The organism is Saccharopolyspora sp. 7B (assembly GCF_020177435.1).
Classification (GTDB): domain Bacteria; phylum Actinomycetota; class Actinomycetes; order Mycobacteriales; family Pseudonocardiaceae; genus Saccharopolyspora_C; species Saccharopolyspora_C gregorii.
The window spans coordinates 1-43436 of sequence record NZ_JAIUKC010000113.1 but is presented as its reverse complement, the minus strand read 5'-3'; the positions used below and the strand labels follow the sequence as shown (position 1 = coordinate 43436).

Genomic DNA, 43436 nt, shown 5'->3' with positions numbered 1-43436 from the left:
CCACCGGTGAACGTTCCCGCAGCGGGACGGCCAACCGGGGTTCCGCCAGGCTCGGCGCGAGGCGGGTTCGGCAGCGGGGGGGGGGGGGGGGGGGGGGGGGGGGGGGGGGGGGGGGGGGGGGGCGCCGGGGGGGGGGGCGGGGGGGCGCGGGGTGCCGGGCGCGGTGGCCCGGCGACGGCGGTCGATCCCGTCCGTGCTGGCGGGTCCGGGATCAGACGTCGAGGAAGCCGACGTCCTTGGCGTTGCGCACGATGAACGAGCGGCGCGCCTCGACGTCCTCGCCCATGAGCACGCTGAACAGCTCGTCGGCGGTGGCGGCGTCGTCCAGCGAGACCTGCATGAGCAGCCGGGTGTCCGGGTCCATGGTGGTCTCCCACAGCTCCTGCGGGTTCATCTCGCCGAGACCCTTGTAGCGCTGGATGCCGTCGTCCTTCGGCAGCTTGCGGCCGGCCGCCGCGCCCGCCTCCAGCAGCCCGTCGCGCTCGCGGTCGGAGTAGGCGAACTCCGGCTCCGAGCGCGGCCACTTGATCTTGTAGAGCGGCGGGCGGGCCAGGTAGACGTGCCCGTTCTCGATCAGCGGGCGCATGAACCGGAACAGCAGGGTCAGCAGCAGCGTCCGGATGTGCTGGCCGTCGACGTCGGCGTCGGCCATCAGCACGATCTTGTGGTACCGCAGCTTCGAGAGGTCGAACTCGTCGTGGATGCCGGTGCCCAGCGCGGTGATGATCGACTGGACCTCGTTGTTCTTGAGGACCTTGTCGATCCGCGCCTTCTCCACGTTGATGATCTTGCCGCGGATCGGCAGGATCGCCTGGAAGCGCGACTCCCGGCCGTCCTTCGCCGAACCGCCCGCGGAGTCGCCCTCCACGATGTAGAGCTCGCACTCGTCGGGCTGGTTGGACTGGCAGTCCTTCAGCTTGCCGGGCAGGCCGCCGATGTCCATCGCGCTCTTGCGCCGGACCAGTTCCTTCGCCCGGCGGGCCGCCATCCGCGCCTGCGCCGAACCGACCGCCTTGTTGATGATCGTCTTGGCGTCGGCGGGGTTGCGCTCGAACCAGTCGTTGAGCCACTCGAAGGACGCCGTCTGCACGAACGACTTGACCTCGGTGTTGCCCAGCTTCGTCTTCGTCTGGCCCTCGAACTGCGGCTCCCGGACCTTCACCGACACGATCGCGGCGAGGCCCTCGCGGACGTCGTCACCGGTGAGGCTGCCGTCCTTCTCCTTGAGGAGCTTCTTCTCCTTCGCGTAGGCGTTGACCACGCGGGTCAGCGCCGAGCGGAAGCCCTCCTCGTGGGTACCGCCCTCGTGCGTGTTGATCGTGTTCGCGAAGGTGTAGACCGACTGGTTGTAGCCGGAGTTCCACTGCATCGCGACCTCGACCTCGACGCCGGTGCCGGAGGCGCTGAAGGCGACGGCTTTCTTGTGGATCGGCTCCTTCGTCGCGTTGATGTGCTTGACGAAGTCCTCAAGCCCGCCCGGGTAGTGGAAGGTCCGCTCCGAGGCGCGCGCCGACCGGCCGCCCGCGTCTTCGCCGGACTCGTCCTCCTCGGCGATGCGCTCATCGCGCAGCACGATGGTCAGCCCCTTGTTCAGGAACGCCATCTCCTGCAGGCGCCGCGACACCGTCTCCGCGTTGTAGCGGGTGGTCTCGAAGATGTTCGGGTCCGCCCAGAAGGTGATCGAGGTACCGGTGCGCTTGGTGCCCTCGCCCTTCTGCACGTCGCTGACCGGCTTGGAGTCCTCGTAGCGCTGGCGCCACACGCTGCCGTCGCGGTAGATCTCCGCTTCCAGCGCGGACGAGAGGGCGTTCACCACCGACACGCCGACGCCGTGCAGACCACCGGAGACGGCGTACGAGTCGCCGCCGAACTTGCCGCCCGCGTGCAGCACGGTGAGCACGACCTCCAAGGTCGGCTTCTTCTCCACGGGGTGCATGTCCACCGGGATGCCGCGGCCGTCGTCGGTGACGCGGACGCCGCCGTCGGCCAGCAGGGTCACCTCGACGGTCGTCGCGTAACCGGCCATCGCCTCGTCGACGGAGTTGTCCACCACCTCCCACACGAGGTGGTGCAGGCCGCGCTCACCGGTGGAACCGATGTACATGCCGGGACGCTTGCGGACGGCTTCCAAGCCCTCAAGCACGGTGATGGACGACGCGCTGTATTCGTTCTTCTTCGATGCCACGGGCCTCGGTGTCTCCTCGAACCGGCAATGTGTCTGGGTGGCCCGGCCGCGTCGGCGACCGCCCTGCGGCGCCCGCGCACGGGCGCCCACCACGGCGGGCACGGCTCGTCGTCCGGTCCTGGGCACGGCCGCGACCGGCGGTCGAAGCGCGGTGCGGACGTGCGGGCCGGGCGTCCGGCGGCGCAGGACGCCGCACCCACCCTGACGATTCTACTGGGTGTCCCCGACAGGAGTGCGGCAAGGACACCCCTGAATTCCTCACAGAGCCGAGAACTCGGATCGGGACACCATCCGAGACCCGCGAGCGCGTCCGCGCGGCTCCTGCGCGGGCTCGTCGGGGCTCAGCCGTAGGTGTCCCGCGGCCCGCGGCCGGGGACGTGCCGGGGCCCGTGCCGCCAGCTCGGTGCAGCCGGGCCCTGCACCTTGATCTTGCGGACCACGCCCTTGCCCACCCCGTCGGCGATGCGCTGCAGGATCTGCCGCTGCAGCAGGCGCAGCTGGGTGGCCCACGCCGTCGACTCGGCCTGCACCGTCAGCTCCCCGTCGGAGAGCGCGACCGGCTTCGTGTGCTCCGCGATGTCCCCGCCGACCAGGCCGTTCCACCGCGCGAACACCTGCCCGCCGGAGAGCCGGTGGTTCCAGCCGTGCTCGGTGGCCAGCCGGGAGGCCAGCCTGCCCAGCGGCTGCGGATCCCGTTCGTCCGCGCCCGGCCCCGACCAGCGGCGGCGCCGGCGGGAACCACCGGAGCCCAGCACGCTGCGCCGGGTGCGGCGCTGCGACTTCGACTTCTCCTTCGCCGCCTGCAGCGCGGCCCGCGCCAGATCCGATCCGTGCAGCTCAGCGCCGTCGGAACCGGCCGCGGGAAGCTCCGCCGAGCCGGCCTCGGCGGCGTCCGATCGCTCCGCGCGCTCGCCCGATGTCATCGAGTTATCCACACCATCCACAGCCTTATCCCCAGTTGTGGGTAACTCCGGGGGATGACGTTCACCCTGCGTGTGCCGCGCTCACCGGCGGCGCCCGGCAACTCACCCGACACGGCGCACCTCCCCGTCGCGGACGTCGAAGCGGGTGCCCTTCAACTCCTCGGGCACGTCCTCCCCCACCGCCGCGGTGACCAGCACCTGCTCGGCACCGCCGACCAGTTCGGCCAGCCGCGAGCGGCGCCGCCGGTCCAGCTCGGCGAACACGTCGTCCAGGATCAGCACCGGCTCCGCGCCATCCTCGGTGAGCAGGTGGTACGAAGCCAGCCGCAACGCCAGCACGAACGACCACGATTCGCCGTGGCTCGCGTAGCCCTTCGCGGGCAGCTCGCCGAGCACCAGCTCCAGGTCGTCGCGGTGCGGCCCGACCAGCGACACCCCGCGCTCCAGCTCCTGGCCGCGCACCCGTTCCAGCTCCGCGAGCAGCGCCGACTCCAGCTCGGCCCGGTCGGCCCGCACGCCCTGCGGCACCCCGTACCCGGCGGGCAACGAGTCTCCGAGGCTGCTGCGGTAGCGCACGTCCGCGACCCGGCCGGCCGGCGCGCTGTCCGTCCCGGTCTCCGCCACGCTGGCATAAGCGCTGGTCACGTGCGGGGCGATGTCCGCCACCAGGTCCAGCCGGGCCGCCAGCAGGTCGGCGCCGTGCGCCGCGAGGTGCCCGTCCCAGACCTCCAGCGTCCGCAGGTCCGGCGCCGGACCGCCCCGGCGCGCCGCGCCCGCCGACTTCAGCAGCGCGCTGCGCTGGCGCAGCACCCGCTCGTAGTCCGCGCGCACCCCCGCGTACCGCGGCGACCGCGACACCAGCAGCTCGTCCAGGAACCGCCGCCGCTCCCCCGGGTCCCCGCGCACCACCGCCAAGTCCTCCGGCGCGAACAGCACGGTGCGCAGGATGCCCAGCACGTCGCGCGGCTTGCCCGGGGCACCGCGGTTGATCCGCGCCCGGTTCGCCTTGCCCGGCGTGATCTCCAGGTCGACCAGCAGCTCCCGGCCGCCGTTGACCACCGCCGCGCGCACGAACGCGCGCTGCGCGCCGTAGCGCACGAGCGGCGCATCGCTGGACACCCGGTGCGAGCCGAGCGTGGCGACGTACCCCAGCGCCTCGACCAGGTTCGTCTTGCCCTGGCCGTTGGACCCGACCAGCACGCTCGCCCCCGGTTCGAAGGCCAGGTCGGCCTGCGGCCACGAGCGGAAGTCGGTCACTTGCAGATGTCGGACGTACACAGCGCTCCACGGGATTTGGTCGCGCGGACGGCACCCGCGCGGCCGGGCACGTGGTGAGGTGACCCGCGCGGAGTCACCTCACCGACATGTCACCTTGTCGACACGGCGACCCGGCTCAGCCCTCGTTGGTCTCCACCGCGTGCCCGCCGAACTGGTTGCGCAGCGCGGCGACCGCCTTCATCGCGGGCGAGTCGTCCTGGCGGGAGGCGAACCGGGCGTAGAGCGCGGCGGTCATCACCGGGGTCGGCACCGCGTGGCGCACCGACTCCTCCACCGTCCAGCGGCCCTCGCCGGAGTCGGAGACGTAACCGCGCAGCTTCTGCAGCTCCGGGTCGTCGTCCATCGCGCGCACCAGCAGGTCCAGCAGCCAGGAGCGCACCACGGTGCCCCGGCTCCACGCCTTGATCGTCGCGGGCACGTCGGTCACCACGTCGGAGGCGGCGAGCAGTTCGAAGCCCTCGGCGTAGGCCTGCATCAGGCCGTACTCGATGCCGTTGTGCACCATCTTCGCGTAGTGCCCGGCACCGACCGGCCCGGCGTGCGCGAAGCCCTCCTCACGGGGACCTTCCGGCCGCAGCGCGTCGAAGATCGGCATGGCGCGCTCGATGTCGGCGGTGTCGCCGCCCGCCATCAGGCCGTAGCCGTTGGTGGCGCCCCACACGCCGCCGGACACGCCGACGTCGACGTACTTCACGCCGTGCTCGGCGAGTAGCGCCGCGTTTGCCTGGTCCTCGGTGAACTTGGAGTTCCCGCCCTCGATGACCAGGTCACCCGCGGAGAGCACCTCGGCGAGCGCCTCGATGGTCTGCTTCGTGGGCTCGCCGTGCGGAACCATGATCCACACGATCCGCGGGCCGGTGAGCCCGCCCGCCAGGTCCGCGATCGAAGCGACGTCGCTGACCTCTTGGTTCCGGTCGTAGCCGATGACCTCGTGCCCGGCGGCCCGCAGCCGCTCGCGCATGTTGAAACCCATTCGGCCGAGACCCACAAGTCCCAGTTGCACCGGATCTTCCCCTTCGAGACTGGTTGTTGCCCGGGCCGGCCGTTCGGACGCGGCCCGGTGCCGCATGTGATCGGCGCCCGGGCGGATCGCGGCGGGCACCGGGACCACCTCAGCCCGGCAGGCGCACCGGCATCAGCAGGTAGAGGTAGCCCTCGACCACCTCACCATCCTCCCCGACCGGCTTCAGCAGCGCGGGGCGGTTGGATGTGGTGAACAGCATCTGGGCCCGGTCGGTCTTGAGCGCGCCCAGGCCGTCGAGCAGGTACGTCGGGTTGAACGCGATGGTCAGGCCCTCGCCGGTGAGCTCGACGGGGAGCTCCTCTTCGGCGCTGCCCTCGTCGTCGCCGCCCGCGGTGAGCCGCAGCCCGGAGTCGGAGAACTCCAGCCGCACCTGGGTGCCGCGCTCGGCGACCAGCGACACGCGCTTGATCGCCTCGACCAGCGGGGCCACGTCGATGATCGCGGTGGCCGCCGTCTCGGACGGCAGCAGCTGGCGGTACTTCGGGAACTCCGCGTCCAGCAGCCGGGTGGTGTTCCGACGGGTCGAGCCGGACAGGCCGAGCAGGCCGTCGCCGGACGCCAGCGAGATCTCCACCTTGGTGCCGGAGCCGCCGAGGGTCTTCGCGGACTCGGCGAGCGTCTTGGCCGGCACGAGGATCGCGGTGTCGGCGATCGACTCGTCCGGTTCCCAGGTGAACTCGCGCATCGCGAGCCGGAACCGGTCGGTGGCGACCATCGTCAGCCGGTCCGCGTTGATCTCCATGCGGACGCCGGTGAGCATCGGCAGCGTGTCGTCCCGCCCGGCGGCGACCGCGACCTGGGCGACGGCGGCGGAGAACAGGTCGCCGGGGACCGCACCCGCGCGCTCCGGCATCGAGGGCAGCTCCGGGTAGTCCTCGACGGGCATGGTCGGCAGGCTGAACCGCGAGCTGCCGCAGGTGATCGTCACCCGCGAGCCGTCCACGGTGATCTCGACGGGCCGGTTCGGCAGCGACTTGGTGATGTCGGCCAGCAACCGCCCGGAGACCAGGGTCTTGCCGGTGGAGTCGATGGACGCCTCGGTCGTGACCTGAGCGGAGACCTCGTAGTCGAAACCGGAGATGGTCAGCGCTTCGCCGGAGCTCGCGTCCAGCAGCACCCCGCCCAGCACCGGAACCGGCGGCCGCGACGGCAGGCTGCGCGCGACCCAGGCGACGGCGTCGGCAAGACCGTCACGTTCCACGCGGATCTTCATCGATGTCCTTTCGGTTTCGGCCGAAGCCGGGTGCCGGGGAGAACGCTGCTGGCGCCGTGGGGGCGGCCAGCTCCGGGAGTGCTGTCGGTGCGGGGCTGTCGGGGGCCGGTGTTCCGTTGCGTCGCCCGGGGTGCGCGCCCGGAGGGCGGCACCTGCCGCGGGGCGCAGCGGAACCCGTCCCACGAGACGGCCACGAGCTCGCGGCTCCGGATCGGCCGTCGCGGGAGTTCCACCGTAGAGCGTTCGTCGCGATCGCCGCATCCGGGTCCGGGCTCTCGAAGCGCTCGTTCCGGCCGGCCTCGGCTCGGTTGTCCACTTGTCCACCGCCCCTCTCTCTTCTTTTTTTCTTCATTCAAAAGAAAAGAAAGAGAGCAGTAGTAGTAAGGGTTGTGGGTTGTGGGGATAACCCCCGTTTTGGCTGCTCACGACACCTGGACAGCTGTGGATGGGGACTGGGAGTAACCGGTGGATGGTCTGAACGAGTCGTGGGGAACTTCTGACCGACCCGAAGTTGTCCACATCGAGGCCATGTTGTCCACACCGCCATCCACAGCTGAACCCCCAGTTGTACCCAGCCCCTGCGGATGAGGGCCCCCTTTTCGGGCCTCCACCGATCGGGGTGTGGGCAGATCTGTGGGTTTCCTGTGTCCAACCGGGGTATGGCCTGTGGGCAGGTCGGGGATGGTTGTGCACAGCCTGTGCACGGATTGGGGAAAACTCCAGCTCAGGCCTGGGGATGGCGGAACTGTGGACAGGTCGACCTCGCGGCGGGTTTTCTGCTGGGAGATGAGGGCAAGGCCACTGCCCCCGCGCAGAAAAGTTCGCGCGATCCACACCCCGATCCACCGGTTCGAAGCGCTCCGGTGGCCGGCACGGGGGTCGAGGGGGCGGCGGAGCGGCGAAATCCGTGCGCTGAGCGACCGGTTGTGCGCAGACCGCTCGGAATCCGAGTTCTCCACAGGGTGTGCACGGCCGCCGGCGGCCTCCGGGGGCGCGTCGGGTCCGGTTCCGGGCGCGGATCTTTCTGTGAACGGTGGGTGCTGGGAGCCGACCGGTGCGGCAGAAAGGTTCGGCGGGCGTCTCGCGGTGGTCCGGCCGGCCGGGGCTCGCGGCGGCAGCGCTCGTGGGGACGGGGTTGCGGTGTGCCGGTGCGGCTTCGTCCGGTGCCGGTGCGGCTCTGGTGTGGTGGCGGTGCGGCGTGGCGAGCGATCGCGGCGCCTGCGGGCCGGAGCCGATTCCGCGTCGGCGCCGGACGGTCGGCCCGCGGAGATCTCGCGGGATCTTTCTGGCGGGGCGCCCGGGTCGCGTCCCCGGGGTGGAGCAGAAAGGTTCCGCGCGTCCGGCCGGGAGGTCGGGGTCCGGCCGCCGCGGATGCGCGAGGCGATCGGAACCGTTGGAGGGGGCGCGCCGGGCGGGTCGGGCGAACGCCGACCTCGGGGCGGCGCGTCCGGCTTCGCAGCTGTCCGTGCTCCGGGTCCCGCGCTCCGGGGACGCCGGCACCCGGAGGCTTCCGCGTCCGCAGCCGTGCGACCCGCAGCGCCGGCCCTCGTGCCGTGCTGTTGAAGATCCGCCGGCCCGCCGGTGCTGTCCGCCTCGTCGCGCTCCACGCTCGTGCACGGCCGCAGGTCGCTGCCGGACACGCAGGTCAGAGCTATCCGGCACGGCCGCGCCCGCCGGTTCCCGCGGCGCCGCGTCGGGCACCTCGGCGGCATCGTGACCAGTGATTACCGGCCACTCGCTAATACGATTGGAGCGTACGCCTCACCAGCAGGACGCAGTGCATCGGAGTCGATCAGCGCGGCGCGCTGACCTGCATGGACGCCAGGAGGAAGGGTCTCAGCCGCGCGACTGCTGCTTGATCCGGGACGTGAGCTCCTGCACCTGGTCGTACACCCGACGCCGCTCCGCCATCTCCTTGCGGATCTTCTTGTCCGCGTGCATGACCGTCGTGTGGTCCCGGCCGCCGAAGCTCTGCCCGATCTTCGGCAGCGACGAGTCGGTCAGCTCCCGGCACAGGTACATCGCGATCTGCCGCGCCTGCGCCAGCGCCTTCGTCTTCCCCGGCCCGCACAGGTCGTCGATCGTCACCGCGAAGTACTCGGCGGTGACGCCCATGATCGTCGGCGCGGTGATCTCGGGCGTCGCCGAATCGGGGATCAGATCGCGCAGCACGATCTCCGCCAGCTGCACGTCCACCGGCTGCCGGTTCAACGACGCGAACGCCGTCACCCGGATCAGCGCGCCCTCCAGCTCCCGGATGTTCCGCTCGATGCGGGCGGCGATGAACTCCAGCACCTCGGCGGGCGCCGCCATCCGGTCCTGCGCCGCCTTCTTCCGGAGGATCGCGATGCGCGTCTCCAGCTCCGGCGGCTGGATGTCCGTGATCAAGCCCCACTCGAACCGGGTGCGCAGCCGGTCCTCCAGCGTGCGCAGCCCCTTCGGCGGGCGGTCCGAGGACACCACGATCTGCTTGTTCGAATTGTGCAGCGTGTTGAAGGTGTGGAAGAACTCCTCCTGAGTACCTTCTTTGCCCTCCAGGAACTGGATGTCGTCGACCAGCAGCACGTCCACGTCGCGGTAGCGGCGCTGGAACGCCACCTGCCGGTCGTCGCGCAGCGAGTTGATGAAGTCGTTCGTGAACTCCTCGGTGGACACGTAGCGCACCCGCATCCCCGGGAACAACCGCTGCGTGTAGTGCCCCACCGCGTGCAGCAGGTGCGTCTTGCCCAGTCCGGACTCGCCCCAGATGAACAGCGGGTTGTACGCGCGCGCCGGTGCCTCCGCCGCCGCCACCGCGGCCGCGTGCGCGAACCGGTTGGAGGCGCCGATCACGAAGGTGTCGAAGGTGTACTTCGCGTTCAGCCTGGTCTGCGAGGTCGGCGGCGCGTGCTTCGGCGCGGTGAACGGCTGGCCCGGCTGGTGCTGCTCGGTGTGCTGGCCGCGGCCGAAGGTCGGCCACACGTTCGCCTCGGTCGGGGTGGCGTCCTCCTGGTCGGCGGACTCGTCCTCGGCGTCGGCCTCGTGGTCCTGCTCCACCGGCGCTTCCGGTGCCGCCGGCCACTGCTGCTCGGGCGCGCGGTCCGGTTCCGGCTGGTAGTCGGCGTAGCCGCCCTCGGCGGAGTACTTCTGCTCGGAGCTGTACTGCGCTTCCGGCGCGTACGGCGCGGCCGGGGAGTAGGAGGTCTCCGGCGCGATCCGGGAGTCCGGGGAGTGCTGCGCCTCCCGCGGCTGGTGGGTGTACGGCGAGCCGACCTGCTCGTTCGGCAGCGAACCGCTGATCGAACCGCCGTGCGCGGTGCTGCCGAAGGCCTCCGGCCGCCGCGGCGGTGCCGAGTAGTTCGAGGGTCCGGTCGCGATGTACGGGGAGGAGTCGTAGGCGATCCCGAACGTCGTGGGCCGCTCGGCCGGTTCGCCCCCCGCGCGGGCCGGCGGTTCCGGCCGGGCCTCGGGCGCGGCGAGCGGACGGGTCGGCGCGGGCACCGCGGTGTCCACCTTGACCGCGAGCGACACCTCCCGGCCCAAGCGGCGGGACAGCGCGTCGGTGATCGGGTCCCGCAGCGCGCGCTCGATCGCTTCCTTCGCGAAATCACTGGGAGCGGCCAGCAGTGCCGTACCATCCAGCAGGCCGATCGGGCGGGTCACGCGCATCCAAGCGCGTTGTTGCGGCGACAGCGTGCCCGAGGACAACTCCAGCACCACTTCGTCCCAGACCCGACCAAGCTCGGTTTGGTGGTCGGTCACCCCTGCGCTCCCCTCACCGGCACGTGACCCGCACCGTTGACTCCCACACCTCGGCAAGTGCGGCGTCGCCGGCGCGGAGTGATGAACTGGCTCCGCGCACGCCCGGACGAGGTGTCCACAGAGTTATCCACAGCTGTGCATGAAGGTACGGCAGCGAACCTCGGACGTGCCCCCTGGGTCCCCGCCGGTACCTGCGATCCTGGTGGTGCCCCTGCGTGCCGCGTCGATGCTCAGTGCGGACGGCGGCTCCCACGCCGCCGGGCGCGCATCGCAGGAGGGACAACCTAACAAGGTCGAGATCGCCTCACAAGGCGGGTGGTCCCGCCCTCCCGGGACCGCTCCGCCGGCTGCGGAACCCCCCGGTGCCCGGGCATCCGGGCAGGTGGCGTAGCCTCGTGCAGTCCCCCGCCGCACGAGCGGGAATGTCGCCGCGCTTGGATTTCGGCAGAGGTCCCGGCGCAGCGCGCGAGGCACCACCGGTGCCGCCGCGTGCAGACTCCCCTCGTTCCACCGGGGGGTGAGCTCGACACGATGGCCGCTACGGCGGGCGGGGACATCTTGACCGAGCCATCGGGCCGAGCACGTGCCTGTTCCAACGGGCCTGAAGTAACGGGAGATCCACCGTGAGCAAGGGCAAGCGCACCTTCCAACCGAACAACCGTCGCCGTGCCCGCAAGCACGGGTTCCGGCTGCGCATGCGCACCCGCGCCGGTCGCGCCATCGTGTCCGCGCGTCGCCGCAGGGGCCGTGCCTCGCTGACCGCCTGATCATCGGTTCGTGCTGCCCGCGGCCGCCCGGCTGACCTCCAGCCAGGAATTTCGCCTGGCGGTCCGTCGTGGCCGCCGTGCGGGGCGCGCCCGATTGGTGGTGCACCTGCTGGTGCCGAACGCGGCGCCCCGGACCGAGGTCCGCGGCGCCGCCGTTGAACGCGCCCACCAGGTGAACCGCGAGGGCGGGGACCGGCACGACGGGACCACGGCGGCGCACCCCGCGTCGAGCGAGCTCGCGGGGCGCGCCGAGCCGAACCCGGCGTCCGCGGCGGGACCGCGGTCGGACTCGGACATCGAACCCACTCGGGACACCGGCGAACCGGCCCGCGTGGGTTTTGTCGTGAGCAAGGCCGTCGGGAACGCGGTGCTGCGGCACCGCGTCACCAGGCGGCTCCGGCACCTGATGCGCGACCGCCTCGACGCGTTGCCCGCTGGCACACTGGTGGTGGTGCGTGCACTTCCCCCGGCCGCGACCGCATCGAGCAGCGATCTCGGATCGGATCTCGACGCGGCGCTGCGCAAGCTGCGCGTGGTGCGCGGTGGTCCGGTGACGGGTCCCTAGATGGCGCTGGAGGCCCCGGATGTCGGACACGCAGGACAGCGGTGAGCGGGTTCGTCCGAGCCCGGCCGCATGGCTGCTGCTCGGCCCGGTGCACGTCTACCGGAAGATCATCTCGCCGTTGCTGCCGCCGACCTGCCGGTTCTACCCCAGCTGCAGCGCCTATGCGGTCGAAGCGCTGACCGTGCACGGAGCGCTCTACGGCAGCTGGCTCACCGTGCGGCGGTTGTTGCGGTGCGGCCCCTGGCATCCCGGCGGCTTCGACTACGTCCCATCCCGGCGGGGCCGCGCCGGCGGGCCGGCGGCCGAGCCGGGCGAAGCGCCCCGACCCCCCGCGGAGGACTAGTGCTCGACTTCATCAACTACCCGGTCTCGGCGATCCTCTGGTTCTGGCACGAGGTCTTCGGCTTCGTGCTGGACCCGGCCAGCGGGTACGCCTGGGCGCTGTCCGTGGTCTTCCTCGTCTTCACCCTGCGGGCGCTGCTGTTCAAGCCGTTCGTGCACCAGGTGCGCTCGATGAAGAAGATGCAGGAGTTCGCTCCGCAGGTCCGCGCGCTCCAGGAGAAGTACGGGCACGACAAGCAGCAGCTCGCGCAGGAGATGCAGAAGCTCCAGCAGGAGCAGGGCTTCAACCCGATCTCCGGCTGCCTGCCGATGCTGGTGCAGGTGCCGGTGTTCTTCGGCCTGTTCCACGTGCTCAACGGGTTCCGCCCCGGCGCGCCGTCGAACTTCGTGTTCGGCCCGGAGGACGTCGCCTCGTTCGTGTCCGCCGACCTGTTCGGCGCGAAGCTGTCGAACACGATCAGCCAGGCCCCCGAGGTGCTCGCGACCTTCGGAACCGACCGCCCGTCGATGCTGGTGGTCGGTGTCCCGCTGATGGTCGCCGCGGCCATCGCCACCCACTTCACCTCCCGGCACTCGGTGCAGCGGCAGACGCCGGAAGCGGCCGCGAACCCGCAGACCGAGATCATGAACCGCATGGTGCTGTGGGTCTTCCCGATGTTCGCCATCATCGGCGGCCCGTTCCTCCCGCTGGCGATCCTGCTCTACTGGCTGGCCAACAACTTCTGGACCCTGGGGCAGCAGCGCATCGTCTACAGCCGCATCGACCGCGAGGAAGCGGTGGCCGCGGCGGCCGTCGTCGACGGCACCACCGTCACCGCTTCGACCGCCGAGCCTGCGGCCTCTGCGCCCTCTGCCGCGTCGACCGCCGAGACCACCGAGGCCGCCGCGCCCGCGGCGATCGAGGCGAAGCCGGCCGCCGCGGAGTCGGACGAGAGCGCGACCCAGGACGCGACCGAGGCCCCCTCCCCCGCGCGCCCGGCCGCCGACGCAGACCAACCCGGTGATGCCTCCGGGGTGTTCGAAGACCGTTCCCGCGACAGCCGGCCGGGCGAGTCCCGCTGACCGACGTCGCGTACCCCTGGAGAGGAGACGCCCAGTGTCTGAAACCGTGCAGGAGCCGACCAAGGTCGAGGAGTCGGCGGAGTCCGCGCCGAACACGGACCAGGAGCGCAGCAATACCGAGACGTTGCTCGTCCAGGAGGGCGACGTGGCCGGTGACTACCTGGAGCGGCTGCTCGACCTGCTGGACTACGACGGGGACATCGACCTCGACGTGGAGGCCGGTCGTGCGGTGGTGAGCATCGACGGCGGTGGCGATCTGGAGAAGTTGGTCGGCTCGCGCGGCCAGGTGCTGGAAGCGCTCCAGGAGCTGACCCGGCTCGCCGTGCAGCAGGACACCGGCGTGCGCAGCCGTCTCATGCTGGACGTGGCCGGGTGGCGCGCGGGTCGACGCGAGGAGCTCAGCGACCTCGGTCGCACCACGGCGGAAGAGGTGCTGTCCTCCGGCGAGGAGACCCGCCTCCGTCCGATGACCCCGTTCGAGCGGAAGATCATCCACGACGCGGTCGCGGCGGTGGACGGCGTGCACAGCGAGAGCGAAGGCGAAGAGCCGAACCGGAAGGTCGTCGTCTACAAGTCGAACTGACCTCCCCTCCCCCGCGGTGAACGCGGGGTCGAACGCAGACGCCCGGTCGGGATCTCCTCGGCCGGGCGTTCTTGCGTCCGCACGTCGTCCCGCGCGGAACCGGGCAGCCGGATCCGCCGTGTTTCACGTGAAACCAGGCGCGGGAGCAAGACCGACTTCGGGCTGAGATGATGATGCGGGTCGCGCGGGCCGCCTGTGCCGAGTCCGCGTTTCACGTGAAACCAGTGCGCCGATCATCGAGCCCGTTCCACGTGAAACAACTCCGTACCGACTTGGTGGACGCGCCCCGTTTCACGTGAAACAACGACAGCAGGGTGGAAGACTGTGACCGCAGCAGAAGGTGATCCGATCCCGGTTCCGGAGGCCGCGCGAGCGGTGTTCGGCGATCGTCTTCCGGGAGCGGAGCGGTTCGCGACGATGCTCGCCGAGCAAGGCGTGCGGCGAGGATTGATCGGCCCGCGGGAACTCCCCCGTATTTGGGACCGCCATCTGTTGAACTCTGCGGTACTCGCGGAGTTGCTGCCACCGAATTGCCGTGTCGTGGACGTAGGCTCAGGGGCGGGGCTGCCGGGCATTCCGCTGGCGATCGCTCGCCCCGATGTCGAGCTGGTTCTGCTGGAGCCGATGGCTCGACGAGTGGCCTGGCTGCGGGAAGTCATCGAGGAACTGGATCTCTCCGTCGAGGTGGTGCGTGGGCGTGCCGAGGAAGGCCCGGTACGTGATCGGCTCGCCGATCAGGACGTGGTCACCGCGCGCGCCGTGGCGCCGTTGGAACGGCTCTCGGCCTGGTGCCTCCCCCTGTTGCGTCCCGGCGGACGGTTGCTGGCGTTGAAGGGATCGACCGCTGCGGAAGAGCTGGAACGCGATGCGGCCGCCGTCCAGGCGGTGGGTGGCAGCCCCGGTGAAGTGTTGTCGTGCGGCGACAACGTGCTCGATGTGCCGACGACGGTCGTCGTCGTGGAGCGGGTATCTCAGAAAGCGCCCGGTCGGCGTCGTGACGGCGGCCGCAGAGCGAGGAAGGATCGTGGACGGTGACGGAGTCGAACGGAGCGGATCGTGTTTCACGTGAAACGAAGGGGCGCGTGATGGGTTCCATGCGTTTCCCTTCCAGCGCGGAAGAACGCGGTCAGCAAGCGAGTGAGGCCTTCCCGGCGGATGGCGTGGGCTGGACTCCGATCATGGAAGAGGCCCAGCGGGCGACCCGGGTGCTGCACCCCGAGACGATGCAGCTCCCCCGCCCGGATCGGCGGCGCATCCTCACCGTCGCCAACCAGAAGGGCGGCGTCGGCAAGACGACGAGCACGGTGAACCTGGCCGCCGGGCTGGCGGTGCAGGGGCTGAAGGTGCTCGTGATCGACCTCGACCCGCAGGGCAACGCCAGCACCGCGCTCGGCGTGGACCACCGGTCTGGAGTCCCCTCGGTGTACGAGGTGCTCCTCGGTGAGATCAGCATCGCGGACGCCGCGGCGCAGAGCACCGAATCGCCGAACCTGTACTGCGTGCCGGCGACGCTCGACCTGGCCGGCTCGGAGATCGAACTGGTGTCGATGGTCGCCCGGGAAGGGCGGCTCAAGGAGGCGCTGAAGTCCGAGGCGATCGAGCAGATCGCGCCCGACTACGTCTTCATCGACTGCCCGCCTTCGCTCGGCCTGCTCACGGTGAACGCGATGGTGGCCGCGCACGAGGTGCTGATCCCGATCCAGTGCGAGTACTACGCGCTGGAGGGTCTCGGGCAGCTGCTGCGCAACATCGAGCTGGTGCAGGCTCACTTGAACCCGGCGCTGTGGGTGTCCACGATCCTGCTGACGATGTACGACGGCCGCACCAAGCTGGCGGACCAGGTGACCAACGAGGTGCGCGGTCACTTCGGGGAGCTCACGCTGCGGACGGTCATCCCGCGCAGCGTGAAGATCTCGGAAGCGCCCGGGTTCGGCAAGACGGTGCTGAACTACGATCCCGGTTCGCGGGGTTCGATGAGCTACCTGGATGCGGCGAAGGAGATCGCCGAGCGGGGTGTGGAGAGGAAGACGGCATGACCGAACGCAAGGGTGGTCTGGGGCGCGGCCTCGCGGCGCTGATCCCGAGCGGTCCTCCCGCGGAGAGCGGCGGCTCGACCGGAGTCTCCGTGCGCGGCGCCGGCTTCACCCCACCTCCCTCCCCCGCTCCGGGGGACGGCGCGAGCGCGCCAGAGCCGGTTTCACGTGAAACAAGCGGCGGAACGGTGGCGGGTGCGACCTACCGGGAGGTCGTGACCGCGTCCATCACGCCGAATCCGCGGCAGCCGCGGCAGGTCTTCGACGAAGAGGCGCTGTCCGAGCTGGAGCACTCGATCCGCGAGTTCGGGCTGATGCAGCCGATCGTGGTGCGGGAGATCGAGTCCGGCCAGTACGAGCTCATCATGGGCGAGCGCCGCTGGCGCGCCTCGCAGCGCGCCGGCCTGGAGGTCATCCCGGCGATCGTCCGCGAGACGGCGGACGACGCGCTGCTGCGGGACGCCCTGCTGGAGAACATCCACCGGGTGCAGCTGAACCCGCTCGAAGAGGCGGCCGCGTACCAGCAGCTGCTGGACGAGTTCGACGTGACGCACGACGAGCTGGCGGAGCGGATCGGTCGCAGCCGTCCGGTCATCACCAACACGATCCGCCTGCTCCGGCTGCCGATGCCGGTGCAGCGCCGGGTCGCGGCCGGGGTGCTGTCGGCGGGGCACGCGCGGGCACTGCTCGCCTTGGACGACGCGGGCGGCCAGGAGGAGCTGGCATCGCGGATCATCGCCGAGGGGTTGTCCGTGCGGGCGACCGAGGAGGCGGTGACGCTCAAGAAGAGCGAGGGGCCGGCGAAGCAGAAGGCGGCGCCGCGGAAGCAGCTGCAGTCCCCCGGTTTGCAGGGACTCGCGGAGAAGCTGTCCGACCGCTTCGACACGAAGGTCAAGGTCGATCTGGGCAAGCGGAAGGGCCGGATCGTCGTGGAGTTCGGTTCGGTCGACGACTTGGAGCGGTTGGCCGAGTTGTTGTTGCCGGGTGAGGCCGAAAAGCTCCGCGAAATCCGGGAGGGATGACACCGGGGCCTTTCGTCACGGTGACGATCACCGTTTTGCCCTGTTCATCCGGTTTGCTGGAGCGGCCGCCACCGACGACCGCTCTCCCTCCTCCGCGGTCCGGCGGGCCCGACATCGCTCAGGCCCGACGCCGATCACTTCGGCTCCGCGGATCCGCCAATGCGTAGGTCGACCCCGGAACGAAGAAGAGCCGCCCATGTCGTGACATCGGCGGCTCCTGCTTGAGCGGCGAACTGCGCGTCGGGTCAGCGAACTCGACCCACTCGCTGTTTCACGTGAAACATGCGATCAGTTGCCGCGAGCGATCGCCTTCTCCACCAGTCCGGCGAACACCTCGCCGAGGGACCGGTCGGCGGCTTCCACCGCCATCGGGAACAGCGAGGTCTCGGTCAGTCCCGGCGACACGTTCACTTCGAGGAAGTGCGGCACCCCGTGCTGATCGATGATCGCGTCGGTGCGGGACACGTCGCGCAGCCCCAGCAGCCGGTGCGCCGAGACCGCCAGCTCCCCCGCCCGGGTCGCGACGTCCGGTGCCAGATCGGCTGGGGCCTCGTAGCTGGTGAGCCCCGCGGTGTAGCGCGCGGTGTAGTCGTACACGCCGTCGGCTGCTTCGATCCGCACCGCGGGCAACGCCTCCGGCCCGTCCGCGGTGTCGACGACGCTGATCGCCACCTCGACGCCTTCGACGAACTGCTCGACGAGCACGGTGTCGCCGTAGGCCAGCGCACCCACCATCGCCGAGGGCAGTTCCGAGGCATCCCGGACGACCCGGGCGCCGAGCGCCGATCCGCCCTGGTCCGGCTTCAACATCAGCGGCAGGCCGAGCTTGGCCACCAGCGCGTCCAGCACCGCCTGCGCCCCGAGTTCGCGGAACGTGGCGTGCGGCAGCACCACCCAGTCCGGGGTGCTGAGGCCCGCGCGCGCCAGCTCGGCCTTGGCGGTCGGCTTGTCCCACGCGCGGCGGCAGGCGCGCGGGTCGGTGCCCACGTACGGGACGCCGAGCATGTCCAGCACGGACTGCACCGCGCCGTTCTCCCCTTCACCACCGTGCAGCGCGATGACCACGGCATCCGGCCGTTCGTCCTGGACGCGTGCGAGGAGGCGGGAGTCCGCGTCCCACTCCCCCACGGTCATTCCGACGGAGCGCAGCGCGGTGGACAACCGCCTCCCGGAGCGCAACGACACTTCGCGCTCGTGCGACAGCCCACCGGACAGCACGGCGACCCAACGATCGGACACTGGTCGAACTCCCCTGAAAGTAAGAGTCCACTGCGCACCAGGTGCGCAGTGGACCGATCGAATCGTGCGGCAGGACCCGAGGTTACGCCGTGTCGGGAGAGGGAGCTTCGGGCCCGGACACCGCGCGCTGCGGCACGGTGCCGAAGGTCCGCACCAGCTCCATCTCGTCGGTCAGCGTGTTCGCGAGCCTGCGGACGCCTTCCCGGATGCGTTCCGGCGTCGGGTAGCAGTAGGACAGCCGCATCTGCCGGGCCCCGAACGAGTCCGCGTAGAAGCCGGTGCCGGAGGCGTACGCGACCCGCTGGGTCACGGCGCGCGGCAGCATCGCCTTGGTGTCCACGCCTTCCGGGGCGGTGAGCCACACGTAGAACCCGCCGTCGGGCTTGGTCCAGGTGCAGCCGACCGGCATGTGCTGCTCCAGGGCGCCGAGCATCGCGTCGCGGCGCTCCCGGTACTGCTCGCGGAAGGTCTTGATCTGGCCCTTCCAGTCGTGCGTGGTGAGGTAGCGGGACACGATCATCTGGTTCAGCGTGGGCGGGCACAGCGTCGCCGATTCAGCGGCGAGCACCAGCTTCTCCCGCACCGCGTGCGGGGCGAGCACCCAGCCGACGCGGAGCCCGGAAGCGAAGGTCTTGGAGAACGAGCCGAGGTAGACCACGTTCTCCGGATCGAGGCTGCGCAGCGCCGGGTAGGTCTGCCCGTCGAAGCCGAGCAGGCCGTACGGGTTGTCCTCGAGCACCAGGATGTCGTGCTTGCGGCAGATCTCGAGGATCTCGGCGCGGCGCTCCACGGCGAGCGTGACGCCGCCGGGGTTGTGGAAGTTCGGGATGGTGTAGAGGAACTTGATGCGTTCGCCGCGCGCGGTGACCTCGGCGATCGCGTGCCGCAGCGCCTCGGGCTGGAGGCCGTCGTCGTCCATCGCGACGTGCACGACCTTGGCCTGGTAGGCGGCGAAGGAGCCGAGCGCACCGACGTAGGACGGTCCTTCGGCGAGGACCACGTCGCCCGGGTCGCAGAACAGCCTGGTCACCATGTCCAGCGCCATCTGGGAACCGACGGTGACCATCAGGTCGTCCGGGTGACCGGTGATCCCCTCGGCGGCCATGATCTCGCAGATCTGCTCGCGCAGCTCCGGCACGCCGTGCGCGGAGCCGTACTGCAGCGCGGCTTGGCCGTCATCGGCGATGAGCCGGGCGACCTCGGTGGCGAGCGAGTCCAGCGGTAGCGCGGCGAGGTTCGGCATGCCGCCGGCGAGCGAGACGACCTCGGGCCGGCTGGCCACGGCGAACAGTGCCCGGATCTCCGATGCGGTCATGCCTGCGGTCCGCTGGGCGTAGCGGTCGCGGTGCGCGTCGAGGTTGCGCGCCGCTCCTGCCTGCTGGACCGCTGCCTCCTGCTGGGGGCCGGGCTGCTGCTGATCGGTCGGGTTGCTGCCGTGATCGGACATTCCGCGCTCCGGTGGATCGGGTGTGCGCTGTAGTGATCGTCTCCTGTTACCGCTAGGTGACGGTCGCGCGAGTCTATCTGTGCTATCGCGTCCGGCGGTGGCTTGTGTAACGGGCGCCTCGCACAAACCGGCTTGACGGTAACCCATCTCACCATTCCGGGGGACACTGGGAAGGACGAGATGCTTCCGGCGCTCGGTGGGGTCGGCTTATCCTTGCGGCACCCCACCTGCCGTGCGTGGGTTCTGGCGGATTGCAGGGGAGGTCAGGGTGTCGCGACGCGTCGTAGGCGTCACGCTGGACAACCTCGACCACTTGCCACCGAAGTGCCGTCGCTGCGTGTTCTGGGAACTCGCGCCGCACATCCGGGAGCAGGCCGAGGAGTTCGGCGAAACCGGTCTCGAGAAGGAGGCCTGGGTCTCCAACGTGCTGCTGGACTGGGGGTCCTGCGGCCGGGTGCTCTACGTCGACGAGGTCCCCGCCGGTTACGCCCTCTACGCCCCGCCTGCCGCGGTGCCGCGGGCCGCGGCGTTCCCGTCCGGGCCGGTCAGCGCGGACGCGGTGCTGCTCACGGCACTGCGGGTGATGCCGGACTTCGAGCACGGCGGCCTGGGCCGGGTGCTGCTGCAGAACGTGGCGAAGGACCTGACGAAGCGCGGCGTGCGCGCGATCGAGGCGTTCGGGGACCTGCACGAGGAGACCGACAGCTGCGTGGTGCCCGCCGGGTTCTTGCAGCAGGTCGGGTTCAAGACGGTCCGGCAGCACCCGAAGTGGCCGCGGCTGCGGTTGGAGCTGCGCACCGCGATCTCCTGGAAGGAAGACGTCGAAGCAGCGCTCGAACGGCTGCTCAGCACGGTGTCGGTGAAAACGGCGGAGCCGGCCCTCGGGTGAGCCGTCGAGTCCGGTGCGGCGACCGGCTCCGCGCTGCGGGCGGTGCTCAGGCGCCTTCGGCGCGGGTGAGCTCGTGCCGAAGCAGGTCGTCGAAGGTGAAGGTGCCCGTCGGCTGATCGTCCTTGCCGAGCAGGTAGAGCCGCTTCACCGCGACCAGCAAGCCCTCGGCGATGATGTCGCGGAACGCCGGGTCGAGCAGCCGCCGCCGGTCCTCCGGGTTGGTCAGGTAGCCGATCTCGGTGCGCACCGCGGGCATCCGGGTGAGGCGCAGGACTTCCCACGTCTTCGGGTGGATGCGGCAGTCGAGCATGCCGGTGCGGGCCACGATCTCGCGCTGCAGGAAACCGGCCAGCGCCTCCCCCACCGTGGAGGTGGTGCCGTTCCCGGTGCCGAAGTGGAAGCTGGCGACGCCCTGCGCGGCCGGTGCCGCGTTGGCGTCCATGTGCAGCGACAGGAACAGGTCGGCGCCCGCCTCGTTGGCGAACCCGGCGCGGTCGGCTTCCGGCGGGCAGGAGTGCGGCCCGCGGGTGATCAGCGCTTCCATCCCGGTGGCGACCATGCGGCCTTCGAGCCTGCGCGCCAGGTCCCAGGCGATGTCGGCTTCGTTGACACCGCCGACGGCGACGCCGCGGTCGGTGCCGCCGTGCCCGGGGTCGAGCACGATGCGCTTGCCGCGCAGCAGCGGCCCGGCGCGGCGCACCTTCTCCTGTTCCCGCAGGTAGACCGGCCTGCCGCCGCGGACCTTGGGGGCGAGCTGCTTGAGCGCGCGCAGCGTGCCCGGCCCGCAGATGCCGTCGGCGTTGAGCCCGTAGTCGCGCTGGAAGCTGCGCAGCGCGTGCTCGGTCTGCCAGCCGAAGATGCCGTCGGGCCTGCCCGCGTCGAAGCCGAGTTCGAGCAGCCGCTCCTGCAGGGCGAACACGTCGTCCCCGCTGACCGGTTTGGACACCAGGTAGGCCAGCGATCGGTCACCGAGCCGCCAGCGCGCGTCGATCAGCGCGCGGTAGGTGGCAGGACCGACGACCCCGTCGGTGATCAGTCCGCGTCGTTGCTGGAAGACGCGCACCGCGTGTTCCACCGCTGCGTCGAAGTGCGCGGGACCGGACGCGGTTCCGTTTGGGGGGGCCGGTAGGAGACCCAGCGCAGCAAGGGTGTTCCTGATCTCGGCAACGGCCGGACCGACGTCACCGCGGTGGAGCAGCTGCATGCACTCCTCGCTCGATTCAGGCGCCGGACGGATCCCGGCGCGTAGGACGGTCGTACTCCCCCGAATGTCCACTTTTGGGTGGAAGGGTTCGGATGCGAACCCACCGGCTCATTGTGCCTTGCCTGCAATGCAGCGGCGCTGCGGGCCGCTCGCAGCGCGCTGCGCACGGCGTGACCTCGCGCGTACCGGCGGGAACGACGGAACCCCGCGCACCTCCGCGCGGTGGCGGGGCGGGCGGGGTTCCGGTCGGTGCGACGGGTCAGCGACGCGTCACAGGTAGTCCTCCAGGTCGGACAGCAGCGCGGCCTTCGGCTTGGCGCCGACGATCTGCTTGACCGGTTCCCCGTTGGAGAACAGCAGCAGGGTGGGCACGCTCATGACCTGGTAGTCGCGGGCGATCGACGGGTTCTTGTCGATGTCCAGCTTCGCGACGGTGATCTTGTCCTGGTGCTCGCCGGCGATCTCCTCGAGCACCGGGGCGACCATCTTGCACGGGCCGCACCAGGTCGCCCAGAAGTCGACGAGGACGGGCTTGTCGCTGCCCAGCACGTCGGTCTTGAACGAGTCGGCGTCGACGGTCACGGTGTTGTTCGCGGCCATGTTCATCTCCCTCGGGTGGAATTCAGGTGTCGGTTCCGCGCTCAGCGCGCTGCCGCGGTCTCGGCGGCCGGCGCGTAACCGCCGCCCTCGTGCTCGGGCGCGACGTGCGCGGCCTCGCTCATCTCGTTCTCGGCGAGCCACCGCTCCGCGTCCATCGCGGCCGAGCAGCCGGAGCCCGCGGCGGTGATGGCCTGCCGGTAGGTGTGGTCGACGAGGTCACCCGCGGCGAAGACGCCGGGGATGCCGGTCCGGGTGGTCGGCTGCTGCACGGCGACGTAGCCCTCGTCGTCGACCTCGACCTGGTCGCGCACGAGTTCGCTGCGCGGGTCGTGGCCGATGGCGACGAACATTCCGGTCACGTCCAGCTGCGATTCCTCGCCGGTGCTGGTGTCGCGCAGCTTCAGGCCGGTGACGGCGGTGTCGCCGAGCACCTCGGTGACCGCGGCGTTCGTGCGCCAGCGGATCTTCTCGTTGGCCTTGGCCCGCTCCAGCATGATCTTGGAGGCGCGGAACTCGTCGCGGCGGTGGATGATCGTCACCGAGTCGGCGAACTTGGTGAGGAACGTGGCCTCCTCCATCGCCGAGTCGCCGCCGCCGATCACGGCGATGTGCTGCTCGCGGAAGAAGAAGCCGTCGCAGGTGGCGCAGGCGGACACGCCGCGGCCGAGGAGCTTCTCCTCGCCGGGGATGCCCAGGTAGCGCGCGGCGGCGCCCATCGCCAGGACGATCGCCTTGGCGCGGTACTCGACGCCGTTGGCGACGACCTTCTTCACCTCGCCTGCGAGGTCGATGTGCTCGACGTCCTCGGCGCGCAGCTCACCCCCGAACCGCTTCGCCTGTTCCCGCATCTGCTCCATGAGCTCGGGGCCCATGATGCCGTCCCGGAAACCCGGGTAGTTCTCCACTTCGGTGGTCGTCATCAGCGCGCCACCGAACTGCGTGCCCTCGAAGACCAGTGGCTCCAGCTCGGCCCGCGCGGCGTACACCGCGGCGGTGTAACCGGCAGGGCCGGAGCCCACGATGATGAGGTTGCGGACGTCGTCGCTCACCGCGCCCCTTTCGTTGTCGCGTGCCGCCCGCCGCGCAGCACGCGCGAGCGTATCCGGGTCAACGCGATCCTAGGCGTCTCTGTTCCCGGCACCGCTGCCCGTGACGAGCGCGACCCGGTCAGCCGCCGAGGGTGCTGTCGGAGATCGTGGCCGGCCGGTTCGGCCCGCAGTCCTGGCCGACGATGAGGATCCGGAACCTCCCGATGCCGCCGCCTTGCAGCACCAGCGCCCTCGCCGGCCGGCCGTCGATCGTGACCTCCCGGGCACCGAGCGGGTTTCCGCTGGTGACGCCGTTGGCCTGCAGGCAGCCGAGCAATCGCGCCGGGTCGGTGAGCTCCCCGTACTGCTCGGCGGAGAGGGCTTCGCCGAGGTGGTTGGCGGGCAGCGTGTCGCCGCCGCGCAGCGCCAGCGGTGGCGGGCCGTCCGCGGGCCGGGCGCTCTCCGGCCGACCGGCCTGCGGGGTGCTGTCGCCGCCAGGGACGGCGGTGCCCAGCACCACGATCCCGGTGACGGCGGCGGCCGCCGCGAGCAGGCCCGTCGTCCAGCCGACCCGCTTGCGCCTGCGGGCGCGGGCGGCGGCGAGGTCCAGCACCGGGGCGGGTTCGCCCTCCCCGACCGGTGCGGAGCCGACGGCTGGGGAAGAGCCGACGGGCTGCGCCGTGCCCGGCCAGGCGTCGAGTTCGGCGCGCAGCACGTCGTCGAGCCGGGCCGCGACGTCCGCGGGCATCGCGGGCGCGGGCACCTCCGGCGACGGCTCCTTGAGGTCGTCGAGGCCCCGGAGCTCCGAGCTCGTCGCGTCCAGCGCGGCGAGCAGCGCGCTCGCCTCCGGATCCTCCTGGATGCGCGGCAGGAGCCGTTCGGCCGTCTCCGGGTCCAGCGCACCCGCGTGCAGGTCCGCCACCAGATCCAGCGACCACGGTGGGCCTTGCGGCGTGTCGGGGCGCCGTCGTTCGCCGCTCATCGTCCCTCCCGTCGACACTTGGCGTTGGCGTCATCTGGGACGTTCGCATCCGCACTCGGGTTCCGCAGGTGCCCCAGAAGTTTCGCCAGCTTCACCCGCCCACGGGCGCAGCGGCTCTTCACGGTGCCCTCGGCGATGCCGAGCGCGGCGGCCGTGTCGGTCACCGAGTAGCCCTCGACGTCGACGAGGACGATCGGCGCGCGCTGCTCCTCGGGGAGGGCTGCCAGCGCTTCCTGCACGGCCATCCGGGTGTCCTGCTCTTCGATCGCGTCGCGCGGAACGGCGGGCTCGGCCGGTCCGGTCTCGGGCAGCGGAACCGTGGGCCGCGCCTGGCGGCGGCGGATCCGGTCCAGGCAGGCGTTCACCACGATCCGGTGCAGCCAGGTCGTGACCTGCGATTCCGCCCGGAACGACCCGGCGCTGCGGAAGGCGGAGATCATCGCGTCCTGCAGCGCGTCGGAAGCTTCCTCGTGGTCGCGCATCGTCCGCAGCGCGACCGCCCACAACCGGTCCCGGTGCTTGCGGAAGAGCGCGGCGAACGCGTCTCGATCGCCGTTGACGTGCGCCGCGAGGAGCTCGGCGTCCGTTCTCTCGGGGGCAGACACGGTTCAGCACTCTACTGATCGTGATCCCGCCCACGAGCACCGCGCCGCGGCGGTCCGCACCCGCGCGGGACCGGGATCGCGGTGATCCCGCGCGGGACGCGCGACGCGCCTGGTCAGGCGGCCGAACCGGCGAGGGTGATCTCGTTGATCCGGCTCTGGAACTTGCCGTCGGTCGGGGCGAGCTGCGTCAGCCACACGATCACCTGCTGGGTGGGCTGGGCCGCGTCGATCGGGATGGTGGTCTGCCCCGCGGACAGCGTCTGCTTGCCGAGCACCTGGCTGGAGTTCAGGTCGGGGCTGGTGCCGTCGGCCGCGCGGATCTCCACCACGGTGCCCGCGCTCGGCGAGTCGATGACCACTTCGCGCAGCGTCGTCGGCGACGCGAAGGTGAGCACGGCACCGGTACCGGACTTGAACCCGCTGCCGAACTGGTCGTTGTAGGAGTCGGTGGCCCAGGAGGTCGCCGGGTCGCCGTCGAACAGGTTGCCGAGCTTGCCGGGGCTGTCCGGCGTCTGCTCCAGCACGAACGGCGAGCCGCCGGTGACCTTGACCGGGACGGACTGCTCCGGGCCGGGCGCGGGCTGCTGGTTGCCGTCCTCCAAGGTCACGGACGGGCCTTCGGCCTCCTGGTTGCCCGCGACCAGGCCGATCAGGTTCGCGACGATCCAGCCGACGACGAGCAGCGTCGCCACGGCGAGCGCACCGACGCTGATGGCCAGCTTCTTGCGCTTCACCTCGTCCGGCTTCGGGTCCTGGGTGCTCCAGACCTCGTTGCTCTCCCGCGCGCCGCCACCGGCCGGGGCGGCCTGCATGGTGGAGGTGGAGGCGTCCTCCTCGAAGGTGGCGTGCTGCTCCAGCACGCGGAGCACCGCGGCCCCGGTGCGGACGCCGCCGGTGGTGCCGTGCGTGTCGGGGCTGCCGAGGGCGCGCAGCGCGACCGTGGACAGCTCCAGCGGCACGGTGGGGCGCAGCGTGCGCGGCGCGACGATGGTGCCGTCCGGACCGGTCGGCGCGGTCGGCAGCCCGTCCGGGGCCGCGTCCAGCGCCCAGCGACCGGTCAGCAGCAGGTACAGCACGGCGCCGAGGCCGCGCACGTCGTCGCTGGAGCTGGCGGTGGAGAGCGGTCCGGGGAAGGCCATCCGGACCTCGCCCTCCGGCGTCACCCGGATCCGCTGCGGGTGGTCGGCGCCGAGCACGAGCCCGGCGTGGTGGGCGGCTTCGACGGCCGCGGCCAGCGGCTGCAGCACGCGCGCCGCGGTTCCCGGCGCGAGCGGTCCGCCCGAGATGAGTTCGATCAGGTCGGTCCCGTGGGTCCACTCGGCGATGACGACGCCGAGCACCCCCTGCGGATCGCCCGGGGCGGGCGTGACGACGTCGAGCACCCGCGCGACGCCGACGTGGTTGAAGGTGCTGGCGTGCATCGCGCGTTCCAGCGTGCGCCGCGCGCTCGACGCCGCGTCCGAGTGGGAGCGGTCCCCGGTCAGGATGGTCAGCGCGACGTCGCGTCCGAGCACACCGTCCTTGGCCCGCCACAGTTGCGCGTCGCACCGGGGATCCGCGCCGACCTTCTCCAGCAGGCGGTATCGGCCGTGGTCGAGTACCGCCCCGGGGGTCAGCTGTTCGGCGTCGTCCGCCGTCGAATCGCCCGCGTCACGTTCCGGCATCGCTTGCCTGGTCGGTTTGCTGCTCACCTTCCCTCTCCCGCTCCTCCCGCTCCAGCCGGGGGGCACTGAACACCCCCTCCCCACGGGAGAAGACTTCCGCTCCGAGGGTACGTGACGCCGATGTCAACGACGACGCAGCAGAGCGGTGAGCCGCCCGATCGCAGGCCGCGGTTCCCGCACCCGGAGCAACACCGCCGGACCGGGCATCGCGCCCGCCCTGGTCGGCACCGGTCGAGCCAGGTCGGCGGTCGCCTCCGCACCCGGGTCGCGGGCGGGGCGGAAGCGGTGCCGCCGCACCGCGCGGTTCGTGCCCGGCGGGCGACCGCCGCACGCGCGACGAGGTGCGGAGTCGTTCGCCGGCGGTGCGGACCGGTCGCCGCCGGCGCGGCCGATCCCCCGCACCCGCCGCCGGCCGGTGGGGGTGCGGCGTCGCTCAACGGCGCAACATGGCCCTGACCCGCCCGATCGCGGGTTCCAGTTCCCGCACCCGGAACAACGCCATCAGGCCGAAGATGACCGCGAAGCCGACGACCGTGCCCGCGAGCAGCTGCAACCAGCCCGTTCCCGACCCCGCTTCGCCGGGGACCACGGCGTCCACGCCGAGCACGACGCCCCAGGTCACGAGGCCGCCGAGGACCGAAGCCAGCAGCGTCTTGCCGAGCGTGATCAGGAAGACGCGCCCTTCGAGCCGCCCGAGCCGGTGGCGCAGCCAGACCTCGCCGACCACCCAGCCGACCACGAAGCTGAACGAGTTGATGAACACCAGGGCGTACAGGACCATCTCGGGGTCTTCGACCAGGCCGCACAGCAGCGCCAGCCCGACCTTGACCACGGTCATCACGACCATGATCAGCGTCGGCGTCCGGGCGTCCTTGAGCGCGTAGAAGACGCGCATCTGCATCATCGTGATCGCGTAGGGCAGCACGCCGAACGCCGAGACGGCCAGCGCGATACCGATCTGCCCGGCATCGCCGCTGCTCTTGCCGACCGAGAACAGGGCCAACGCCAGCGGGAGCCCGATGGCGCTCATGACGCCGCTGATCGGGAGCAGCGTGACCGTGGACAACCGGTTGCCCAGGGACAGGTCGGCGACGACCTTCGGGTAGTCGTGGTCGGCGGCGGCCCCGCTCATCCGCGGCAGGATCGCGGTCATCACGGAGAACCCGATGACGCCGTACGGGAGCTGCAGCAGCATCCACACGTAGTTGTACATCGACCACACGACGGCCCGGGTGCCGACGCCGCTCATCACCATCAGGCCGATCTGGCTGACGCCGACGTAGGCCAGCATCCACAGCGCGAGGCCGCCGAACTCGTTGAGCCGCGGGTCCCAGCCCCACCGCCAGCGGAACCGGAATCCGGTGCGGCGCAGCGCCGGGACCTGGATGAACGCCTGCGCGACGACGCCGAGGGTGACCCCGATCCCCAGCGTCAGCAGGTGCGCGTCGGTCATCCGGATCGGGTTGACGGTGAGTTCACCGGGCAGCGTCCAGTAGACGCAGATGGTGGCGATCACGACGAGGTTGTTGACGACGGGAGCCCAGGCCGGTGGGCTGAAGATCTGCTTGGCCTGCAGGATCGCGCTCATCAACGCGCTGATCCCGTAGAACAGGATCTGCGGCAGCAGCAGGTAGGCGAACGCGGTGGCCAGCTCCGGACTGGCGTTGCCCCCGTCGCGGACGTACAGCCACACCAGCCCCGGTGCCGCGACGACGGCGAGCGCGGTGCCGATCACCAGCATCACGACCGACAGCGTCAGCAGCCGCTGGATGTAGGACTCGCCGCCGTCGGAGTCCGACTTCTGCGCGCGCACCAGGACGGGCACGATCACGCTGGTCAGCACCCCGCCGATCAGCAGCTCGAACACGCTGTTCGGCAGGTTGTTCGCCACGGTGAAGGAGTCGTTCTCGACGCCGAAGCCGATGATCAGCGCGAGCAGGATCTTCCAGCCGAAACCGGTGATCCTGCTGATGAGGGTGGCGATCGCCATCGAGCCGCTGGCGCGCAGCAGCGACTTGCCGCCGCCACCGCCGCCGCCGGTGGGGCGCAGCACCTGGGTCTGCTCCTGGGTCTGCTCGGCGGCCTGGTCGAGACCCGGTTCGGGCAGCACCGCCGGGATGGGCTGCGTCTCGGCGGCGTGCCAGCCGGATCGCGCGGCGGCACCGCGTTCGGCGGGCACCGGCCGGGCCGCTGCGGGCACCGGCTGCTGCGGCCGGGGCGCCTGCGGCGGGCCACCGGGCTCGACACGCGGGATGTGCTGCGTCCGATCGTCGGCGGGAGCCGCCGGGCCGCCGGGACCGCCCGGACCCGCCGGGTGCCGCCGTGCTTCCGCGTCGCTGTCTCGGTTCACTGCCTGTGCCCTTCACTCACCGCCTGTGCCGGCTCGCGGGGTGTCACTCCCGCGGGTGGCCGGACCAGGATGTCAGCTCGGGCTGCGGTCACTTTCGGTGGTGCTGCCGGAGACCGCGGTGGACTCGGCGACGGACGCCTCCCCACCTTCCGAGGCGGGGCCCTGCCCCGCGCCTGCCGCGGCCAAGCGGGCCCGGCGCGCCCGCAACCGGCGCAGGATGCGCCGCCCGGACAGGATCACCAGCAGCGCGCTGGCGATCGCGGTGAGGCCGACGGTGAACGGGTCGTAGGTGTAGGACTGCAGCTGGATCCGCTTCGCCGTGCCCAGCTTCGTCCCGGCCTCGGTGGTGACCGCCACGTCGACGGTGAACTGGCCCGCCCGGTGCACCTCGGTCTCCAACCGGAAGTGCCTGCGCCCCTGCGCGGGTACCCGGATGACGCCGAGGTCGCGGGTCTCCAGCCCGGCCGTCGCGGGGATGCGCAGCCGCACCGACACGGTCACCGGCAGGTCGTTGGTGACGGTCATCGGGATCGGCGCGTTCGACGCGGTGAGCGTGATCTTCCCGGCGAACTCGTCGAGCCTGACCTGTGAGAGCACCCCGTCGAGGGTGTCGGTGGCGACCCGCACCCAGTGCCGGGCCGCGGCCGGGTCGTTGCGCCAGGCGCTGGAGGCGCCGCGCAGCAGCCCGTTGCGCAGCGGCGTGGTGAGCGCCGCCCGGTCCAGGTCGGTCGCCGGGTCCTTCTCGCTGGAGCGGTACAGGTCGCCGACCTTGTAGTTCTGCTCGGCGAGCTGGTCGAGCACCGGCTGCGGGATCTCCTCGGCGGCGTTCTCCGCCGGGTACTCCGGTCGCGCCACCGGCAGCGCCGCGTCGCTCTGCTCCGCCTCGCCGCCGCGCTCGGGCAGCCCCGCGGGGCGCACGTACCCGGCTTCGGCGAGGCCGCGCAGGCCGTCCAGCAGCGAACGCAGGTCCTCCCCGCTGAGGTTCCAGCGCCGCGGCGGCGCCAGCACCGAGGTCGCGCCGTCCTGGGCGCCCAGCGTGGCGCGGTAGGTGAGCGCCCCGAGCGCGTTCTGCACGCTGGCCGCGCCGCCGTCCTCCGGGGACATCGCCGTCGTCTCGCGCGGGCCGCCGTGGTTGGGGTCCAGCGCCCCGGACAGCAGCGGATCGATCGGCAGGGCCGTCGGCCCGTCCTCGAACAGCCGGGACGGGGCCGGCGAGCCGGTGGACGTCGAGGCCGGGTCGACGAGCACCGTGTCGATGCCGAGGCCGGTGAGCCTGCGGGAGATCGGCTCGTCCAGCGCTCCTTCGATGGGCCAGAGCACGCTGCGGCGCGGTTCGGTGGCCAGCACCTGCTTCACCAGGCTCGCGCCGTCCAACGAGCCCTTGATCAGGTCGGGCAGACCGGCGTGCTCCAGGGCGAGCAGGTCCGAGTCGGCGTAGGGCAGCGCCAGCACGCACCGCCCGGCGGTCGCCTCGCGCAGCTTGTTCAGCCACAGCTGCGCCGAAGCCGCCCCGGTGCCCTCCTGCGTCCCGCCGTCGGGCCGCCGCACCAGGTAGCCGCGGCTCATGGCCTGGACGGTGGCCAGCAGGTCGGGGTCGACGGCGACGCACAACCCGTTGCCCAGCGGCGATCCGGCGCCCGCGCCGTCCACCACGGACTGCACCAGGTCGTAGAGCCTGCCGCCGGGGGTGAGCGAGGCGGCGAGCGCGTCGTCGGCGAGCACGGCCCGCTGGTCCGGCGTGCCCTCCTGCTGCATCCGCGGGTAGTCGACGATCGGCAGCAGCACGGCGATCGCCGCGGGTTCCGCCGGCTTCGCGGGCGGGGCACCGGGCGGGGCCAGCACCGGCAGCAGGAAGCGGGACTCGCCGATCCGCGCGCGCCCGCCGTCGTCGGGCTGGCCGTTGACGTTGACCAGCAGCGGGAACGAGCCGGATTCGGCGATCTCCAGCGAGTCGGGCCCGGTGAGCGGCACCTTCAGCTCGAACGGGGCCTGCTGGCCCGGGGCGAGGGTGTCGATCAGCGGCCGGAAGCTCGTCTCGTCGACCGTGGCGGCGTTGCCGCGCAGCGCGTCCTGCACGGCGGGGTCCGACTGGGTCGGGTAGCCGCGCTGCACGCGGGCCTCGATGCCGTTGATGGTGCTGCCGGACCGGTTGGTGATCCGGCCGCTGATGCTCACCTCACCGGTCGAGCCCGAGACCACCGACGGCGTGACTTTGGTCACTTCGAGCTGGGTCGCGTCGGACCCCTGCGCGCTCGCCGTGCGGGCCGAGGTGATCGGAATCCCGCTGATCAGCAGGACCGCGACCACTGCGGCTAGCAGACACCTCACCCCGGCTCCGTTCCCGTGTTCCGGGGAGTCTTGCCGCTCCCCTGCTCGTCCGCGCCCGGCTGGGGATCGCCGAGCAGCGCGAGCGCGTGCCGCACCAGACGCCGTTCGTCGGCGTAGGCCAGCACCTCGTCCAGTTCACCTAGCGGCACCCAAGCCACCTCGGTGACCTCCACGTCCTCGTCCGAAAGTTCTCCGCCGACCGCGTCCAGCAGGAAGTGGTGCACCGTCTTGTGCACGCGCCGGTCGCCGGCGACGAACCAGTAGTCGATCGTGCCGATCGCCACCGTCACCCGTCCGATGATCCCCGTCTCTTCCGCGACCTCGCGCACCGCGGTCTGCTCCGGCGTCTCACCAGGCTCGATGTGGCCCTTCGGCAACGACCACAGCAGTCGCCCCCTGCGGTCGGACCTCCCGATGATCGCAGCGAGCCGTTCCGGCTCGGCGACCACCAGCCCCCCGGCGGAGGTTTCGTCCACGGTCCGCAGCCGCCGGCGCCGGCGGCGGTTCCGGCGCCCCGGCTGTGCGCCGCCGGAGCGGCCGGGCGACGGAGGCATGCGGCCGATGGTAATGCGATCAGCGACCGCACCGGTGGTCGAAGCGGCCCCGGAGATCCTTCGCTGAGCAGCCGATATCCTCTCCCCGTGGCCCCTTCGACCCGTGACGCCCCGGACGAGACCGACCTGCGCGCCCGCGCCCGCGAGGCCCAGCCCAGCGCGCAGCCGACGGAGGCCCAGCGCAGCGCGGTCGCCGAGCTGGTCGAGGCCGCCCCGGTCGTCGCGGAGCTCGCCGAGCGGTTCGCCGCCGCGGGCCATCGGCTGTACCTGGTGGGCGGCAGCGTCCGGGACGCGCTGCTGGGCAGGCTCGGCACCGACCTGGACTTCACCACCGCGGCCCGCCCGGAGCGGGTGCGGGAGCTGCTGGACGGCTGGGCGGAGACCGTCTGGGACACCGGGATCGAGTTCGGCACCCTCGGCGCCTACAAGCGCGGCACCACGGTGGAGATCACCACGTTCCGCGCCGACAGCTACGACGGCGTCACCCGCAACCCGGAGGTGGCGTTCGGCGACACCATCGAGGGCGACCTGCTGCGCCGCGACTTCACGGTGAACGCGATGGCCGTCGAGCTGGGCGCCCGCGAACTCGTGGACCTGCACGACGGCCTCGCGGACCTGGCAGGCGGCAGGCTGGACACCCCCGCGACCCCGCAGGAGTCGTTCGCCGACGACCCGCTGCGGATGCTGCGCGCCGCCCGGTTCGCCGCCCAGCTCGGGTTCGAACCGGCCGAGCGGGTGCTGGCGGCGATGCGCGAGATGGCCGACGAGCTCGCCCGCATCACCCCGGAGCGGATCCAGGCGGAGCTGTCGAAGCTGCTGTGCGGCCGGTACCCCCGCAAGGGCGTGGAACTGCTGGTGGAGACCGGCCTGGCCGAGCACGTGCTGCCCGAGGTGTCGGCGATGCGGCTGGAGATCGACGAGCACCACCAGCACAAGGACGTCTACGAGCACTCGCTGGTGGTGCTGGAGCAGGCCATCGACCTGGAGCGGGCGGCCGACCCGGACGGCGAACCCGACCTGGTGCTGCGGCTGGCGGCGCTGCTGCACGACATCGGCAAGCCGGGCACCCGGCGGTTCGAGCCGGGCGGCGGGGTCAGCTTCCACCACCACGAGGTGGTCGGCGCGAAGATGGCCCGCAAGCGGCTGCGGGCGCTGCGCTACTCGAAGGAGATCGTCGGCCAGGTCTGCGAGCTGGTGTACCTGCACCTGCGCTTCCACGGCTACGGCGACGGGCAGTGGACCGATTCGGCGGTGCGCCGGTACGTGACGGACGCGGGCCCGCTGCTGCCCCGGCTGCACAAGCTGGTGCGGGCCGACTGCACGACGCGGAACAAGCGGAAGGCGAACGCGCTGCAGCGCTCCTACGACGATCTCGAGGAGCGGATCGAGCGGATCGCCGCCGAGGAGGACCTGGCGCGGGTCCGCCCGGACCTGGACGGCAACGAGATCATGCGGCTGCTGGGGCTGCCGCCGGGGCCGCTGGTGGGCCGGGCGTGGAAGCACCTGAAGGACGCCCGGCTGGACCGCGGCCCGATGGAGCACGAGGACGCCGTCGCCGAGCTGCACCGCTGGGCCGCCGAACAGGGCATCGAGGTCCCCGGCGAGGCCTGATCCGCCGGGCTGCGCGGCGGGTGCGGAAGGTTGGCGGCGAGTGGGCTTCGCGACTCCGCCGATCGCACCTCCCGGCCGGGCTCAGGCGCCACGCGTCGAGACGAGCGTTCCCGATTCGCGTTCTCCCTGGTCAGCTCGATCTATTAATACTCAGGTGAATCGCTGAGCACGCAAGATTCACTGTTCGCAGTCGAGCGGGTCGATCGAGCGGTCGTGAGCGCCGGAAACCGCCCGCGTTCGCGGCACGGTCACGCCAGGCGGCTTTCCGCTCTGCGATCATGCGGGGGTGGAACCAGACGCGGAGGTGGAGCCGGGGACGCTGCTGGTGGCTGCTCCGCAGCTGCTCGACGTGAACTTCCGCCGGACGGTGGTCTACATCATCCACCACCGGAACGAAGGCACCCTCGGCGTCATCCTCAACCGGCCCAGCGAGGTCGCCGTCAGCGACGTGCTGCCGCAGTGGGCCCCGCACGCCAGCGAACCGCCCTCGCTGTACGTCGGCGGCCCCGTCGAGCAGCGCACCGCGATCTGCCTCGCCGCGCTGCGCGCCGGGGAGGACGTCGGCCGGATCAGCGGCATGGTCGGGGTGCGCGGGCCGGTCGGGCTCGTCGACCTCGACGGCGACCCGGAGGACCTGGTGCCGCGCGCCCGCGGCCTGCGCTTCTTCGCGGGCTACGCCGGGTGGGACGCCAAGCAGCTCGCCGGGGAGATCGAACGCGGCGACTGGATCGTGGTGCCCGCGCTGCCGGACGACGTGATCGTCGCGCCCGGCGCGGACCTGTGGGGGCGGGTGCTGCGCCGCCAGGGCACCCCGCTGGCCTTCCTCGCCACCCACCCCGGTGACGTGAAGGTCAACTAGCCCGGAACGCGAGAACGCCCGCGGATCGATCTCCGCGGGCGTTCCGACGTCGAGGTGGGGTCAGCCGCAGCAGCCGCCGGGGCAGCCGCCGCAACCGGCGGCGACCGGTGCCGGGATCGCCTCGGCGGCCCGGTTGCCCAGGACCCCGCCGACGACCATCAGCGCGAACGCACCGGCGATGCCGAGCACCGCGACGACGACCGCGCTGGTCGTCGTGCTCAGCAGCGGCTCGGACGCGCCGGCGAGGATCGCCACGGCGCCACCGGCGAGCATCGCGGGCGCCGCGACCCGGTTGCCGAGCTCGAACGCCTCTTCGCTGCGCAGCGTCGCCGGCGTGCGCACACCCACGTAGCGGTTCGGCGGCAGCTGGCTCCGCAGTCCGCGCCACCCGATGAACACCAGCGCCGCGCCGAGTACGACGAGCAGCGCGCACAAGACCATCTGCACAGCCATCACCTGGACAGGGTACGACCGGCCCCGTCCCGGCATCCGCGCGCTACCCGGTGGCGTTCGCTGGATCACACGGCGAGCAGGGGTTCCGATCAGCGGTGCCGCCCGGGATCGTCCGGCCACCGGCGACCCGCCGCGCGGCCTCCGGACGGGCCTGCGGAAAAGCGGTTGGGGGTGGGCGGCACACTGGGGGTGTGCGATCCGCGCGGTGAGCAGGGAAGGAAACGCGGTTGATGAGCGGCCAGGCAGCAGGTGCGACGAGCGAGCCGACGGGAACGTCGGGCGGGGGTGAGGAGACGCCCCGGTTCCGCTACACCGCGGAGACGGCGGCGCAGGTCGAGCAGCGCTGGCAGCAGCGCTGGGAGGAGCTCGGCACCTTCCACGCGCCGAACCCGTCCGGGCCGCTGAGCACCGGTTCCGAGCTGGACGCGGCGAACAAGCTGTTCATCCAGGACATGTTCCCGTACCCCTCCGGTTCGGGGCTGCACGTCGGGCACCCGCTGGGCTTCATCGGCACCGACGTCTACGCCCGCTTCCACCGGATGCTGGGCCGCAACGTGCTGCACACGATGGGCTTCGACGCGTTCGGCCTGCCCGCCGAGCAGTACGCGGTGCAGACCGGCACGCACCCGCGCACCACGACCGAGCAGAACATCGAGCGCTACCTGCGCCAGATCCGCCGGTTGGGCCTGGGCCACGACGAGCGCCGTCGCATCGCCACCACCGACATCGAGTTCTACAAGTGGACCCAGTGGATCTTCCTGCAGGTGTTCCACGCCTGGTACGACCCGGACGCGGACGGCGGCAAGGGCCGGGCACGGCGGATCTCCGAGCTGGAGCAGGAGTTCGCCGACGGCGTGCGCAGCACCCCGGACGGGCGTCCCTGGGCCGAGCTGGACCGCGCCGAGCAGCGCGAGCTGATCGACTCCTACCGGCTGGCGTACCTGTCCGAGGCGCCGGTGAACTGGGCGCCCGGCCTGGGCACCGTGGTGGCGAACGAGGAGGTCACGGCCGACGGCCTGACCGAGCGCGGCAACTTCCCGGTGTTCCGCCGCAACCTCAAGCAGTGGATGATGCGGATCACCGCCTACGCCGACCGGCTGGTGGACGACCTGGACCGGCTGGACTGGCCGGACAAGGTCAAGAGCATGCAGCGGAACTGGATCGGCCGCTCGCAGGGTGCCAACGTCACCTTCGCGCTGGACGGCTCCGCCGAGCGCGTCGAGGTCTTCACCACCCGCCCGGACACCCTGTTCGGCGTCACCTACCTGGTGCTGGCCCCGGAGCACCCGCTGGTCGACGAGCTGACCGCGGCCGAGTGGCCGGAGGGCACCCGCGACGGCTGGACCGGCGGCGCCCCCACTCCGGCGCAGGCCGTCGCCGACTACCGCCGCACCGCGTCGATGAAGTCCGACCTGGACCGCCAGGAGAACAAGGACAAGACCGGCGTGTTCACCGGCGCGTGGGCCACCAACCCGGTCAACGGCAGCCGGATCCCGGTGTTCGTCGCGGACTACGTGCTGATGGGCTACGGCACCGGCGCGATCATGGCGGTGCCCGGCGAGGACACCCGCGACTGGGACTTCGCGCAGGCCTTCGAGCTGCCGGTGGTGCGCACCGTGCAACCCACCGAGGACCACGTCGACGGCGCCTTCACCGGTGACGGGCCGCGGATCAACTCCGCGAACCCCGCGGCCGGGCTGGACCTGAACGGGCTGGACCTGGACGAGGCCAAGCGCACCGTCGTCGACTGGCTGGCCGAGCGCGGCCACGGCACCGGCACCGTGCAGTACAAGCTGCGGGACTGGCTGTTCGCCCGGCAGCGCTACTGGGGCGAGCCGTTCCCCATCGTCTACGGCGAGGACGGCGAGCCGCTGGGCGTGCCGGAGAGCTCGCTGCCGGTGGTGCTGCCGGAGGTCGCGGACTACTCGCCGCGCACCTTCGACCCGGAGGACGCGGACAGCAGCCCCGAACCGCCGCTGGCGAAGGCCACCGAGTGGGCCGAGGTGGAGCTGGACCTGGGCGACGGCCTCAAGCACTACCGCCGCGACACCAACGTGATGCCGCAGTGGGCCGGTTCCTGCTGGTACCAGCTGCGCTACATCGACCCGGTGAACGACTCCGAGTTCGTCGACCCCGCCAACGAGCGGTACTGGATGGGCCCGCGCCCGGCGAGCCACGGCGCGACCGACCCGGGCGGGCTGGACCTGTACGTCGGCGGCGTGGAGCACGCGGTGCTGCACCTGCTGTACTCCCGGTTCTGGCACAAGGTGCTGTTCGACCTGGGCTTCCTGAGCTCGGAGGAGCCGTACCGGCGGCTGTACAACCAGGGCTACATCCAGGCGTTCGCCTACACCGATGCGCGCGGCGTGTACGTGCCCGCCGAGCAGGTCGAGGAGCGGGACGGGAAGTTCTTCTTCGACGGCGAGGAGGTGCGCCGCGAGTACGGGAAGATGGGCAAGAGCCTGAAGAACTCCGTCTCCCCGGACGAGATGGCCGACGCCTACGGCGCCGACACGCTGCGGCTGTACGAGATGGCGATGGGCCCGCTGGACACCTCGCGGCCGTGGGCGACGAAGGACGTCGTCGGCTCCCACCGGTTCCTGCAGCGCCTGTGGCGCAACGTCGTCGACGAGACCACCGGCGAGCTGCGTGTCACCGAGGAGCAGCCGGACGACGAGGTGCTGCGCGCCCTGCACAAGACGATCGACGGCGTGCGGGAGGACTTCGACGCGCTGCGGTTCAACACGGCGGTGGCGAAGCTGATCGAGCTGAACAACCGGGTCACCAAGGCGTACTCGGGCGCGGCGGGCACGCCGCGCGCGGTGGTGGAGCCGCTGGTGCTGATGGTCGCGCCGCTGACGCCGCACCTGGCGGAGGAGCTGTGGCAGCGGCTGGGCCACGCCGAGAGCCTGGCGCGCGGCCCGTTCCCGGCGGCCGACGACCGCTACCTGGTGGAGGACACCGCCGAGTACCCGATCCAGATCAACGGCAAGGTCCGCTCCCGCGTCGTGGTGCCCGCGTCGGCGGGCCAGGACGAGGTGCGCGCGGCGGCGATGGCCGACGAGAAGGTGGTCGCGGCGCTGGACGGCGAGGAGCCGCGCAAGGTGATCGTGGTGCCGGGCCGGCTGGTCAACGTCGTGGCCTGACCCCGTTCCGCACGAGCGGCCCGCTCCCCGGCTCCCGGGTGGGCGGGCCGTTTCGCGCTCGTCCGCGTGTCGGGGCGGTGGGCGGTGGCCGCGGGTCGGCAGGATCGATCGCGGCCCGCATCACGGGCGCGGTGGCGAGCGAGGTCACATGGTCGAGTTACTGGCGAGTAACTAAGCTCGGCGCCGACGGCACCAGACCTGTGGAGGCTGGCATGGACATCCCGAAGACCCCCGCCCGGTTCGACGCGACCGAACTGGCGACGCTGCTCGACGGGCGCTGGGCTGGAGTCCGCGCCAAGGTGCGCGAAGCCCTGGAGGGCACCGAACTCCCGCCCGGCGACCACCTCGACACCGAGGCCCACCGCGCGCAGACCCTCGAACAGCTGCACCTGCTGGTCAAGAGCGGCATCCCCGAGATCGGCTTCCCCGTCGCGCAAGGCGGCCGGGGCGACGTCGGCGGCTCCGTCGTCTCGCTGGAGATGCTCGCCGGGAACCTGTCGCTGATGGTCAAGTCCGGTGTGCAGTGGGGCCTGTTCGGCGGCGCGGTGCAGGCGCTCGGCACCGAGCGCCACCACGAGCGCTACCTGCCCTCGATCATGAACCTGGACCTGCCCGGCTGCTTCGCGATGACCGAGACCGGTCACGGATCGGACGTGCAGCACCTGCGCACCACCGCCACCTACGACCCGGCGACCGAAGAGTTCGTCGTGCACACCCCGCACGAATCGGCGCGCAAGGAGTACATCGGCAACGCCGCCCGCGACGGGCGGATGGCGGTGGTGTTCGCCCAGCTCATCACCGGCGGCGAGCGGCACGGCGTGCACGCGCTGCTGGTGCCGCTCCGCGACGAGCAGGGCGCGCCGATGCCCGGCGTGCACCTGTCCGACTGCGGTCGCAAGGCCGGGCTCAACGGGGTCGACAACGGCCGGATCACCTTCGACCAGGTGCGGGTGCCGCGCGAATCGCTGCTCAACCGCTACGGCGACGTGGCCGCCGACGGCACCTACAGCAGCCCGATCGAGAGCACCGGCAAGCGGTTCTTCACCATGCTCGGCACGCTCATCCGCGGCCGGATCTCGGTGGCGGGGACGGCGGGCAGCACCGCGAAGCTCGCGCTGGAGATCGCGCTGCGCTACGCGACCGCGCGCAGGCAGTTCGACCGCCCGGGCACCTCGGAGGAGACCGTGGTGCTCGACTACCTCGCCCACCAGCGCAAGCTGCTGCCGGCGCTGGCGAAGTCCTACGCGCTGCACTTCGCGCAGGAGCAGCTGGTGCAGACGCTGCACGACGTCTCGGTCTCCGGCGACGAGCGGGCGCAGCGCGAGCTAGAGTCCCGCGCGGCCGGGCTCAAGGCGGTGACCACCTGGCACGCCACGCACGCCATCCAGACCGCGCGCGAGGCCTGCGGCGGCGCCGGCTACCTGGCGGAGAACCAGCTGCCGCAGCTCAAGGCGGACACCGACGTGTTCACCACCTTCGAGGGCGACAACACGGTGCTGCTGCAGCTGGTCGCGAAGGGGCTGCTCACCGATTACAAGGACCAGTTCGACGAGCTCGGCACCGTCGGCATGGCCCGCTTCGTCGCCGACCAGTTCGTCGGCACCGTCATCGAGCGCACCGCGGCGAAGTCGCTGGTGCAGCGCCTGATCGACGCGGCGCGGGACGACGAGGACGCGGTGTTCGACCGCGGCTGGCAGCTGAAGCTGTTCGACGAGCGCGAGCGGCACGTGCTCGACGGGCTCGCCCGCAGGCTGCGCCGCGCCGCGGGCAAGGACGCCGACCCGTTCGCGGTGTTCAACAACGCCCAGGACCACGTGCTGCGGGCGGCGCGGGTGCACATCGACCGGGTCGTGCTGGAGGCGTTCGTCGCCGGTGTCGAGCGGTGCCCCGACCCGGCGACGGCGCAGCTGCTGGAGCGGGTGTGCGACCTGTACGTGCTCAGCACGATCGAGGAGGACCGCGGCTGGTTCCTGGAGCACGAGCGGATCACGCCGCGGCGCGCGAAGGCGGTGACCGAGGCGGTGAACGGGCTCTGCCAGGGCCTGCGGCCGCACGCCGTCGAGCTGGTGGAGGCGTTCGGCCTGCCCCGCCAGTGGCTGACGGCGCCGATCGCGACGGGCGCGGAGCACGCGCGGCAGGACGCGCAGCGCGCGCACGACCGCACCCTCGGCTGATCTCCGGAACCGGGGGGGGGGGGGCCCGGCCCCCGGGCGCGGGGGCGCGGGGGGGGGGGGGGGCGGGGCGCGGGGGGTCTGGCGGGGCGGGGCGCCAACGACGGCACCCCCGGCTTTTCCCCGCTCCCGCCGCCCCGCCCCCCCGGGGGGGGGGGGGGGCCGCTGTCGTGCGGTACCCGGATTCTTCCGGTTCCTGTTCGATCCGACACTGTTGCGTGGTGAATGAGAGGAATTGATCTACGCCCATATGGGTGAAAAGATCGGAACGACTTTGAGCACGGATAGTGTCTTGATCTGTGCCTTGGCGCACATATAACGGAACAATCTCACTCGCCTTGGGTAGCTTTCGGCCCCATGGCATGGACCAATTCGCAACGTTCCGTAATCGCTTCGGGTCTCGCGGCAGTGGCGCTCGGGGCCGGGATCGCGGTTCCGGCTCAAGCGTTCGCCGCCGACACCGGGCAGCAGCAGCGCGTCGTCGAGCTGGTGAACGAACAGCGGGCGAACGCCGGTTGCGGGCCGGTCACCGCAGACCAGCGGCTCGCCGAAGCCGCCACCGGGCACAGCTCCGACATGGCCACCCGCGGCTACTTCTCGCACACCACGCCGGAAGGCGTCACCTTCGACCAGCGGATCAAGAAGGCCGGTCACCCGTCCGCCGGCGCCGAGAACATCGCCCAGGGGCAGCGCAGCGCCGAACAGGTCATGGACGCCTGGATGAAGTCCGACGGGCACAAGCGCAACATCCTGAACTGCTCGCTCAAGAGCATCGGCGTCGGCATCGACGACGGCGGCTCGACCTGGACCCAGGACTTCGGCTACTGAGCCGACGATCCTGTCCGATTCGGACCCCGATCCGCACCACCCCGAAGAATGCGGCCTCGGTCCGAATCGCGGAGAAACCCGGTGGGGACCGGGAAGCAGGGGTGTCACACGCGCGGCCGGGGAACCGTTCCCCTCTCCCGGTCCCCCGGCCGCGCACCCCGCTGCCGAACCCGCCTCGCGCCGAGCCTGGCGGAACCCCGGTTGGCCGTCCCGCTGCGGGAACGTTCACCGGTGGCCGCGCCACGGGCGACGGCGCCGTGCTCGCACGGATCCCGTCGAGAACCCGCGGGTGGTTCGTGCTCCGGCGGCCCGCGGCTGCGAGGGCCCTCGTCAGCTCACCGCCGGGCCGATGTCGCCGACGTGGAGGGGGCCGTCGATCGCGCTCGGCCAGTCGACGCCGATCCCGCCGCCCTGCGGCAGGGTGAGCTGGGCCGTCGATACCGGGATCGGGTCGGAGGACTCCGGCGGGGTGGCCACGTAGGCGACGCCGGGGTGCTGCTCGTCGATCGTGTACCGCTGCGCGGAACCCGGCTCGGGGCTGATCACCTCGACGGGCTGCTGCGCCTCTCCGTCGAAGAAGATCAGGGACGACGGCGCGCCCTCGACCTCGCAGGACACCCCGGGCTTCGCCGCGAAGGTGATAGCGAACAGCCGCCCGTCGTCCGGCGCGTGGCCCTCCGCCACCGAGACGTCCAGGTCACCCGGCGTGCACCAGGGGTACTCGGGGGCGTCCGCGGCGGCTGCCGCGCCCGCGGTGAGCAGCGCACCTCCGCCGACCAGGGCGCTGAGCGCGGTGGCGGTGGCGACGCGGCGGAACTTCGCGGTGCTGAGCATGTGGTGCCTCCTGGCGGTCGTCGTGTTCCTCGACCACAAGACGCGCGGCACCGGCCGAGGATGCCCCCGGCCGGGCAGGAGTGAGATCCCGGACCGGCGGGCAACCGGATCGCGCCGCGGAGCGTTCTCGCCCGGATCAGGCGATGCCGATCTCCGCGGCCAGCTCGTCGAGCTGCGACTCGTACAAGCGGTCCGAGTTGACCAGCGCGAACGGGAACCGCCCGAACACCTCCAGCGCCACGTGCCCGTACAACCGCACCCACCAGCGCAGCAGCACGAACACCGCATCGGTGTCGTAGGCGCTCTCGGGGACGTCCTCGGCGAAGGCGTGCGCGAGGGCCCGCTGGTTGGCGGCGAGCTCGGCCTGCAGGTCGGCGGGCGCGGCGTCGTGCCGCACGAGCGTGGTCGCTTCGACCATGAGCGGCCCGATGACGCTCATGAACACCCCGGCGAACCGGTCGTCCGAGCCGTCGCCGCGCGCCGACGCACCCGGTTCGCCGGTCTCGTCGGACCGCGTGGCGAACACCAGCGCGAACTCCTTCGGGTGGGCGAGCGCCCAGCGGCGGAACCCGTGGCAGACCGCGTTGAGCTTGCCGCGGAAATCAGCCGGGTCCACCTGCTCCAGCCGTTCGTTGAGCTCGTCGACCAGGTCGGTGCAGACGTCGTCGCCGAGCCTGCGCAGCAGGTCTTCCCGCGAGTCGTAGTAGCGGTACAGCGCGGGCGCGGTGATGCCGAGCTCGCGGGCGATGGCGCGCAACGTCACCGCGTCCCGCCCCTGCGCGATGAGCAGGGCGCGCGCGTGTTCGAGGATCTCCAGATCGGTGGCCGCACGGATGCGTTCGCGCCGGGTGCCCTGGCTCGTCATGCGGTCGCTCCATCGAGTGCTGCCGCTGGTGCTGGCGCTGCGGCGCGGATCGGGACGTCACGGGCACCGTAACGGGTCGTAGCGGCCGGACCGGTGGAACGCCCGTTTCGGTGATCAGGAATAAGCCGAGCGGCGGTGGCGTTGCGCGGTGGAGGCCAGTGGATCACTCGTCGGTGATCGCCCGACCGTGGGAGCGGGCCCGGGCCACCCGGGAACCGGAGCGCCGGGCTCGGGAACGCCGTTCCCGGTGGACGCGGTCGCGTCGGAAGCCGGGGACGCGGGGACCACTGCGCGCACGAGAACATCACGGCAACGGGCTCCGGCCCGGAAGCAGGGAGGTGCGGCCGATGGGCGCCGCGGAGCTGATCGTCTACACCAGGCCGGGTTGCCCGTTCTGCACGTCGCTGCGGGCTGGCCTGCGGCGCCAGGGCCTGGAGTACCGGGACGTCGACATCTGGCAGGAGCAGGACGCGGCCGCGGTGGTCCGCTCGATCGCCGACGGCAACGAGACGGTGCCGACGGTCGTGCTGGGCGACTGGACGGCGGTGAACCCGTCGGCGGGGCAGGTGCTGGACGCGGTGCGCGAGCACGCCCCCGAGCTGCTGCCGGACCACAAGCCCGGTCCCGTCGAAGGCACCTTGAACGCCCTGGGCCTGAAGCGGGATCGCTGAGCTCCCCGGGAGTGGGACCAGGGGCCGGCCGCACGGGGGGCGTCACGGCCGGCGCCTGGGGGTTGCGATCGCCGGTGGCGCGATACCGGCGAGCAGCAACTCATCCAGTCTGACGCGCGGCCGCGTCGCGCGGATGCCACTTGGTCGAGAACTACCCCCGAAAGGGTGGGAACGTTCCGGAGTTCGGTGGTTGGAGTTGCGGCGAACGCTGCGCGGGGGACGTGATCCGGGAGTCGCCGGGCCTCATGCCGATTTGTCGACATGTCGCCGTCTCGACTCATCGACGTCTTGACTCGGCGTCATCTCGACCCGGCGCCGTCTCGACCCGGCCCCGTCTCGACCCGGCCCCGTCCCGTCCCGACCCGGCCCC

35 protein-coding genes are annotated in these 43436 nt (G+C 71.7%); 15 read left to right on the top strand and 20 right to left on the bottom strand.

Features of this window, described 5'->3' with window-relative positions:
* Positions 1-211: 211 nt before the first annotated feature.
* The 6 genes from gyrB to dnaA all read right to left on the bottom strand — a co-directional run bounded on the left by gyrB (position 212) and on the right by dnaA (position 10364).
* Positions 212-2185, bottom strand: a complete 1974-nt coding sequence (gyrB, locus tag LCD33_RS18200) for a DNA topoisomerase (ATP-hydrolyzing) subunit B (RefSeq protein WP_224957018.1) — start codon at positions 2183-2185, stop codon at positions 212-214.
* 341 nt (positions 2186-2526) lie between these two features.
* Positions 2527-3108, bottom strand: a complete 582-nt coding sequence (locus tag LCD33_RS18195) for a DUF721 domain-containing protein (protein ID WP_224957020.1) — start codon at positions 3106-3108, stop codon at positions 2527-2529.
* A 102-nt stretch (positions 3109-3210) separates the two neighbouring features.
* Positions 3211-4386 (bottom strand): DNA replication/repair protein RecF, encoded by a 1176-nt coding sequence (recF, locus tag LCD33_RS18190; RefSeq protein WP_224957021.1) that lies wholly within the window; start codon positions 4384-4386, stop codon positions 3211-3213.
* Between the two features lie 115 nt (positions 4387-4501).
* The gene (gene gnd / locus LCD33_RS18185) at positions 4502-5455 is read right to left on the bottom strand and encodes a phosphogluconate dehydrogenase (NAD(+)-dependent, decarboxylating) (RefSeq protein ID WP_224957034.1); all 954 of its coding nucleotides are present in this window, start codon (positions 5453-5455) and stop codon (positions 4502-4504) included.
* A gap of 43 nt (positions 5456-5498) precedes the next feature.
* The gene (dnaN, locus tag LCD33_RS18180) at positions 5499-6623 is read right to left on the bottom strand and encodes a DNA polymerase III subunit beta (RefSeq protein WP_224957022.1); all 1125 of its coding nucleotides are present in this window, start codon (positions 6621-6623) and stop codon (positions 5499-5501) included.
* A gap of 1836 nt (positions 6624-8459) precedes the next feature.
* A complete protein-coding gene (gene dnaA, locus LCD33_RS18175; RefSeq protein ID WP_224978071.1) occupies positions 8460-10364 on the bottom strand; it encodes a chromosomal replication initiator protein DnaA in 1905 nt (634 codons plus the stop codon).
* Between the two features lie 623 nt (positions 10365-10987).
* Here dnaA and rpmH point away from each other — a divergent pair.
* From rpmH to LCD33_RS18135, 8 genes are all read left to right on the top strand, one after another.
* Positions 10988-11131: a 50S ribosomal protein L34 gene (gene rpmH, locus LCD33_RS18170; RefSeq protein ID WP_224957024.1), complete on the top strand. Its 144-nt coding sequence runs from the start codon at positions 10988-10990 to the stop codon at positions 11129-11131.
* Positions 11132-11141: 10 nt separating this feature from the next.
* Positions 11142-11696, top strand: a complete 555-nt coding sequence (rnpA, locus tag LCD33_RS18165; protein ID WP_224957025.1) for a ribonuclease P protein component — start codon at positions 11142-11144, stop codon at positions 11694-11696.
* Between the two features lie 19 nt (positions 11697-11715).
* Complete coding sequence (gene yidD, locus LCD33_RS18160; RefSeq protein ID WP_224957026.1) at positions 11716-12039, top strand: membrane protein insertion efficiency factor YidD; 324 nt, start codon at positions 11716-11718, stop codon at positions 12037-12039.
* On the top strand, positions 12039-13100 hold the full coding sequence (gene yidC, locus LCD33_RS18155; protein ID WP_224957027.1) for a membrane protein insertase YidC: 1062 nt from the start codon (positions 12039-12041) through the stop codon (positions 13098-13100). The genes yidD and yidC overlap by 1 nt, the downstream gene beginning before the upstream one ends.
* Positions 13101-13134: 34 nt before the next feature.
* Positions 13135-13683 (top strand): R3H domain-containing nucleic acid-binding protein, encoded by a 549-nt coding sequence (locus tag LCD33_RS18150; protein ID WP_224957029.1) that lies wholly within the window; start codon positions 13135-13137, stop codon positions 13681-13683.
* Positions 13684-14007: 324 nt separating this feature from the next.
* Positions 14008-14718 (top strand): 16S rRNA (guanine(527)-N(7))-methyltransferase RsmG, encoded by a 711-nt coding sequence (rsmG, locus tag LCD33_RS18145; RefSeq protein WP_224957030.1) that lies wholly within the window; start codon positions 14008-14010, stop codon positions 14716-14718.
* Between the two features lie 143 nt (positions 14719-14861).
* Entirely contained in the window at positions 14862-15719 is an 858-nt protein-coding gene (locus tag LCD33_RS18140; protein WP_224957031.1) for a ParA family protein, read from the top strand.
* Positions 15716-16738 carry a ParB/RepB/Spo0J family partition protein gene (locus LCD33_RS18135; protein WP_224957032.1) on the top strand — a complete coding sequence of 341 codons (1023 nt, stop codon included), beginning with the start codon at positions 15716-15718 and terminating at the stop codon, positions 16736-16738. The genes LCD33_RS18140 and LCD33_RS18135 overlap by 4 nt, the downstream gene beginning before the upstream one ends.
* Positions 16739-17026: 288 nt before the next feature.
* On the opposite strand, the gene LCD33_RS18130 is transcribed toward LCD33_RS18135, so the two are convergent.
* Both LCD33_RS18130 and LCD33_RS18125 read right to left on the bottom strand, forming a co-directional pair.
* Entirely contained in the window at positions 17027-17977 is a 951-nt protein-coding gene (locus tag LCD33_RS18130; RefSeq protein WP_224957033.1) for a D-alanine--D-alanine ligase, read from the bottom strand.
* Positions 17978-18059: 82 nt separating this feature from the next.
* A complete protein-coding gene (locus LCD33_RS18125; protein WP_224978070.1) occupies positions 18060-19424 on the bottom strand; it encodes a PLP-dependent aminotransferase family protein in 1365 nt (454 codons plus the stop codon).
* A 268-nt stretch (positions 19425-19692) separates the two neighbouring features.
* Between LCD33_RS18125 and LCD33_RS18120 the strand changes: the two genes are divergently transcribed.
* Entirely contained in the window at positions 19693-20313 is a 621-nt protein-coding gene (locus tag LCD33_RS18120) for a GNAT family N-acetyltransferase (RefSeq protein ID WP_224957036.1), read from the top strand.
* 46 nt (positions 20314-20359) lie between these two features.
* Here LCD33_RS18120 and LCD33_RS18115 read toward each other — a convergent pair whose 3' ends face one another.
* The 9 genes from LCD33_RS18115 to LCD33_RS18075 form a co-directional block, all read right to left on the bottom strand.
* On the bottom strand, positions 20360-21517 hold the full coding sequence (locus LCD33_RS18115; RefSeq protein WP_224957037.1) for an N-acetylmuramoyl-L-alanine amidase: 1158 nt from the start codon (positions 21515-21517) through the stop codon (positions 20360-20362).
* 270 nt (positions 21518-21787) lie between these two features.
* Positions 21788-22117: a thioredoxin gene (gene trxA / locus LCD33_RS18110; RefSeq protein WP_224957038.1), complete on the bottom strand. Its 330-nt coding sequence runs from the start codon at positions 22115-22117 to the stop codon at positions 21788-21790.
* A gap of 41 nt (positions 22118-22158) precedes the next feature.
* Entirely contained in the window at positions 22159-23166 is a 1008-nt protein-coding gene (gene trxB / locus LCD33_RS18105; protein WP_224967176.1) for a thioredoxin-disulfide reductase, read from the bottom strand.
* 118 nt (positions 23167-23284) lie between these two features.
* A complete protein-coding gene (locus LCD33_RS18100) occupies positions 23285-24127 on the bottom strand; it encodes a hypothetical protein (protein WP_224978069.1) in 843 nt (280 codons plus the stop codon).
* The gene (sigM, locus tag LCD33_RS18095) at positions 24124-24732 is read right to left on the bottom strand and encodes an RNA polymerase sigma factor SigM (RefSeq protein WP_224967178.1); all 609 of its coding nucleotides are present in this window, start codon (positions 24730-24732) and stop codon (positions 24124-24126) included. The genes LCD33_RS18100 and sigM overlap by 4 nt, the downstream gene beginning before the upstream one ends.
* Before the next feature lie 113 nt (positions 24733-24845).
* Positions 24846-26423, bottom strand: a complete 1578-nt coding sequence (locus LCD33_RS18090; protein WP_224967179.1) for a protein kinase family protein — start codon at positions 26421-26423, stop codon at positions 24846-24848.
* A gap of 406 nt (positions 26424-26829) precedes the next feature.
* Positions 26830-28746: a murein biosynthesis integral membrane protein MurJ gene (murJ, locus tag LCD33_RS18085; protein WP_224967180.1), complete on the bottom strand. Its 1917-nt coding sequence runs from the start codon at positions 28744-28746 to the stop codon at positions 26830-26832.
* A gap of 72 nt (positions 28747-28818) precedes the next feature.
* Positions 28819-31053: a DUF6049 family protein gene (locus LCD33_RS18080; protein WP_224978068.1), complete on the bottom strand. Its 2235-nt coding sequence runs from the start codon at positions 31051-31053 to the stop codon at positions 28819-28821.
* 17 nt (positions 31054-31070) lie between these two features.
* On the bottom strand, positions 31071-31628 hold the full coding sequence (locus LCD33_RS18075; RefSeq protein ID WP_224957045.1) for an NUDIX hydrolase: 558 nt from the start codon (positions 31626-31628) through the stop codon (positions 31071-31073).
* A gap of 126 nt (positions 31629-31754) precedes the next feature.
* Between LCD33_RS18075 and LCD33_RS18070 the strand changes: the two genes are divergently transcribed.
* The gene (locus tag LCD33_RS18070) at positions 31755-33239 is read left to right on the top strand and encodes a CCA tRNA nucleotidyltransferase (protein ID WP_224957055.1); all 1485 of its coding nucleotides are present in this window, start codon (positions 31755-31757) and stop codon (positions 33237-33239) included.
* Between the two features lie 286 nt (positions 33240-33525).
* Positions 33526-34098, top strand: a complete 573-nt coding sequence (locus tag LCD33_RS18065; protein WP_224957047.1) for a YqgE/AlgH family protein — start codon at positions 33526-33528, stop codon at positions 34096-34098.
* Between the two features lie 60 nt (positions 34099-34158).
* Here the strand turns inward: LCD33_RS18065 and LCD33_RS18060 are convergent, their stop codons facing one another.
* A complete protein-coding gene (locus tag LCD33_RS18060) occupies positions 34159-34551 on the bottom strand; it encodes an SdpI family protein (RefSeq protein ID WP_224978067.1) in 393 nt (130 codons plus the stop codon).
* A gap of 230 nt (positions 34552-34781) precedes the next feature.
* On the opposite strand from LCD33_RS18060, the gene leuS reads away from it, so the two are divergent.
* The 3 genes from leuS to LCD33_RS18045 all read left to right on the top strand — a co-directional run bounded on the left by leuS (position 34782) and on the right by LCD33_RS18045 (position 40696).
* A complete protein-coding gene (leuS, locus tag LCD33_RS18055; protein ID WP_224967181.1) occupies positions 34782-37697 on the top strand; it encodes a leucine--tRNA ligase in 2916 nt (971 codons plus the stop codon).
* A gap of 212 nt (positions 37698-37909) precedes the next feature.
* On the top strand, positions 37910-39871 hold the full coding sequence (locus LCD33_RS18050; RefSeq protein WP_224957053.1) for an acyl-CoA dehydrogenase: 1962 nt from the start codon (positions 37910-37912) through the stop codon (positions 39869-39871).
* A 405-nt stretch (positions 39872-40276) separates the two neighbouring features.
* On the top strand, positions 40277-40696 hold the full coding sequence (locus tag LCD33_RS18045; RefSeq protein WP_308011295.1) for a CAP domain-containing protein: 420 nt from the start codon (positions 40277-40279) through the stop codon (positions 40694-40696).
* A 330-nt stretch (positions 40697-41026) separates the two neighbouring features.
* On the opposite strand, the gene LCD33_RS18040 is transcribed toward LCD33_RS18045, so the two are convergent.
* A complete protein-coding gene (locus LCD33_RS18040; RefSeq protein ID WP_224957058.1) occupies positions 41027-41530 on the bottom strand; it encodes a DUF4232 domain-containing protein in 504 nt (167 codons plus the stop codon).
* 136 nt (positions 41531-41666) lie between these two features.
* Complete coding sequence (locus LCD33_RS18035; protein ID WP_224957060.1) at positions 41667-42395, bottom strand: TetR/AcrR family transcriptional regulator; 729 nt, start codon at positions 42393-42395, stop codon at positions 41667-41669.
* 347 nt (positions 42396-42742) lie between these two features.
* Between LCD33_RS18035 and LCD33_RS18030 the strand changes: the two genes are divergently transcribed.
* Positions 42743-43066: a glutaredoxin domain-containing protein gene (locus LCD33_RS18030; protein WP_224957062.1), complete on the top strand. Its 324-nt coding sequence runs from the start codon at positions 42743-42745 to the stop codon at positions 43064-43066.
* The last annotated feature ends 370 nt before the right edge of the window (positions 43067-43436 follow it).

What these genes read in the sequence shown, in the direction of transcription:
- LCD33_RS18195 (WP_224957020.1), bottom strand. Translation starts at nt 3,108, where the DNA reads ATGACATCGGGCGAGCGCGCGGAGCGATCGGACGCCGCCGAGGCCGGC.
- gnd (WP_224957034.1), bottom strand. Translation starts at nt 5,455, where the DNA reads ATGCGGCACCGGGCCGCGTCCGAACGGCCGGCCCGGGCAACAACCAGT.
- dnaN (WP_224957022.1), bottom strand. Translation starts at nt 6,623, where the DNA reads ATGAAGATCCGCGTGGAACGTGACGGTCTTGCCGACGCCGTCGCCTGG.
- yidD (WP_224957026.1), top strand. Translation starts at nt 11,716, where the DNA reads ATGTCGGACACGCAGGACAGCGGTGAGCGGGTTCGTCCGAGCCCGGCC.
- LCD33_RS18140 (WP_224957031.1), top strand. Translation starts at nt 14,862, where the DNA reads ATGGAAGAGGCCCAGCGGGCGACCCGGGTGCTGCACCCCGAGACGATG.
- LCD33_RS18135 (WP_224957032.1), top strand. Translation starts at nt 15,716, where the DNA reads ATGACCGAACGCAAGGGTGGTCTGGGGCGCGGCCTCGCGGCGCTGATC.
- LCD33_RS18125 (WP_224978070.1), bottom strand. Translation starts at nt 19,424, where the DNA reads ATGTCCGATCACGGCAGCAACCCGACCGATCAGCAGCAGCCCGGCCCC.
- LCD33_RS18115 (WP_224957037.1), bottom strand. Translation starts at nt 21,517, where the DNA reads ATGCAGCTGCTCCACCGCGGTGACGTCGGTCCGGCCGTTGCCGAGATC.
- trxA (WP_224957038.1), bottom strand. Translation starts at nt 22,117, where the DNA reads ATGGCCGCGAACAACACCGTGACCGTCGACGCCGACTCGTTCAAGACC.
- LCD33_RS18100 (WP_224978069.1), bottom strand. Translation starts at nt 24,127, where the DNA reads ATGAGCGGCGAACGACGGCGCCCCGACACGCCGCAAGGCCCACCGTGG.
- LCD33_RS18075 (WP_224957045.1), bottom strand. Translation starts at nt 31,628, where the DNA reads ATGCCTCCGTCGCCCGGCCGCTCCGGCGGCGCACAGCCGGGGCGCCGG.
- LCD33_RS18060 (WP_224978067.1), bottom strand. Translation starts at nt 34,551, where the DNA reads ATGGCTGTGCAGATGGTCTTGTGCGCGCTGCTCGTCGTACTCGGCGCG.
- leuS (WP_224967181.1), top strand. Translation starts at nt 34,782, where the DNA reads ATGAGCGGCCAGGCAGCAGGTGCGACGAGCGAGCCGACGGGAACGTCG.
- LCD33_RS18050 (WP_224957053.1), top strand. Translation starts at nt 37,910, where the DNA reads ATGGACATCCCGAAGACCCCCGCCCGGTTCGACGCGACCGAACTGGCG.
- LCD33_RS18040 (WP_224957058.1), bottom strand. Translation starts at nt 41,530, where the DNA reads ATGCTCAGCACCGCGAAGTTCCGCCGCGTCGCCACCGCCACCGCGCTC.
- LCD33_RS18035 (WP_224957060.1), bottom strand. Translation starts at nt 42,395, where the DNA reads ATGACGAGCCAGGGCACCCGGCGCGAACGCATCCGTGCGGCCACCGAT.
- LCD33_RS18030 (WP_224957062.1), top strand. Translation starts at nt 42,743, where the DNA reads ATGGGCGCCGCGGAGCTGATCGTCTACACCAGGCCGGGTTGCCCGTTC.